Origin of the sequence: Streptomyces sp. S.PB5 (assembly GCF_030403745.1) — a bacterium.
In the GTDB taxonomy this organism is placed as follows: domain Bacteria; phylum Actinomycetota; class Actinomycetes; order Streptomycetales; family Streptomycetaceae; genus Streptomyces.
In genome coordinates this window covers 169,071-226,741 of sequence record NZ_JAQMWP010000004.1, presented here as the reverse complement: position 1 = coordinate 226,741, position 57,671 = coordinate 169,071, and the positions used below count along the sequence as shown (strand labels likewise).

Genomic DNA, 57,671 nt, shown 5'->3' with positions numbered 1-57,671 from the left:
GCCTGCGGTTCGGGCGAGGGCGCCCGGTGAGACATCTGCTGCGCGAGGCTCTCGTGCTTGTGGTCATCGGGCTGTTGGTGGTGGGCTCGCTGCTGCTGGCCCTGCTGATCGGCTACTGGCTGTTCTTCATCGGCGGCTTCACCGTCGTGGTGTTCTTCTGGGCGCCACCCGCGTTCATCTTCCTGGGAGTGGTGGTCTTCCCGCTCCTCGCGGCAGATGCCCGTGCCGTGCGCGGAGTCCGCCGTACGGGCGGCCTGCCGGAGTCGGCGGAACTCATCTCCCCCGCCGACGCACCGCAGTTGAGGGATCTGGTGGCGGACGTCGCGCGCTCGATGGGGACGTCGGCGCCGACGCACCTGTGGCTCACTCCGCACGCCAACGCGTCCGTGCACGAGGTCCACCGCCTCTTCCGGCGCCCGAGGCGTGTTCGGCACATGTGCATCGGGGTCCCCCTGCTCGTGGGACTGCCGACCGATCAGTTACGGGCGGTGCTCTGCCACGAACTGGGCCATTACGCGCGCCGCCACGCACCGTTCAGCAATACGATCTACCGGGGTTCGGCACTTCTGGGCGAATTGCTGACGGAACTCGACCACGCAGTCCTTCCGGTGAGCGACGTCTCCCCGGTCGACACCTCGATCCGTTCTCTCGCGTCCGTACAGCGCCGGGTCATCTCGCTCTACCGCTCCTTCTACGACCTGGTGACCCTGGCGATCCGGCGACGCCAGGAGTACGAGGCGGACCGCGCAGCCGCCGAGATCGTCGGAAATGACGTCATGGCGAGGTCGCTTCTCTCCTCGCACACGGTCGCCGTCTCCTGGAAGGCGTACCGGACGGGAATACTGGACCCTCTGCACGCGTACGGCCGGACTCCCGATGATCCGTACGAAACATTCGGCGCCCTGTTGCAGGACTCCGGACGTCTTCCCCAGGTCGTGCCACCGAGCCGCAGCCCTCGGCGGGATTCGCATCCGCCGTTGGAGAAGCGGTTGGCCGCGCTGAACCCGGCTGGGGTGACACATTCCGTCACCGGGCCCGCGGCCGTGACAGACCTGGCGGTGACGGATTCGGCGGCGTACGCGCATCTCCGGCAGGCGACCTTGCCGCCCACCTCGTACGCGCCGTACCGCGCGGGTTCCCGAGCGGTCGAGGTGATGCTCTCCATCAGCGGGTTCGCGTTCTTCATCTGGCCGGTCTGGGCCCTCCTCGGCGAGGCGGTGGCCAGGCCGGTCCTGTACTGCGCGGGAATCCTCGCCCTGATATCGGCCTTGATCCTGCATCGGCAGCGGAAACACGCAAGGGAATACCACGATCACTTCACACCGCCGCTCGACGGGACGACCCGACCGATTCCCCGGACGGAATGGCTCGGCCTCGCGGAGAAGTGGCAGGCGGAAGCACACCCGGCGAAGCTCCGTGCCGTGATCGACGTGTACAACGCATACCGCGCACGGGAAGGAAACGGCCGCACCGTCGCCCCGACCTTCGCGGGCCTACTGCGCATCCTGGAAGAAACCCATATCTCCCCCAAGGCCTCCCACGCACTGCTTTTCGCGGAGCAGTCAGCGGCCCTCCCCCGGCATATGTGGGGAGCTGCGGCGGCCAACGCCGTGGCACGCCTCTCGAACCCCGCCGAAGTGTCCTATCTGTTCTCGGCGGCGACCTATCAGGCGGCCTATGTCCGGGTACTGCGTGACCGGCTCCGCTGGGAACGCGTCGATCTCGACCGCCCGCTCCCTCGCCTCTCCCCGCCGTCTCCCGAGATCTCCCCGGAGAAACCCGGCTGGGACGTCCCGGTCATCCTGCTGGCCAGCGGCAGCGCTTTCATTTTCTTCACCATGCTCCTCGCCATCTGGTTCCCGGGCGCGATCAAGTGGTCCGTGGTCACCCTTTTCCTGACCATCCTCCTGGTCGCCCTGTTCCAGATCGTGAAACCGACGAAGTACGGCCCTGGCCGGCCGCGCAGACTGAGACGGTGGCTGAACCCCGCCGCGGCCCTCTTCATCACCTTCTGCGCGGTCGGCCGACTGGGCCAGCTCGGCAGGGGTGAGGTGGCCCCTTGGCTGATCGTGATCACGATGTTCGCCGTGGGGTACCCCCTCTACAGCCCCCGCGCGAAAGTCGGCGGCGTCCGAGCGACCCTGGCCCTGATCCTGGCCGCCTGGACCATCGCGGACGCCTGGAACGCCAACCACGACTGAGAAACGGCCGCCCGGAACTCCCCTGTCCCGGGCGGCCGTCAAGAGCAGATCAGCCCGCGTGCTCCACGAACCGCGCCGCGGTCTCCGCGAGAAGCTCCCGCCCGTCCCGCTCCCAGAGCCGGTCGTTGAACAGCTCGACCTCGATGGCCCCGGTGTACCCGGCGTCCTCGACGTACCGCTTCCACTCCCGCATGTCGATCGACCCGTCCCCGATCTGCCCCCGCCCGTTGAGGACGCCTTCGGGCAACGGGGTGGTCCAGTCGGCGAGTTGGAAGGTGTGGATGCGGTCGGACGCGCCCGCTCGGGCGATCTGGGCGGGGGCGTCGTCGTCCCACCAGATGTGGTACGTGTCGACCGTGACGCCGACCTGGTGGGCGGGGAAGCGTTCCGCGAGGTCCAGGGCCTGCTTGAGGGTGGAGACCACACAGCGGTCGGAGGCGTACATCGGGTGGAGCGGCTCGATGGCCAGCCGTACGCCGTGCTGTTCCGCGTACGGGCCGAGTTCGGCGAGTGCGTCGGCGATCCGCTCCCGGGCGCCGTGCAGGTCCTTCGAGCCGGCCGGCAGACCGCCGGAGACCAGGACCAGGGTGTCCGTGCCCAGCGTCGCCGCCTCGTCGATCGCGCGGCGGTTGTCGGCCAGGGCCGCCGCCCGCTCCTCCGGTTCGATCGCCGTGAAGAAGCCGCCGCGGCACAGGGTCGTGACCGTCAGGCCCGCGTCGCGGACCAGCTTGGCGGTCGCCTCCAGGCCGTACGTCTGGACGGGCTCGCGCCACAGGCCGACGTTGACGATGCCCAGCTGGCCGCAGGCGTCGACCAGTTGCGGCATCGACAGCTGCTTGACCGTCATCTGGTTGATGGAGAAGCGGGAGAGGTCGCCGGTCGCGGTCACTGGTTCACTCCGTACAGGCTCAGCAGGGTCTTCATGCGCTCCTCCGCCAGCTTCGGGTCCGGGAACAGGCCCAGGCCGTCGGCGAGTTCGTAGGCGCGCGCGAAGTGCGGGAGGGAGCGGGCCGACTGGAGGCCGCCGACCATCGTGAAGTGGCTCTGGTGGCCCGCGAGCCAGGCCAGGAACACCACGCCGGTCTTGTAGAAGCGGGTGGGGGCCTGGAAGAGGTGGCGGGACAACTCGACGGTGGGGTCGAGGAGTTCACGGAAGCCCGCCGTGTCGCCGGTGTCCAGGACGCGGACCGCCTCGGCCGCGAGCGGGCCCAGCGGGTCGAAGATGCCGAGGAGGGCGTGGCTGAAGCCCTTCTCGTCGCCCGCGATCAGCTCGGGATAGTTGAAGTCGTCGCCGGTGTAGCAGCGGACGCCCTGCGGGAGACGGCGGCGGATGTCGATCTCGCGCTGGGCCTCCAGCAACGACACCTTGATGCCGTCGACCTTGTCCGGGTGGGCCGCGATGACCTCCAGGAAGGTGTCGGTCGCCGCGTCCAGGTCGGACGAGCCCCAGTAGCCCTCAAGGGCCGGGTCGAACATCGGGCCGAGCCAGTGCAGGATCACCGGCTCGGACGCCTGGCGGAGCAGGTGGCCGTAGACCTCCAGGTAGTCCTCGGGGCCCTCGGCGGCCGCCGCGAGGGCGCGGGAGGCCATCAGGATGGCCTGGGCGCCGGACTCCTCGACGAGGGCGAGCTGCTCCTCGTAGGCCGCGCGGACCTCGGCCAGGGTCGCCGGGCCGGTGAGCTGGTCGGTGCCGACACCGCAGGCGACGAGTCCGCCGACGGACTTGGCCTCGGCGGCGGACCGGCGGATCAGCTCCGCGGCGCCCGCCCAGTCCAGGCCCATCCCGCGCTGGGCGGTGTCCATCGCCTCGGCGACACCGAGCCCGTGGGACCACAGGTGGCGGCGGAAGGCGAGGGTGGCGTCCCAGTCGACGGCGGCGGGCGAGTCGGGGGTCGTGTCGGCGAACGGGTCCGCGACGACGTGGGCCGCCGAGAAGACCGTACGGGAGGTGAAGGGGGTGCCGGTCTTCACCGCCAGCGGCTCGGTGCGGGGTTCGTACGCCCTCAAGCCGCCCTTGAAGTCGGGAAGTCGGATCGTCACAGCGAGATCTCCGGCACGTCGAGACGGCGGCCCTCGGCCGAGGACTTCAGGCCCAGCTCGGCCATCTGCACGCCGCGCGCACCGGCGAGCAGGTCCCAGCGGTAGTCGGCACCGGCGTACACGTGCTTGAGGAAGAGCTCCCACTGGACCTTGAAGCCGTTGTCGAACTCCGTGTTGTCCGGGACCTCCTGCCACTGGTCGCGGAAGGAGTAGGTGGCGGGCAGGTCCGGGTTCCAGACCGGCTTCGGCGTCGCACTGCGGTGCTGGACACGGCAGTTGCGCAGACCGGCGACCGCCGACCCCTCCGTGCCGTCCACCTGGAACTCGACCAGCTCGTCGCGGTTGACGCGTACGTCCCAGCTGGAGTTGATCTGGGCGACGACACCACCCTCGATCTCGAAGATGCCGTACGCGGAGTCGTCGGCGGTGGCGGAGTAGGGCTTGCCGTTCTCGTCCCAGCGGGTCGGGACGTGCGTCGTGGCCAGCGCGTTCACCGAGGTCACGCGGCCGAACAGCTCGTGCAGGACGTACTCCCAGTGCGGGAACATGTCGACGACGATGCCGCCGCCGTCCTCCGCGCGGTAGTTCCACGACGGGCGCTGGGCCTCCTGCCAGTCGCCCTCGAAGACCCAGTAGCCGAACTCGCCGCGCACGGACAGGATCCGTCCGAAGAAGCCGCCGTCGATGAGCCGCTTGAGCTTGAGCAGGCCGGGCAGGAACAGCTTGTCCTGCACGACACCGGACTTGACGCCCGCCTCACGTGCCAGACGGGCCAGCTCGATGGCACCTTCGAGGCCGGTCGCGGTCGGCTTCTCGGTGTAGACGTGCTTGCCCGCGGCGATGGCCTTCTTGAGGATCTCCTCGCGGCCCGAGGTCATCGCGGCGTCGAAGAAGATGTCGACGGTCTCGTCGGCGAGGACCGCGTCCACGTCCGTCGCCCAGTGCTCCAGACCGTGCTTCTCGGCGAGCGCCTTGAGCGCGTGCTCGCGGCGGCCGACCAGGATCGGCTCCGGCCACAGCACGGTGCCGTCGCCGAGGTCGAGGCCGCCCTGCTCGCGGAGCGCCAGGATGGAGCGGACCAGATGCTGGCGGTAGCCCATGCGCCCGGTCACGCCGTTCATGGCGATACGCACCGTCTTGCGTGTCACGTCGATCCCTTCGTAGGCGTCGTACGCAGCATTGCCTGCGCATTCCGTACGCGGTTGTGCGCGCCGCGTACGCCTCGACTGGTGAGCGTTACAGCAAGCGCTTTCTATCTAGGAAGAAGCTAGCCTCTGAGCAGTGGTCCGGACAAGACCGTGACGGGGTCGAGTTGTTCGAGGGGGCGAACAACGGGGGGCTGGGGCCTTAAGGTCTGGTCGAAACCATTCCTGTGCGGGTGTGCGTGTACAAGGTGCGGGTGCGGTGTGCGGGCGGGCTGCGCGGGCGGTGTGTTGGCGCGATGTGCGGATGCGCCGAACCGCGTGCGGCATGCGCGTGCGCGTGCGGCTGCGCGTTGCGGCGTGTGGGCGTGGTGTGGGCGTGGGGCGTGCGTGTGCGGTGTGCGTGTGCGGCTGTGGCTGCGCGCGGTGCGTGCGCGGCTGCGGCCGGCTGCGCGTGCGGTGTGTGAGCGCGGCTGCGGCTCGCTGCGTGTGCGCGTGCGATGCACGAGTGCGAGTACAACGAGGTACGACTGAGATGCGCGACCGGAGGACGACGAGATGACGGTGACCCTGGCGGACGTGGCGGCCCGCGCGCAGGTCTCGCCCGCGACGGTGTCGCGCGTGCTGAACGGGAACTATCCCGTGGCCGCATCCACCCGTGAGCGGGTGCTGCGAGCCGTGGACGAGCTGGACTACGTACTGAACGGGCCGGCGAGCGCGCTGGCCGCGGCGACGTCCGACCTGGTCGGGATCCTCGTCAACGACATCGCGGACCCCTTCTTCGGGATCATGGCGAGCGCGATCCAGTCGGAGATCGGCGGGCCCGGCGGGCGCGCGGGGGGTGAGCGGCTGGCGGTGACCTGCAACACCGGGGGTTCGCCGGAGCGGGAGCTGACATATCTCACGCTGCTGCAGAGACAGCGGGCGGCCGCTGTCGTGCTGACGGGCGGTGCGGTCGAGGATGCGCCGCACGCGGCGGCGGTCGCGGCGAAGCTGCGGAAGCTGGGGGACGCCGGGACCCGGGTGGTGCTGTGCGGGCGGCCGCCTGCGCCGGACACCTCCGCGATCGCGCTGACCTTCGACAACCGCGGGGGCGGGCGGGAGCTGACCGAGCATCTGATCGGGCTCGGGCACCGGCGGCTCGGGTACATCGCGGGGCCCGAGGAGCGGACGACCACCCGGCATCGGCTGGAGGGGCATCGCGCCGCGCTCGCGGATGCGGGGATCGCCGAGGATCCCCGGTGGACCGTGCACGGGCGGTATGACCGGCGGTCCGGGTACGAGGCGACGCTGGAGCTGCTGCGGCGGGATCCGTCCCTCACGGCGGTGGTGGCGGCGAACGACTCCGTGGCGCTGGGGGCGTGCGCCGCGCTGCGGGACTCGGGGCTGCGGATTCCGGATGACGTGTCCGTCGCCGGGTTCGATGATCTGCCGTTCAGCATCGATGCGGTGCCGGCGTTGACGACTGTGCGGTTGCCGTTGGCGGAGGCAGGGGCTCGGGCGGGGCGGATCGCCATGGGGCGGGAGGAGGAGCCGCCTGGGGGGATCGCTGTCATCCGGGGGGAGTTGATGGTGCGGGGGTCTACCGGGGGGCCGCGGGACCCCGGGGCGCCGCGGGGTTGACGTACCCGGTGGCCGGGTGGCCGTCCCCGGGAGCCGCCGCCCCCGGACCCCCGCCGCGGCCCCGAACGGGCCTCGCCCTCGAAGGCCGGACTGGGGCTGAAGGACCCGGACCGGCGTTGCGACGCAAGCGTTTCTTCGAGTGTCCGGAGTCTTCCTCTCCGCATGTTCCGCTGCGGGCGGACCCCGCAGGGCGGAGAAGATCTTGAACGACTCCGGAGCCACATCGATGATTTCCACGGCAGCCACCGGTCTCATTGCCGTCATCACCCGATCGACCAACCGGAGTTGATTCCCATGCGTATCGTCGTCACCGAGTTCATCAGCCTCGACGGCATCGTCCAGGCGCCCGGAGGTCCCGACGAGGACACCGACGGCGGGTTCGCCCACGGCGGCTGGTCGCACCCGTACTTCGACGAGGAGGTGCTCGGCCCCGCGTTCACCGAGGGGCTGGAGCGGGCCGAAGCACTGCTGTACGGGCGGCGGACGTATCTCACGATGGCGGGCGCATGGCCGGAGCGGGCCGGTGACCCCTTCGCCGACCGGCTGAACTCCCTGAAGAAGTACGTCGTGACCGACACCCTCGGCGACTCCGAGCTGACCTGGAACAACACCACCCGCATCCCGGGCGGCGAGGCCGTCGCCCGCATCCGCGAACTGCGTGCGGCCGAGGGCGGCGACCTCGCGATGATGGGCAGCCCCACCCTCGTCCGCACCCTCCTCGCCGAGGGCCTGGTCGACGAGCTCCAGCTCGCCGTGATGCCCGTGCTCCTCGGCGGCGGCAAGTCGGTCTTCCCGTCGGACGGCGGGAAGCGGCCCTTCGAGCTGGTGTCCTCGGTCACCGGCAAGACAGGCGTACAGCTCTGCGTCTACCGGCCGGCGGCCGAGGCCTGACCACGCGGGGCCGCGGCCGGCGCAGCCGCCGAGGGGTAGCCGCGAAGGCGCGGACGTCCTACGCTCGATCCCACGGTATCTCTGACTGAGTCAGGAATTCTGCGTCAACCACCGGGGGGCGACGACCATGACCGTCCAGGACATCCGCGCCTTCAACCGCTTCTACACGAACGTCATCGGCGCCCTCGACTACAGCCGCCAGCTGTACGCCCCGTACACCCTCACCGAGTCCCGCGTCCTGTACGAGCTCGCGCACTCCCCGCGTACCGACGCGGCGGATCTGCGCACCGAACTCTCGCTGGACGCGGGCTACTTGAGCCGGATCCTCAACAAGTTCGAGCAGGACGGGCTGATCGAGCGCACCCCGTCCCGCAGTGACCCGCGCCGGCGGCGGGTCACGCTCACCGCGCGGGGGCGGGAGACCGCGGCGCTGCTCGCCGAGCGCGCGGACGAATCGGTCGGGGCGCTGCTGGCGACCGTCCCGTCGGCCGACCGGCCCCGTCTCGCCGAGGCGATGCGCACCGTCCGCGAGCTGCTGTCCGACGGCCGCCCCCCACGCCGCGAGGACGTCCTGCTGCGCGAGCCCGGCCCCGGTGACCTGGGCTGGATCGTGCAGCGCAACGCCGCGCTCTACACCGCCGAGTACGGCTGGAACGCGGACTACGAGGGGCTGGTCGCCCGGATCGTCGCCGACTTCGCGGAGGACCACGACCCGCATCTGGAGCGGGTGTGGATCGCGGAGCTCGACGGCCGGGCGGTGGGGTGCGTGATGTGCGTACGGGACGAGGCCCCGGGCGCCGCCCGCCTGCGGCTGCTCCTGGTGGAACCACAGGCCCGCGGGCTCGGCATCGGCGACCGGCTCGTCACGGCCGTCATCGACTTCGCGCGCGGCGTCGGCTACCGCGAGCTGGTCCTGTGGACCAACGACATCCTCAGCTCCGCCCGGCACATCTACCAGCGCCACGGTTTCGTCCTCCTCGCCGAGAAGCCGCACCGCTCCTTCGGCAAGGACCTGGTCGGCCAGGACTGGCGCCTGGATCTGCACGCGGCTGAGGAGTGACGCGTGCGGTCCTGTGCCGCGTAGAGTCCGGAGCATGAAGCTGGCGTTCTCCACTCTCGGCGTCCCCGGTCTCCCCCTCCCCGAGGTGCTCGGCCTCGCGACCACGCACGGCTATCACGGCGTAGAGCTGCGCGCCCACCCGGAGGAGCCGGTGCATCCGGGCATCGACGCCGCCCGGCGGGCCGGCGTGGTCGCCGAGTTCAAGGCGGCCGGAGTGGAGATCCTGGGCCTCGCCGGGTACGCGCGCGTGGCCGCGCCGGGCGACGACGAGCCGGTACTGGCGGAGATCCGCGCCCTCCTCGACCTCGCCCACGACCTGGGCGCCCCCTACATCCGCGTCTTCCCCGGCGCGAGCCCCGAACAGACCCCGGCCGAGGCGGACGCGACGGCTGCGCGCAGGCTCGGTACGGCGGCGGAGGACGCGGCCGACATCGGCGTACGCATCCTCCTGGAGACCCACGACTCGCACCGCACCGGAGCCGACGCGATCCGTGTGCTGGGCCTGGTCGGCCACCGCCATGTCGGTTCCCTCTGGGACGTCATGCACACCTGGCTCGGGGGCGAGCAGCCCTTGGAGACCTACGCGGCACTGTCCCCGTATCTCGGATACGTCCAGGTCAAGGACATCTCCTCCCCCGACGACACCACCCCGCTCCCGCTCGGCGCGGGCGTGCTGCCCCTCTCCGAGTGCGTCGAGGTGCTCTCCCGGCACGGCTGGGACGGCTGGCTCTGCTGGGAGTACGAGAAGCGGTGGTACGAGGGGGCCGCGCCGCTTCCCGAACTGCTGGGCGCGGGGCGCGAGCATCTGGGGCGGCTGCTCAACGAGAGTGCCTGAGCACTGCTGCTCGGGCGCGACTGCACGGGGGGCGACTCTCCGGGCGCGGGAGAAGGCCGGTGGCGGCCGGTGCGGCGGCGGCCGGCGGCGCGGGCGCGTGGCTACCGCTCCGGTCGCCCTCTGAGCTCGGGCGCGGCCGCCGCTCCGACCGGACTCCTGACCTCGCGCGCGGCCACCGCTCCGGTCGACCCCCGAGTTCGGACGGCTACCGCCCCGGCCGGACCCTGAGCTCTGTCTCCGGGTCCAGGCACCACTCCAGCACCGAAGGCCAGGAGCCGTAACCCGCGTCCAGGTCGAGGTGGGCGGCGCCGGGGAGGAGGGTGGTGGGGAGGGCGAGGGGGTCGCCGTACACGGCGCGGGCGCCCTCCGGGCTGTACGGGTCGTCGTCGCCGGCGATGAGGCGGGTCGGGCCGGGAAAGGTGAACTCCGGTGCGGGCGGGGCGAATTCGGCGACCTCGGGGTAGCGGGCGAGGACGGACGGGGAGGGCGGGCTGACGAGCAGTACGCGGTCCACGTCACCCTCCTCGACGATCCCGCGCGAGACTGCGTGCAGCCACAGGACGGCGGAGAGACTGTGGGCGAGGACGACGTCCGGGCCCGCGGCGAGGTGGCGGGCGAGTTCGCCGAGCCACACCTCCAGCCCGGGGTCGTCCGGGTCGGGCAGCTGGGGGTACGTGACCTCGTGCCCGAGCTCGGTGAGCCGGTCGGCGAGCCAGTGCTGCCAGTGGTTTTCGGGACGGTGGTTCTGCCAGCCGTGGAGGATGAGGTAGGCGGTCATGGGTGCGATGGTTTCCGATGCCGGCCGGGCAGGTCCAGTTAACCTTTCTCGATGGAACAGGTAAGCGAGACCTTCACAGTCGATCTGCGCCGCCTGACCGTCCTGCGTGAACTCCAGCGCCGCGGCAGCCTCGCGCGCACGGCGGAGGCCCTTCATCTGACCCCCTCGGCGGTCTCGCAGCAGATCGCGGCACTGTCCCGCGAGCTCGGGACGCCCCTCACCGAACGGGACGGCCGGGGCGTACGGCTCACCGGCCAGGCCCGGGTCCTGCTGACCCACGCCGATGCGATCGCCGCCCAACTGGAGCGGGCCCGCGCCGACTTGGCGGCGTACGACGGGGGCGGGCGCGGCTCGGTGACCATCGGCTGCTTCTCCAGCGGGATCCTGGGGCTGCTGCCGGGCGTGCTGCGGGGGTTGCGCGAGCGGCTGCCGGATGTGCGGGTGGACGTGGTGGAGGCGGAGCCGCCGGATCTGTTCACGGCCCTGGACGCCGGTCAGGTGGACGTGGCGGTGGCGGTGGATTTCGCGGCCACCCCGCCGCACACGGACCGTCGGTACAGCCGGGTCGATCTGCTGCGGGACGCGATGGATCTCGTGGTCCCGGCGGATCACCGGCTGGCCGGGCGCGCTGCACCGGTCCCGCTGCGGGAGTTGGCCACCGAGGCATGGATCGCCGGGGACGCCCGCAGCTGCGTGGGTGCGATCGCCCGCGCGGTGTGCGCGACGGCCGGTTTCACCCCGGACATCCGGCACGCGGTGAACGACTGGGGTGCGCTGGCGGCGCTGGTCGAGGCGGGGGCGGGGGTGGCGTTGATCCCGCGCCTGGTCCGGCCGTTGTACGAGCATCGGCGGCTGGCGGTGCTGGCGACGGCGGGGGAAGCGCCGGCACGGAACGTCTTCGCGGCGGTACGGACGGGGGCGGAGCGGGATCCGGTGCTGGCCGCCGTCCGGGACCAGCTGCGGGAGACGGCGCGGAGCGCGGTGAGGCCCGCCCCGCCCCTCTGAATCGGGCCGGTCACCAGAGCCCTCGCGGCTGAGCGGGCGGGCCCCGCCCACCATGCCCCCACCCGCCGTTGCCGTTCCGTTATCTTCCGGTCCATGCTCGGTCACAAGCCGGTTGCAGCCTCGTCGGGCGTGATCATTCCGTGACGCCTAGACGAGAGACAGGCAATGGGTATACCCACACCCCCCACAAGACATCTACTGATCGCCCTGGCCGTCGTACTGGCCGCGACGGCGGCCCCCGGCGCGGGGCCGGCCCTCGCCGCTCCCGGCACTCCCGGCACTCCCGGCACTCCCGGCACTCCCGGCGCTTCGGCGGACGCGAAGGACGCCCGCATCACCCGGACGGTGACGCTGATCACCGGGGACAAGGTGTCGGTCGCGAAGGACGGTTCGGTCACCGGGATCGAGCGGGCCGAGGGACGTGAGGGCGCCTCGTTCTCGGTCCGGAAGGTCGACGGGCACACCTACGTCACCCCGGGCGACGCGGCGCTGCCCGTGATCCAGGGCAAGCTCGACCGGCGGCTGTTCGACATCACCGAGCTGCTCGCGTACGGCTACGACGACGCGCGCCGGTCCGACCTGCCGCTCATCGTCACCTACGGCGGCGACGGGACACCCGCGGCCAGTGCGTTCCGTGCCGCGCGGGCCCGGGTGAGCCAGACGCTGGACACGGTCAACGGCGTGGCGCTGCGGGCCGACAAGCGCGGGGGTACCGCGTTCTGGGACACCTTCACCGACGGTGCCGACGGCGGCGAGGGCACCGCCCGGCTGGCCGGGTCCCCGGCGGCGAAGAAGATCGAGAAGGTCTGGCTGGACGGCAAGCGCAAGGCCGACCTGGACAGGAGCGTGCCGCAGATCGGCGCACCGGCGGCATGGGAGGCCGGGTTCGACGGCACGGGCGTCAAGGTCGCCGTGCTGGACACCGGTGTCGACCAGACCCACCCCGACCTCGCGGGCCAGGAGATCGCCGAGCGGAACTTCTCCGACGCGGCGGACAGTGTGGACCGCAACGGCCACGGCACCCATGTGGCGGCCACCATCGCCGGTACGGGCGCCAAGTCGGGCGGGAAGTACAAGGGCGCCGCGCCGGGGGCACGCATTCTGGCCGGCAAGGTGCTGGACGACGGTGGCGGGGGCTGGGACTCCGACATCATCGCGGGCATGGAGTGGGCGGTCGCCGAGGGCGCCGATGTCGTCAACATGAGCATGGGCGGCACCGACACCATGGGCGTCGACCCGCTGGAGGAGACGGTCAACCGGCTCTCCGCCACCTCGGACACCCTGTTCGTCATCGCCGCGGGCAACGAGGGCGGGGCCGGCGAGAGCACCGTCGGCTCGCCGGGCAGCGCCGACGCCGCGCTGACGGTCGGGGCGGTGGACAAGGACGACAAGCTCGCCGACTTCTCCAGCCGCGGCCCGCGCGTCGGCGACGGCGGCCTCAAGCCGGACCTGACCGCGCCGGGCGTCGACATCGTGGCCGCCGCCTCCACCGCGAGCAACATGGAGGAGTGGTTCCCGGCGGGGACGGCCGGTTACGCGGAACTCAGCGGTACCTCGATGGCCACCCCGCATGTCGCGGGCGCCGCCGCCCTGTTGGCGCAGCAGCACCCGGACTGGAGCGGTGAGCGGATCAAGGCGGCGCTGACCGGCTCCGCGAAGCCCGGCCCGTACAGCGCCTACCAGCAGGGCACCGGTCGTACCGATGTGGCCCGGGCGATCACGCAGACCGTCGTGGCCGAGAACGGCCCGGTCAGCTTCGGCCGCCCCGCCTGGCCGCACGGCGACGACCAGCCGGTCGCCAAGGAGATCACGTACCGCAACCTCGGCACCGAACAGGCCGTCCTGGACCTGTCCGTCGAGGCGCTCGGGGTGGACGGCAAGCCCGCTCCCGAGGGCATGTTCGACATCTCGGCGCGGCAGGTGACGGTGCCCGCAGGCGGTACGGCGAGCGTCACGGTGACCGCCGACACCCGCGTCGGCGGGGAGGCCGTCGGCTCCTGGGGCGGTTCGGTGACCGCGGCCTCGGCCGACGGCAAGGTGTCGGTGCGTACCGCGTTCGGTGTGGAGCGCGAGGCCGAGTCGTACGACCTGACCATCAAGCAGCTCGACGACGAGGGCAAGCCGTCCGTCAACGGCTGGACGAGGATCGACGGCCGCGACCGCGACTACTCCGCGGACCTCGCCGGCGACGACGGCGAGCTCACCGTCCGGCTGCCCAAGGGCAGTTACGCGCTCACCGGCATCCTCGGCGGCGACGGCGAGCCGGCCGGCGGATCGTACTTCCTCGCTCCCTCCGTGGAGCTGGACAAGGACACCACCATCGTGATGGACGCCCGCGAGGCCGAGTCGGTGAAGGTCACCGTGCCCGACGCCGCGGCGCGCAACGACCACGCCCAGCTCGTCCCCGGCTACACCCGCAGCGACGGCAGGGCCCTCGACGCCTGGGCGGTCTACAACTTCCCCGACTTCCAGAGCTTCAAGGTCGCGCACGTCGGCCCCGAGGCGCCGAAGGACGCGGCGTACGCCCAGTACAGCGGCTTCTGGAGGAGCGCGGAGGCCGACGGACGCGCCGTCAACTACCGCTTGGCGTGGAACCGTACGGGCGCGCTCGGCGCCTTCACCGCCGACGTCCGGCGCGAGGACCTCGCCAAGGTCGACCTCACCTTCGGCACACCCACCACCCCGGACACCGGCCTGCTCTACGCGATGCCCCTCTCCCCCGACGACCGGGTCGGCGCCGACTTCAGCACCCCCGTCTGGCGTGAACTGCCGCTGCGGACCACCGAGTACGTCCTCGGCAACGGCGTGAAGTGGGGCTACTCCGCGGAACAGTGGACGTCGCTGTCCTCGCTGCTCGGACAGTTCCGCACGTACGAGGCCGGCCGGAGCTACACCAAGAAGATCAACGTCGGTGTCTTCGGTCCGTCCCTGCCCCCGGTCGAGGGCGAACCGGTGGACCTGCGCCCCGGCCTCGCGCGGCACGGCAACACGATCAAGGCGGTCCTCCCCCTGTTCGGCGACGGCGAGGGCGACCTCGGCACCAGCGCCTACGAGCTGAAGGCCGCGCTGCGCGCCGACGGCGAGGAGATCCCCACCGACGGCGACCCGCTCTACCGGGCGACGTACGCCGTTCCCGCCGAGGCCCGCCGCTACGAACTGAGCCTCGACGCCACCCGGGACCCCGCGATGTACCCGGTCAGCACCCGGGTCCGGACCCGCTGGACGTTCCGCTCGGCGCAGACCGCCGCCGGCACCTGGACCCGGCTGCCGCTGTCCGTCGTCCGCTTCTCCCCCGACCTCTCCCCGGCCAGCACCGCCAAGGCGGGCGCCCGGTTCGACGTGCCGTTCACCGTCGAGGGCGCGGCCGCCGGGGCAGGCGTCAAAAAGCTGAGGTTCAAGGTGTCGTACGACGAGGGCCGGACCTGGACGCCGGTCGGGGCCGTGGCCGGCAAGCGCCTGTCCCTCCACCACCCGTCCGCCCCCGGCACCGTCTCCCTGCGGGCCGAACTGACCGACCGCGCCGGCAACACGGCCGTCCAGACCATCGAACGGGCCTACCTCACGGTCCGCTAGCCCAAGGACCCGGTGGCGTGTCCGAGCCCGTGCTCCGGACACGCCACCGGCCGGTCCCGGGCCGCGAACCTCGCCATCCGCTGCTCCAGCCGGGTCCGGGCCTGCGGCCACTCCGCCGCCGTGATCGAGAAGATCGCCGTGTCACGCAGCCGGCCGTCCTCGCCCGGCGCCCAGGACCGCGACCAGTTGCGCAGCACGCCCTCGAACCGCGCCCCGAGGCTCTCGATCGCCGCGCGGGAACGGGCGTTGCGGGCGTCGGTCTTCAGGTCCACGCGGGACACGGCCCACCGCTCGAAGGCGTGCCGGAGCAGCAGCAGCTTGGACTCGGCGTTCACGCCCGTGCCCTGCGCGGACCGGGCCAGCCAGGTGAAGCCGATCTCGATGGCGTCGAGCCGGTCCTCCGACAGCCAACTGCGCGGCTCCCAGAAGGAGGTGGTGCCGACCACGCGCCCGGTGGCCGTATGGATCTGCGTGTACGGTGCGAGCTTGCCGTCCGCCGCCCGGCCGAGCTGTGCGTCGATGTACCCGGGGACCTCGTCGGCCCGCGGCACCCAGGTGAAACCGTAGGTGTCCCGGTTCTCCTCGGCCGCCGCCGCGAGTCCGGCCGCGTGCCGGTGCTCCAGTGGCTCCAGGCGCACCAACTCACCCTCCAGAAGCGGCCCTTCCAGCTTGAAGCTCACTGCCCGATGTCCTTTCGCAGTGCCGCGAACGCCTCGTGGAAACCGGGGAAAGTCTTCCGGACACAGCCGGGGTCGTCGAACGAAATACCGGGCACCCGCAGCCCGGTGACCGCGAAGGACATCACCATGCGGTGGTCACCGTACGAGGTGATCTCCACGCCCGTCGTACGGCCGCCGAACCCCGGCTGGATCTCGATCCAGTCCGGGCCCACCGCCACCTGTGCCCCGAGCCGCCGCAGGTTCTCCGCACCGGCCTCCAGCCGGTCGCACTCCTTGACCCGGGTGTTCGCCACGTCCTCGATCCGTACCGGGCCCGTGGCGAAGGGCGCGATCGCCGCCAGTGTCGGCATCGTGTCCGAGATGTCCCGCATGTTGACGGTCAGGCCGTCGAGCCGGCCGGTGCCCCGGACGGTCGTGCCCTTCGCCGTCACCGACACGTCCGCGCCCATCCGCCGCAGTACGTCCACGAAGCCCAGGTCGCCCTGGAGCGCGCCCGTCCCGAGGCCCGGGACCGTCACCTCGGCGCCCGGGGTGACCGCCGCGGCGGCGAAGAAGTAGCCGGCCGTGGAGGCGTCGGGTTCGATGGCGTACATCGTCGCGCGGTAGCCGCCCGGCGGGACCACGAAGGTGTTCCCCTCCCGGCCCACCTCCACCCCGAACGCCCGCATCATCGCGATGGTGATCTCCACGTACGGCACCGAGACCAGGTCCGTGACCTTGATCCGCAGCCCCTTTCGGGTCAGCGGGCCGAGCAGCAGCAGCGCGGTGAGGTACTGGGACGACTGGCCCGCGTCCAGCACCACGTCCCCGCCCTCGACGCCGGCCGCCCGTACCGTCAGCGGGTGGTGGCCCTCCGCCTCCTCGTGCCGCAGGTCCACGCCCAGGTCGCGCAGGGCGCGCGAGAGCGGCAGCAGCGGCCGGCGGCGCATCTGCGGCGAGGCGTCGAAGCGGTAGGTGCCGTGGCCGGCCGCGGCCAGCGTCGGCAGGAAGCGGGCGGTCGTCGCGCCGTCCCGGCAGTACACGTCGGCCTCCGGCACGGCGGGGCCCTCGGGGCGGCCGTCGACCTGCCAGGTGTCCGGGGTGCGGCCGACGCGGTAGCCGAGCCGGGTCAGCCCCTCGGCGAAGCCCTCCGTGTCGTCCGAGCGCAAGGGCCGCACCAGCGTGGTGACGCCGTCGGCGGCCGCCGCCAGGAACAGGGCGCGGGCGGTGATGGACTTGGAACCGGGGATGTCGACCGTGGGCATGCCCTCATGATCGGCCGAGCACCGGCTCGCCCGCCGCCACGTCCACGGGATGGACCCGCCCCGTTCGCCGAGGCGTCACCACACCCCGCACCCCCGCACCGGAAACACGGCACAGCCAGTGACAGACCGGGAACCAGAAACGCCGACCACAGCCAACCCCTCACGCCCGGTCCAGCACCGGCCCCCCGCCACCGCGCCCACGGGATCGACCCGCCCCGTTCGCCGACGCGTCACCGACGCCGGCACCACAGCCCGCACCGCGCCCCCGATCTGCGCGAATGCGACTTCGGTGTGGTGGAGGGCCGTACCCTCGCGGAGTTCGCGAAGGAGGACCCCGAGGCGGCGGTGGCGTTGCGCGCGGACCCGGTGGCCCACCCGTTCCCCGGCGCCGAGGACCCGGCCGGGGCCACCGCCCGGGGAGTCGCAGCCCGGGGAGTCGCGGCCCTGCACCGGATCGCGGCCGCCCATCCCGCACCCCCGCACCGGAAACACGGCACAGCCAGTGACCAGACCGGGAACCAGAAACGCCGACCACAGCCATCCCCTCACGCCCGGTCCAGCACCGGCTCCCCCGTCACCGCGCCCACGGGATCGACCCGCCCCGTTCGCCGAGGCGTCACCGACGCCAGTGCCACCCCGGCCACCAGCAGTGCCGCCGCGCACCAGCGCAGCCCGCTCACGCCCTCGCCGAGGAACAGGGCCGCCGACGACATCCCGAAGACCGGGACGAGGAGGGAGAAGGGGGCCACCGTCGACGCCGGGTGGCGGCGGAGCAGCCAGCCCCATGCCCCGAAGCCGAAGACGGTCGTGATCCAGGCGACGTAGACGACCGTGCCGGCGCCCTGCCAGTCGAGGGCGCGCAGGGCGTCGTAGTCCCGGGTCGGGCCCTCCGTCAGGAGGGACAGGGCGAGGAGGGGGAGGACCGGGACCGTGCTGACCCAGACCATGAAATTGAGGGCGTCCGGAGGTGCCGCCTTGCGGGTCAGGACGTTCGAGGCGCCCCAGCAGGCCGCCGCCGCGACACACAGGGCGAAGGCGCCGAGGGGGCCCGAGGTGCCCTCGTCGACGGCGGCGACCCCGATCCCGGCCAGCGCCACCAGCATGCCCAGCGCCCGGATGCCGGAGGGCCGTTCCCCCAGGACCGCGAAGGCGATCACGGCCGTGAACACCGCCTGGATCTGGAGCACCAGCGAGGACAGACCGGCCGGCATCCCCGCGTCCATCGCGATGAACAGCAGACCGAACTTGGCGACCCCCAGCACCAGGCCCACCGCCACGATCCACTTCCACGCCACCTTGGGCCGCCCCACGAAGAACACCGCGGGCAGGGCCGCCGCGAGGAAGCGCAGGGCGGAGAAGAGCAGGGGCGGGAAGTGGTCGAGGCCGATCTCGATGACGGTGAAGTTGACGCCCCATACGGCGGTGACGAGGACGGCCAGGGCGATGTGTGCGGGGCGCATGCGTCGAGGATCACCCGCCTCGACCATGTAGCACCAGCGATGATTGCTGCATGGTGGGATTAAGCAGCGCTTATCAATGCGTCCAGCGCCCCACTGGTCAACACGCTTGGCCAATACACCTGGCCGATACGCCTGGCCAATACGCCTGGCCAATACGCCGCTCGCCATGAGGAGTCCGGGCATGCTCGATCTGCAACGCCTCCGCGCCCTGCACGCCGTCTCCGTGCACGGCACCGTCGGCGCCGCCGCCGTCGCCCTCGGCTACACACCCTCCGCCGTGTCCCAGCAGATCGCCAAGCTGGAGCGGGAGACCGGGACCGTGCTCCTGGAGCGGGCGGGGCGGGGTGTGCGGCTGACCGCGGAGGCGCTGCAACTCGTCGACACCGCCGAGCAGTTGCTCGCGATCGTGGAGCGCGCCGAGACCGGCATCGAGCAGCGGCGGCACACCCCGGCGGGACGGCTGACGGTGGCGGCGTTCGCGTCGGCGGCGCGCGGGCTGCTGCCGGGCGTGCTGGCCGATCTCGCCCACCGGCACCCCGCCCTCGACGTACGGCTCTGTGAGATCGACCCGCATCTGTCGGTCGGGCTGGTGGCGCGGGGCGCGCTGGACCTGGCCGTCGTGCACGACTGGGACATCTCACCGCTGCCGGTGCCGCCCGGGGTGGAGCAGGCCGCGCTCGGCGAGGACCGGTGCACGCTGCTGGTCCCCGAGGGGCATCCCTTCGGCGCCCGGGAGCGGGTCCGGCGCGAGGACCTCGGCGGGGAGCGCTGGGTGTGCCAGCCGCCCGGCCGGGTCTGCCACGACTGGCTGGTACGCACCCTGCGGGCCGCCGGCCACGAGCCGGACATCATCCACCAGGCCGACGAGAACCCGACCCTGGTCGCCCTCGTCGCCGCCGGACTCGGCATCTGCCTCATCCCCCGTCTCGGCCGCGGCCCGCTGCCCGCCGGGGTCGTCGAGGTCGAGCTCGACCCGACGCCCGTACGACGGCTGTACGCGCTGTGGCGCACGGGCGCCACGGGACGTCCGTCGATCACGGAGACCGTGCGCACTCTGCAACAGCACTGGCCCAAGGTGGCGGCTCACCCGTCCCGTTGATCCCCGCTTCACCAACTTCCGGGATTCGGGGCCAACCCGGGAACCCGGCCCGGCCCCCGCTCGTCCAATGCGCAAGCTGTCGGAGAGTCACCGCGGTGCGGTGTCGGCCTCGCTGCTGGCTGCGAACGCTGACTTACCCTCTCCGCCGCACTGCGGCCGACAGCACGCCGCCATCGGCGCGCCCCCCTCCAACAGCGCCGATGGCGGCCCCTCCTTTTTCCTCTTCTTCCCTCTTCATTTCCCGGGCCCGGGCCCGCCTCCGGGTTACTGTTCGCTCCCTTGACTGGCAGAAACTTCCCGGATATTGGTGACTCCTCGGAAGTTTCCTTCAGCGGATCACCTCCGGAAGGAGCGCACGTTGCCCTCCAGACGTACCGTCCTCGCCGCCGGCGCAGGCGTCGCCGCCGCCTTCACCGCGAGCGGCACCGCCCAGGCCGGCGAAACGAAGCACGACGACCGCAAGCTCCGTTCCCTGATCTCCCGTATGACGCTGGAAGAGAAGGTCGGCCAACTCTTCGTGATGCGGGTCTACGGCCACTCCGCCACCGACCCCGACCAGGCCGACATCGATGCCAACCTCAAGGAGATCGGCGTCCGTACGGCCGCCGAGCTGATCGCCCGCTACCACGTCGGCGGCATCATCTACTTCAGCTGGGCGCACAACACCCGCGATCCGCACCAGATCGCCGACCTGTCGAACGGGATCCAGAAGGCGTCCCTGTCCCGCGAGCGCGGTCTGCCCGTCCTCATCTCCACCGACCAGGAGCACGGCATCGTCTGCCGGGTCGGCGAGCCCGCCACCCTCTTCCCGGGGGCGATGGCGATCGGCGCCGGGCGGTCGCACAAGGACGCCTTCACCCTCGGCAGCATCGCCGGGCGGGAGCTGCGCGCCCTCGGCATCCGGCAGAACTACTCCCCCGTCGCCGACGTCAACGTCAACCCGGCCAACCCGGTCATCGGCGTCCGCTCCTTCGGCGCCGACCCGGACGCGGTGGCCGGGCTCGTCGCCGCCGAGGTCGCCGGGTACCAGCGCGGGCGGCAGGTCGCCGCCACCGCCAAGCACTTCCCCGGGCACGGCGACACCGCCGTCGACAGCCACTACGGCTTCCCGGTCATCACCCACACCCGCGCCCAGTGGGAGCAGCTCGACGCCCCGCCGTTCCGTGCCGCGATCGCCTCCGGCATCGACTCGATCATGACCGCGCACATCATGGTCCCGGCCCTCGACGACTCCGGCGACCCGGCCACGCTCTCCCGGCCCATCCTGGACGGCATACTGCGCGGCGAGCTCGGCTACGACGGGGTCGTCGTGACCGACTCGCTCGGCATGGAGGGCGTACGCACGAAGTACGGCGACGACCGCGTGCCCGTGCTCGCGCTGAAGGCGGGCGTCGATCAGCTCCTCAACCCGCCGCACCTGGACGTCGCATGGAACGCCGTGCTGAAGGCCGTGCAGGACGGCGAGCTGACCGAGACGCGGCTCGACGAGTCGATCCTGCGGGTGCTGCGGCTGAAGGCGAGGCTCGGGCTGTTCGAGGCGCCGTACGTCAGTCAGGAGGGGGTGACCCGGACCGTCGGCATCCCCTCGCATCTCACGAAGGCCGATCGGATCGCCGAGCGGACCACGACCCTGCTGGTCAACAAGGGCGAGCTGCTTCCCCTGTCGCCGCGCAGGCTGCTCGTCACCGGTGCCGATCCGGCCTCCCCGTCCGGTACGACGGGACCGCCGACCGGGGTGCTCGCGGCCGCGCTCGGCGAGCTCGGGTTCGCCGCGACGGCCCTGTCGACCGGCACGGCCCCCTCCGACGCCACCATCGCCAAGGCGGTCGCGGCGGCGCGGGACGTGGACGCGGTGGTCGTCGGGACGTACAACGTCTCGGCGACCAGCACCCAGAAGAAGCTCGTCGAACAGCTGCTCGCCACCGGGAAGCCGGTGGTCGCGATCGCGGTCCGCAATCCCTACGACGTGGCCCAGCTGCCCGGTGTGCCGGCGTACTTGGCGTCCTACTCGTGGACCGACGTCGAACTGCGGGCGGCCGCCCGGGTGATCGCGGGGCGGGCGGCGCCGCGCGGGAGACTGCCGGTGCCGGTGCAGCGGGCGGACGAGCCGGCCGAGGTGCTGTACCCGATCGGGTACGGGCTGTCGTACCCGGCGTAGTACGCGCACGTCACGCGCACGCGCTGCCGTATCGGGCGTAGCGCGCCGTACGCCGCGCACCCGGCGGGCGCCCGCCAAAGGGCGCAAAGCACCCCGCACGTCTGGCGTGTGCCCGCAACGGCGGGTCACGCTGGACGGGGGTGTCCGGGGGGATGCGATGCGTGAGAGATGTTCCGCGGGGGTGGTGTGCGCACTGGCGGTACTGCTCGTCGCCCTGCTGACGGGGTGCCAGGGCTCGTCGGACGCCGCGGAGGGTGACGGCCGGCTCAGCGAGGTGGTGACACCGACCAGGGCCTCGGGGTTCGGGTCGGTGTTCCTGGCGGTCGACGAGTGCAGCTCGTTCGGGAAGACCAGCTTCACCGAGGTCAGCTGCGGCAGCGAGCGGGCGGCGGCACGGGTCGTGGCGCGCTTCGACGGCAAGGTGAACGACGGGCCGCTGTGCCCGGGGACCACCGACTTCGTGCTGCACATCAGCGAACAGAGCCCGTCCTCCGACGAGGACGGCGACGGGGCGGTCCCGCAGGGCTACGCCTGTATGCGCAACCTCACCCCGCCGCACCCCGGTGACCCGGGCGGCGGAGGCGGCCCGCGCACCATCGTCGGCGACTGTGTCTACAACTCCGGCGACGGCCAGGTCCGCGAGACGGCATGTGACGGCAAGGGCGAGAAGAAGCCGGAGTTCAAGGTGGCGAAGGCGGTCGCGAAGCGGAGTCAGTGCCCGATCTCCACGGCCCTGTACGTCCAACTCGGCGGGGAGGAACCGGTGGGCTGCGCCCGGCCCGTGTGACGGGAGCCGGGCGCAGCGACCGGACTGCTTACGGCCGGACTGCTTACGGCCGGAGCGTGGGCTCGCGCTCCACGTCCCGGACGTCCAGCTTCTTGTCGAACTTCGCCAGCGGCTTGGCCGCCTCGACCGCGGTGGCCGAGACGCCCGCCCAGTCGAGGATGCGAGCGGTGGCGAAGGCCTTCTGGTCGGCGACCAGACCGGCCACGTTCGCGCCGTGGTTCATGCCGGGGGCGGTGAGGACATAGCTGTCCTTCGCACCCTTGCCGAGGTGGAACGGCTCGGCGCCCCAGGGATCGTTCTGGCCGTAGACATAGAGCATGTGACGGGCGTTGTGCTTCACCCAGTTGTCCACGTCACGCATCGCGTACGGCTGGAACCTGGTCGGGATCTCCCGCGGCACGAAGTTCCGCGGCGGCTGGTAGCCGTAGCGGATGTACTTCTTCTCGATGTGCGGGAACTTGATCGTCGGAGCGCCGAGCTGGGTCGCCGCCTGGTAGTAGTACGGCGTGTACGGCGACAGGCCCTGGTCGGTGTAGAAGGAGAACCCGGAGATCGTGTCGATCGAGTTCCAGATCTGGTCGTCGGTCGCGGTGGCCGCGTTCGGCGGGATCAGCTCGTCGTCGCCGCAGTTCTCCAGCAGGTTGTACTGCCAAAAGCCCCACACGTAGTCGAGTACGACGGCCTCGTACGCCTTGTCGAGGCTGCCGACGGTGTTGAAGGTGAAGCCCTCGGCCTCGGCGAGCGCCGCGTACTTCTTCTCCAGGGCCTCCCGGCGTACCAGCGCCTCGCGCTGCACGGCGCCCAGCCGGTCGCGGCACTCCTTGGTGCCGACGGTCGCGAAGAAGCGGTCGTAGGCCGAGTCCTCCTTGTTCACCACGTCGTTGGGGGCGACATAGGCGACGACGCCGTCCATGTCCTTCGGGTAGAAGCGCTCGTAGTAGGTGGCGGTCATGCCGCCCTTGGAGCCGCCGGTGCTGATCCAGTTCTTGGTGTAGATCTTCTTCAGCGCCTTGAAGACCCGGTGCTGGTCGCTGGCGGCCTGCCAGATGTCCAGCTTGGTCCAGTCGGCCGGGTCGGGCCGGGACGGGGTGAAGAAGCGGTATTCCAGGGAGACCTGGTTGCCGTCCACGATCTGGGTCGGCTCGCTGCGGCGGGGTGTCGTGGAGACGTTGTAGCCGCTGGTGAAGAAGACCGTCGGGCGGGAGACGTCCTTGTGCAGCACGGTGATGCGCTGCTGGAACGTGCCCTTGGACGGATGCCGGTGGTCCACCGGCTGGGTGAAGTTGAGGACGAAGTAGCGGTACCCGGTGTACGGCTTCTCCTCGATCAGGCTCACACCCGGTATGGAGAGCAGCTGATCCTTGATGTCGGTGGTGCCGGTGGTGCCGGTGGCCTCCGGCTCGGCGGCGGTGGCCGCCCCTGCCGTGCTCAACGTGCCTATGAGCACCGTGAGCGCCAGCAGCCATCTGAGCGCCTTGCGCATGCACCCTCCCCTGTGAGACAGACGTGCGAGCCGGAAGCTATCGGAGCAACTCCGGTACGCACCAGGGGAGATAGGGAAACCCCTCGGTAATTGGCGGGTTTGTCGGGGGATTTGCGGGTGAATGTGTCCGCGGTCTCAGTACCGCTTCCAGCCACCCGAGTCGTACGACCCGTCGCCCACCCGCCCCTTGATCCACACCTTGCGGCCTGCGACGTACGAACGCACCGGCCCGGCGTGCCTGCGGTACAGCCCCTCGTCCACGACTTCGTCGAAGCCCCGCACCTTGAGGCTGACCATCATCCATTGCGGCCCCCCGGTCCGCTTCGGGAAGGTCATGGCGCAGAGGTAGGCGCCGTTCTTGTACAGCTTCACCGAGCCGGTGGAGAAGGAGAACGTCCGGATCTTCCGCCCGTCGCACGAGGTCTGCCCGGCGGCCTGCGCCTGTCCCGGCCCGGCGATCGCCAACAGCACGGAAGCGACCAGCACGGCCGCCCCGGCCGGAAGCCGCCGCCGTATCGCACCTCTGCCCACTGTCGTCCCTCCCGTACACCGGCGATGAGCGTACTGATGTACGGACGCATGACGTATGTCGGATGGTTGCGCAGGTGTCACGAGATCAGGCCACGGCGGGGGTGTCCTCGCCGACGAACGTCCGCCACAACTCGGCGTACCGCCCGCCCCGCGCCAGCAGCTCCTCGTGCGTGCCGTCCTCCGCGACCCGCCCGTGATCCATGACGACGACCCGGTCCGCGCGGGCCGCCGTGGTCAGACGGTGGGCCACCACGAGGGTGGTACGGCGGCCCGCGATGCGGTCGGTGGCCTGGTTGACCTGGGCCTCGGTGGCCAGATCCAGGGCCGCCGTGGCCTCGTCGAGGAGGAGGATGTCGGGGTCGACCAGTTCGGCGCGGGCCAGCGCGATGAGCTGGCGCTGGCCGGCCGAGAGGTTGCGGCCGCGCTCGGCGACCTCGTGGAGGTAGCCGCCGTCGAGGGTGGCGATCATCTCGTGGGCGCCGACCGCCCGGGCCGCCGCCTCGACCTCGGCGTCGGTGGCGTCCGGGCGGCCGTAGGCGATGGCGTCCCGGACGGTGCCCTGGAAGAGGTACGCCTCCTGCGGGACGACCCCGAGCCGGTGCCGGTACGAGGTGAGGTCCAGCGCCCGCAGGTCCGTGCCGTCGACCGTGACCCGGCCGCCGGTCGGGTCGTAGAACCGCGCCACCAGCTTGACCAGGGTCGACTTGCCCGCACCCGTCTCACCGACGAACGCGACCGTCTGCCCGGCGGGGATCCGCAGGTCGATGCCGCCGAGCGCCTCTTCGGGTTCGTCGGAGGCCCCGTACGCGAACCGCACGTCCTCGAAGGCGATCTCGCCGCGCAGGGACAGCACTTCGAGGGGCTCGTCCGCCGCCTTCGTCGACGTCGGCTCCTGGAGCAGCTCCTGGATACGGCCGAGCGAGACGGTCGCCTGCTGGTACCCGTCGAAGACCTGCGACAGCTGCTGCACCGGCGCGAAGAACAGGTCGATGTACAGCAGATACGCCACCAGCGCACCCGTCGTCAGCGTCGCGTCGTCGATCCGCCCGGCGCCCGCGATCAGCACGGCCGCCGCGGCCACCGAGGACAGCAGCTGCACGAAGGGGAAGTAGACGGAGATCAGCCACTGCCCCCGGATACGCGCCTGCCGGTAGCTGTCGCTGCGCTCCGTGAACCGCGCCCCGCCGTCCCGCTCCCGCCGGAAGGCCTGCACGATCCGCAGCCCCGACACCGACTCCTGGAGATCGGCGTTGACCACCGACACTCGCTCCCGGGCCAGCTCGTACGCCTTCACGCTCGCCCGGCGGAAGTAGTACGTGGCGACGATCAGCGGCGGCAGCGTCGCGAACACCACCAGCGCCAGCTCCACGTCGAGCACCAGCAGGGCGACCATGATCCCGAAGAAGGTGACGACCGAGACGAACGCGGTGACCAGCCCGGTCTGCAGGAAGGTCGAGAGCGCATCGACGTCGGTGGTCATGCGCGTCATGATCCGGCCGGTCAGCTCCCGCTCGTAGTAGTCGAGTCCGAGCCGCTGGAGCTGGGCGAAGATCTTCAGGCGCAGCGCGTACAGGACCCGCTCACCGGTCCGTCCCGTCATCCGTGTCTCACCGACCTGCGCCGCCCACTGCACGGCGACCGTGAAGAGACCGAGCAGCGAGGCCGCCCAGACCGCGCCGAGGGCGAGCTCGGAGACGCCGGAGTCGATGCCGTGCCGGATCAGGACGGGCAGGAGCAGCCCCATGCCGGCGTCCACGGCGACAAGCCCGAGGCTGATCAGCAGGGCGTAGCCGAAGCCCCGCAGCAGTCTGCGCAGGCCGTAGGACTCCTCCGGGGTGACCGCGCGGGCCTCGTCGATGTCGGGGGTGTCGAGCGCCGGGGGCAGCGCGTCGACCTGGGCGAGGAGCTCGGCGGTGGCAGGCATGCCGTCCAGCGCCGCGTCGCGCGGGCCGCGCTCCCCCGCCCACAGCCTCGGCGTGATCCCGCGCTCCGCGTCGAACTCGGCGTCCAGCTCCTCCCGTACGGAGGTGTCCTCGGCCGGTACGACGGGCTGGGCGTGGCCCGGCGAGACGCCGCCGAGCTCGTCGGGGTCGGTGAGCAGGCGCCGGTACAGGGCGGAGCGTTTCTGCAGCTCGTCGTGGGTGCCGATGTCCGCGAGACGGCCGTCCTGGAGGACGGCGATGCGGTCGGCGAGGTTCAGGGTGGAGCGGCGGTGCGCGATGAGGAGGGTCGTGCGGCCCTCCATGACCTGCCCCAGCGCCTCGTGGATCTCGTGCTCGACCCGGGCGTCCACCGCGGAGGTCGCGTCGTCCAGGACGAGGAGCCTCGGGTCGGTGAGGATCGCCCGCGCGAGCGCGACGCGCTGCCGCTGGCCGCCGGAGAGGGTGAGGCCGTGCTCGCCGACCTTGGTGTCGTATCCCTCGGGCAGCTCGGCGATGAAACGGTCCGCCTGGGCGGCGTGCGCGGCCTGCTCGATCTGTTCGTCGGTGGCGTCGGGACGGCCGTACGCGATGTTGTTGCGGACCGTGTCCGAGAAGAGGAAGGAGTCCTCGGGGACCAGGCCGATCGCGGCCCGCAGGGAGTCCTGCGTCAGCTCGCGGACGTCGTGGCCGCCGACGAGGACGGCGCCGTGGGTGACGTCGTAGAAGCGCGGCAGGAGGAGGGAGACGGTGGACTTGCCGGAGCCGGAGGAGCCGACGACGGCGAGGGTCTCGCCGGGCCGGATCTCGAAGCTGAGGCCGTCGAGGACCTTGCGGCCGTCCTCGTAGCCGAAGGAGACGTCGTCGAACTCGACGGTCGCGGGGGCGTCGGCGGGCAGTTCCTTGCCGCCGTCCTTCATCGACGGCTCGGTGTCGATGAGCTCCAGGACGCGTTCGGTGCCCGCGCGGGCCTGCTGGGCGACCGTGAGGACCATGGCGAGCATCCGGACCGGGCCGACGAGCTGGGCGAGGTAGGTGGAGAAGGCGACGAAGGTGCCGAGGGTGATGTGCCCACGGACGGCGAGCCAGCCGCCGAGGGCGAGCATCGCGACCTGGCCGAGGGCGGGGACGGCCTGGAGGGCGGGGGTGTACCTGGAGTTGAAGCGGATGGTGCGCAGACGGCCCGCGAAGAGCCGCCGGCTGACCTCCCTGAGCTTCCCGGTCTCCTGCTCCTCCTGCCCGAACCCCTTCACCACGCGTACGCCGCCCACGGCCCCGTCGACGACGCCCGCGACGGCGGCGGCCTGGGCCTGGGCGTACCAGGTGGCGGGGTGCAGCTTGCTGCGGGAGCGCCGGGCGATCCAGGCGATCGCGGGGGCGACGGCGAGGGCGACCAGGGTGAGCGGCCAGGAGAGCCAGGCCATGACGACCAGGGAGACCGCGAAGAGGGCGAAGTTGCCGATCGTCATCGGGAGCATGAAGAGCAGGCCCTGGATCAGCTGGAGGTCGCTGGTGGCCCGGCCGACCACCTGCCCGGTCGACAGCTCGTCCTGACGCCGGCCGTCGAGCCGGGTGATCGTCCCGAACATCTCCGTCCGCAGGTCGTGCTGGACGTCGAGGGCGAGCCGGCCGCCGTAGTAGCGGCGGATGTAGGTGAGGACGTAGACGAGGACGGCGGAGCCGATCAGGAGGCCCGCCCAGGGGGCCATGTCCCGGCTGTGGTCGCCGATCACATCGTCGATGATCACCTTGGTGATCAACGGGACCAGCGCCATGACGGCCATGCCGGCGAGCGAGGAGCCGAGGGCCAGGACGACGTCCTTCGGATACCGCCAGGCGTATCCGGCCAGTCGTCGTGCCCATCCCCGTTCCGGTTTCACGCCGGTGCCCTCCGTCAGCAGACCTGATCTTCCGGAAGGCACCAACGCGGGAGGAAGCGGATTTCATCCCTCCGCAACAAACCGGACCCCGTCAGTCGCTCAGTGCGTCCGCACCCGCAGGTAGTAGAAACGGGTCGTCTGGACCGCGTTCTGGTTGTCGTCGCTGACCAGCAGCACCTTCCACGCGCCCTTGCTCCGGCCCGTCACCGCCATGCCCTCGATGTTGTCGAGGAGCGGGTTGGGCTGGGGCTGCTTGGCCGTGGCGCCCAGGGACGGGCAGTTCACGAGGTCGGCGAGCAGGATCTTCTTGATCAGGCGTACGCCGTCCTGCCCCGTCAGGTTCTCGACGGCGCTCGTGTCCGTGGCGCCGCGCGGGTCGGCCAGGTACAGCCGGACCGTGTTGCCGACGCCGGAGGTGAAGCCGCGTTCCAGGACGAGGAGCCGCCCGTCGGGCAGGGACTGGACCTCGGGGACGCCGAGGCCGGTGTCGGGCTGGTAGGCGTACTGCTCAGCGAGCCGCCAGCTCTTCGCGTGCCGCTGCCACGTCTGGAAGCGGACCGCCTTCGAGGTGTCGCCGGAGAGCGCGTACTCCATCGACGCCAGCAGCCTGCGGCCGCCCGGCAGCAGGGTGAGCCCCTCGAACGTGCCGTTGGTGACGGCCCGCCCTGCCGGTGCCACCCGCAGCGCGTCGGGTACGGGCAGGCGGTCCAGGATCTTTCCGTCGCGGCTGTACCGGCGTATGGACGGCTCGGTCTCCGAGGTGATCAGGCGGGTGCCGTCGCCGTCGATCACCAGGCCCTCGGAGTCCAGCGCCGCGCCGTTCTCGTCGGCGAGCGGGACGACCGACGTCGGCGCGAGGGTCCGCGCGTCCAGGCCGAACAGCGCGGACCGGTCGGACAGCGCGGCGAGCGAGCCGTCCCGGTCCACCGCGAGCGCGGAGAAGTTGCCGACGAAGGTGCCGTCGTACGTCGTCTTGTCGAGCGCGTCGGAGAAGCGCTCGATGGAGACGGACGGTGAACAGGCGTTGCCGGACAGGGTGTTGGCCGACAGGGCATAGCCCGCCCGGATGTCGGCATCGGCGTCGGCTTCGGCGGGACCGGCGGCGGCCAGGCAGGTGGCCGCCGCCAGTCCGGCGGTGACGGTCGCGAGTGCGGTTCTCATACGCATGGGCGTCACCGTAGGGCGGGCCGGTGAAGGGCGGGAGTCCGGCAGGCGTCAGGATGCGGCGAGGTCCCGGTGGATGACCTTGGCGACGCCCTGGATGGTGGTGATGCCGTAGTTCATGGTGCTGTTGCCGTGGGTGAGCACCGTGATCATGTAGTCGTGGCCGCCGCCCTTGAAGGTGCCGACGCTGTGCACCCGCCAGCCGTGCGTGGAGCGCTGCAGCCAGCCGTTCTTGACGTGCACGAGGACGTCGGAGGGGGCGCCGTACGGGGTGCCCCAGCGCTGGGAGGAGATGACCTCGCCCATCAGCTTGCGGATGTACCAGCGCGAGTCGTCGGTGAGGACCGTGTTCTTCGCCGTGAGCAGCTTCATCAGCTTCTGCTCGTCGGTCACGGTGATCTGGGTCAGGCCCCAGTAGCCGTCGGCGCCGGGCTTGGTCCGGGTCATGCCGGCCGCGGTGAGGAAGCCCTTCACCTTGGTCACCCCGAGCTGCTTCCACAGGGTCGAGGTGGAGGCGTTGTCCGACTTGGTGATCATGGCCTTGGCGAGGGTCTTCTCACGGCTGGTGAGCGCCCGGTCGTGCTTCTGCGCGTCCCACAGGAGCGTGGCGAGGACGGTGACCTTGACGACGCTCGCGGAGTCGTAGGCCGTCGAGGCGCGGAGCGTGCAGGTGGTCTTGGTGGTGCGGTCGTAGAGGCCGACGGCGATGGTGCCCTTGCGGTTCGCGATGGCCGAAGTGATGTCCTTCTTCAGCTTGCCGGCGAGGCCGGCCTTGGCCGACGTACAGCTGACGCTCGGCGTGGTGGCCGCGGCGGCGGGTGTGGCGGCGGCCACACAGGCTACGAGCGCGCCGGCCGCCACCCACTTCGCGCGTCTGGATATCCCCTGAGTCATGCCCTGTTGACGCACATGGTCACGGGAAAGGTTGTACGGATCGACGAATGGTTGTGCGAGCACACGGTCGGGGGGGCGTTTTGGTATGTCAACTCGCGTAGTTGAGGGGCGATATGCCGGAACCGGTCACCTGATCGACATGTACAAGCCATTTACAGGGTCTCATGTGCATGTCACGCTCCCGTTTGCCCGCTCCATTCAACCCGCGTAGAACGGACAGCCCCCGATGCCCGTGAGACCCATACGCACGCGGCGCGCCAAGTCCCTGGCGCTCGCCGTCTCGGCCGTACTCGTCGCCCTCACCGCGCCCACGCTGACCGCGACCCCGGCGGCGGCCACCACCACGGCGTACGACTCGACGTACTACAAGAACGCGGTCGGCAAGACCGGTACGAGCCTGAAGTCCTCGCTGCACACGATCATCAGCAGCCAGACGAAGATCTCGTACTCCGCCGTCTGGAACGCCCTCAAGGTCACCGACCAGGACCCGAACAACAGCAGCAACGTGCTGCTGCTGTACAGCGGTGTCTCACGCAGCAAGTCCCTCAACGGCGGTGACGTCGGCGACTGGAACCGCGAGCACACCTGGGCCAAGTCCCACGGCGACTTCGGCGAGGTCACCGGTCCCGGTACCGACCTGCACCACCTGCGCGCCTGTGACGTCCAGGTCAACAGCACCCGCGGCAACCTGGACTTCGACAACGGCGGCAGCAGCGTCTCGGGCGGCGGCGGCAGCCTCGTCGACTCCAACTCCTTCGAGCCGCGCGACGCGGACAAGGGCGACGTGGCCCGCATGATCCTCTACATGGCGGTCCGCTACGAGGGCGACGACGGCTTCGCCGACCTGGAGCCCAACGAGCTGGTCAACAACGGCAGCAACCCGTACATGGGCAAGCTGGCCGTACTGAAGGCCTGGAACGACGAGGACCCGCCGAGCGCCTTCGAGGAGCGCCGCAACGACCTCATCTACTCCAACTACCAGGGCAACCGCAACCCGTTCATCGACCACCCGGAGTGGGTGGAGGCGATCTGGTAGCCGGCAACCGCAGACGACACCGAACTCCCCACCTCACATGGGGAGTTCGGTGCCGTCACCTCACATGGGGAGTTTCGGTGTGGTCCGGCTCCTGCTCGGGTACGGCCGTCAGACCCGCTCCAGCGGCCGATGCGGCCCGCTCGGCAGCTCCACCGCGATCGCGTCCCCCGGCCGCACCGCGCCGCCCGCCCTCACGACGCTCATGATCCCGGCCCTGCGCACGACGTTCCCGGCCTCGTCCCGACCGACGACCCGCTTCAGCAGCCCGTCCTGGAAGTGGTCGATCTGCAGACAGGGGTTGCGCAGCCCGGTCACCTCCAGCACCGCGTCCCCGATCCGCAGCAGCGTGCCGGTCGGCAGCCCGAGCAGATCGATCCCCCGGGTGGTGATGTTCTCTCCGAGATCCCCGGCCACCACCTCGAACCCCTCCGCCCCGAGCTCGGCGAAGAGTTCCTCGTGGATGAGGTGCACCTGCCGCAGATTCGGCTGAGTCGGATCCTGCGCGACCCGCGACCGGTGCTTGACCGTCACCCCGGCATGCACGTCCCCCTCCACCCCGAGCCCGGCGAGCAGCGTGATGCTCTCGCGGTTGGGCTTGGTGAACGAGTACTCCGCGTTGCTGCTGACGGCCGTCACTGTCCCGCTCAACCCCGCAGCCCCCTCCCGACTGGCGACAGTTCCGCCCCGACCCTAACCCCCGTCCCTCAGAAGGCCTCCGGGAACTCCCTGATCAGCGCGGCGACGGGGATGGCGTACGAACCCGCCCGTCCCTCCGCCACGAGCATTCCGACCAGCCGCCCTGAGGAGTCCACGACAGGGGCCCCGGCATCGCCCGGCCGGGAGTCGCTCGTGAACGCGAGCAGCCGCAGTGTCACCGTGCCGCCCTCGACCGCCGGGACACCGTGGACCGTCTCCATCCGCAGCGCCTCTCCGGGCAGCCGCCGGTCAGACTCCACGAGCAACGACACGGTTTCTCCGGTCTGCACATCCGCGGCATCCCGCGTACGCACGCCCCCGGACGCCGGGGCCTCACCGAGCACCCTGAGCAGTGCCGCCTGGCTCTCCCGGCCGCCTCTGCGCACGAGTTGGAGCTCCGTGTGGGCGGTGTCGTCACCCGCGTTCCACACGGCGGTGGGCCGACCGCTCAGGAAGGCCATGTTGTAGCTGATGACGAAACCCTTGGGCGTGACGAAACCGCGCCCACGTCCGATCCCGGGATCCTCCTCGTCCACGCGAACCGCCGTGACCTGCCCGGCATCCGGAGCGTCGGACGCCGGTGACGTCGCCCCGTCCGACGTCTGGGTCGGCAGGAGGCCGAAGGCTCCGAGGATCGACAGCACGGTGGCGATGAAAGCGGCGGCCGCGGCCACGATCGCGAAGTACTTCTTCCCCTGCTGGAGAAGAGTGGGCTGCGGCGGCGCCGCAGGGTCGCCGTCAGGGTCCTCTGCCATCTGGGTAGTCCCCCTCTACCGGTTCTGGCCGACCTTTCGAAGTTACTCCAAGTGCGTAGGCGCGAACATCCGCAGCACAGCCGGGAGTACCACCACCGACGGCCCCGGCGCTGCCAGCGCCTTCGCCAGGTCCGCCTCCAGCGTCTCCACCGTCGTAAGCACCCCCGGCACCCCGAACGACTCCGCCAGCGCCACATAGTCGGGACGGGTCAGCTCGGTCGCCGTCGCCTCGCCGAAGGCGTCCGTCATGTACTCGCGCAGGATGCCGTAGCCCCCGTCGTCGACGATGAGCCAGGTGACGTTCAGGTCGTACTGCCGTGCCGTCGCCAGCTCCGCGATCGAGTACAGCGCCCCGCCGTCCCCCGACACGGCCAGCACCGGACGGGTCGGATCCGCCGCCGCCGCGCCGAGTGCCGCGGGGAAGCCGTAGCCCAGCCCGCCCGCCCCCTGCGCCGAGTGCATGTGGTTCGGGCCCTTGGCGTCGAAGGCCGACCAGGCCCAGTAGGCGAGGATCGTCATATCCCAGAAGGACGGGGAGCCGGCGGGAAGCGCCCTCCGCACGGACGCCAACACGTCCTGTTCCAGGGTGAGTTCCTGGGCGGCGATCCGCTCGGCGACCTTCGCGAGCACCTCACGCACCCGCTCCGGGGCCGTCTCGTCTGCCCGCTCCGTCACCGTCTCAAGGAGCGCCTGCAACGCCAGCCGCGCATCCGCGTGGATGCCCAGCGCCGGATGGTTGGACTCCAGCTTGCCGAGGTCCGCCTCGATCTGGATGACCCGGCCGCGCGGCTTGAACGTGTGGTAGTTGGACGACAACTCCCCCAACCCCGAGCCCACCACCAGGAGTACGTCGGCGTCCTCCAGGAAGTCCGTGACGTACCGGTCCTCGATCCAGGACTGGAGCGACAGCGGGTGCTTCCAGGGAAACGCCCCCTTGCCGCCCGGCGTGCACACCACCGGCGCCCGCAACACCTCCGCCAGCCGCTTCAACTTGCCGGACGCGTCCGCCCGTACGACTCCGCCGCCCGCGATGATCGCCGGGCGGGCGGCCTTGGACAGCAAGTCCGCCGCCACCGCCGTCAGTTCGACACGCGGCGGCAGTTCCTCCGGGAACGCGTCGCCGCCCGTCACCACGGGGATCTGCGTCTCGGCCAGCAGGACGTCCTGCGGGATCTCCACCCACACCGGCCCGTGCGGGGCCGTCAGCGCCGACTTCCAGGCCGCCTCGATCGCGGAGGGGATCTGGGACTGGGTGCGGACGGTGTGGACGGACTTCACCACGCCCCGGAACGAGGCCGCCTGGTCCGGGAGTTCGTGGAGGTAGCCGTGCCGGCCGCCGCCCAGCCCGGCGGACGGGATCTGGCTGCTGATCGCCAGGACGGGGGCCGAAGCCGCCGCCGCCTCCTGCAGGGCGGCCAAGGACGTCAGCGCGCCCGGGCCCGTCGACAGCAGCAGCGGGGCCGCCTCGCCCGTGATCCGGCCGTACGCGTCCGCCGCGAACCCGGCGTTGTTCTCCACCCGCAGACCGATGTACCGCAGGTCGGACCGGCGCAGTGCGTCGAACATGCCCAGCGCGTGCTGGCCGGGCAGTCCGAACACGGTGGTCGTGCCGAGCGCGGCCAGCGTCTCCACGACCAGGTCTCCGCCGTTGCGGCCGGAAGGCGGGTTCAGAGCCGCCGCGATCTGTGCCTCGGTCGGACGGAGCACCAGGTCGTGGTCGTGGGTCACTTCGCTCGGGCCTCTGCAATCTGGCGGGACATGATCGTGGTCAGTTCGTACGCCGTGTGGGACGCGGCCACCGACGTGATCTCCGCGTGATCGTACGCGGGGGCCACCTCGACGACGTCGGCCGAGACGAGGTTGCAGGAGGCGAGACCGCGCAGGATCTCCAGGAGTTCCCGGGAGGTCATGCCGCCGGCCTCGGGCGTGCCCGTGCCGGGCGCGTGGGCCGGGTCCAGGCAGTCGATGTCGATGGAGATGTAGAGCGGGCGGTCGCCGATGCGCTGCCGCAGCTGGTCGGCGATCTCGTCGGCGCCGCGCCGGTAGACGTCCGCCGACGTCACGATGCCGAAGCCGAGCTTCTCGTCGTCGGTGAGGTCCTGCTTGCCGTACAGGGGGCCGCGCGTGCCGACGTGCGAGAGCGCCTCGGTGTCGAGGATGCCCTCCTCCACCGCCCGCCGGAACGGCGTGCCGTGCGTGTACTCGGCGCCGAAGTAGGTGTCCCAGGTGTCGAGATGGGCGTCGAAGTGGAGCAGCGCGACGGGCCCGTGCTTCTTGGCGACGGACCTGAGCAGCGGCAGCGCGATGGTGTGGTCGCCGCCCAGGGTCATCAACCGGGCGCCGGTGCCGAGCAGATCGTCGGCCGCGGCCTCGATCGTCTCCACGGCCTCGTTGATGTTGAACGGGTTCACCGCGATGTCCCCGCCGTCCGCGACCTGCGCGAGCGCGAACGGGGAGGCGTCCTGCGCCGGGTTGTAGGGGCGCAGCAGCCGGGACGCCTCGCGGATCGCGTTGCCGCCGAAGCGGGCGCCCGGCCGGTACGAGACTCCCGAGTCGAACGGCACCCCGACCACGGCGACATCGGCGCGGCCGACCTCGTCGAGCCGGGGCAGCCGGGCGAAGGTCGCGGGTCCGGCGTACCGCGGGATGCGGGAGGAGTCGACGGGGCCGCGGGGCGTCTCGTTGCTGCTCATGGGGTAATGCCTTCTTTCCTACGCTTCGTCGCGTATGTACTTCTTCTGGTACGACTTTACCGGTGTGCCGCCACCGGCTCGGACGCGAGTTCGGGTGCCCGTCCCGCGAGCCGCTCGCGCCAGACGGCCAGTACGGCCGGGTCGGTGGCCGGGGTCGCAAGGGAGACGGCCACGTACGCGGCGAGGGACGAGAGCAGGCCGTAGTAGACGGGCTCGTTGGCGAGGATGCCGTGGCTCGCCATCAGGCCGATGACCGCGAGGCCGCCGACGACCACGGAGGCGAGAGCCCCGTACACCGTGCCGCGCTTCCACAGCAGTCCGCCGAGGATCGGGACGAGGAGTCCGCCGACGAGCAGGTTGTACGCCACGGTCAGCGCCTCTACGACGTTGTTGAGGGCGATGGCCGTAGCGATGACCGCGAGGCCCATGACGAGGATGAAGACCCGGTTGCCCCTGACCTCGTCGTGCTCGCCGTCCCCGTCCGCCCGCACGGCTCCTCTCAGCCGCGACCAGATGTCGTTGTTGGCGACGGTCGCGCAGGCGATCAGCGCGCCGGAGGACGTCGACATCACGGCCGCGAGCGCGGCGGCCAGCACCAGACCCCGTACGCCCATGGGCAGTTCGTCCTTCACGATGGTCGCGAAGGCGTCGTCGGCGCTTGCGAGGTTCGGGTAGAGCACCTTCGCCGCCGTGCCGATGACGGCGCCGGCGAGGGCGTACGCGAGACAGTAGGTGCCCGCGACCGTGCCGCCCCACTTGGCCGTCCGGTCACTGCGCGCGGTGAACACGCGCTGCCAGATGTCCTGGCCGATGAGCATGCCGAACGTGTAGATCAGCACATAGGTGAAGATCGTCTCGCCGCCGATGCCCAGCGGGTCGAAGTACTCGGTGGGCAGCTTCGCCTTCATCTCGCTGAAGCCGCCCGCCTTGACGACGGCGATGGGCAGGAGGAGCAGCAGTACGCCGACGGTCTTCACCACGAACTGCACCATGTCGGTGAGGGTGATCGACCACATGCCGCCGAGCGTGGAGTAGGCGACCACGATCGAGCCGCCGAGGACGATCGCGACGGTCCGGTTCATGTCGAACAGGACGTCGAAGATCGTGGCGTAGGCGATGGTGGACGTCACCGCGAGCATGAGGGTGTACGCCCACATGACCACGCCGGAGATGACGCCCGCGCGACCGCCGCCGTAGCGCAGGTCGAGCATCTCGGAGACGGTGTAGACCTTGAGGCGGGCGATGCGGGCGGAGAAGAAGACGGACAGGGCCAGCAGGCCGAGGCCGATGGTGAACACCATCCAGGCGCCGGAGAGCCCGTACTGGTAGCCGAGCCCCACACCGCCGATGGTGGAGGCGCCGCCGAGGACGATCGCGGCCATGGTCCCGGAGTACATGGCGGGCCCGAGCCGCCGCCCGGCCACGAGGAACTCGCTCTTGGACCTGGCGCGCCTCATGCCCCACCAGCCCATGGCCAGCATGCCGAGCAGATAGACGACGATGACGGTGTAGTCGACGGCCATGCTGGCCTCCTTACGGTCGATGTCGCCGGCGGGTGACGAGCACCGACACTAGGTGGCCGCCAGAGGGCTGCGAAGTGTACGTTTCACACATCAGGACCGTCCGGACTGAAGGAAACGCACACCATGCCGGACCCGTCGGTTCCACCCACTCCCCCCGTGCCCCTCGCGTCCCTCCTGGCCCGCGAGGACCTGGCCCTGCGGCAGATCGCCGGCCCCGCCGACCCCGGCATCGTCATCCACTGGGCGCACACCTCGGAGATGGCGGACCCCTACCCGTATCTGCTCGGCGGCGAGCTGCTGCTGACGGCGGGCGTCCATGTCCCGGAGGCGGCGGGCTCGGGCGCCTACTTCGAGGACTACGTCTCCCGGATCGTGGCGGCGGGCGGCGCGGCCCTGGGCTTCGGTCTGGCCCCGGTCCACGACACGGTCCCGCGAGCCCTGGTCGAGGCCTGCGACGCCTATGAACTCCCGCTGATCGAGGTCCCGCCCCGGACCACCTTCTCGGGCGTGGCCCGCGCGGTCTGGCAGCTGATGGCCCAGGCCCGCCTCGCCGAGCTCCGCCGTGTGACAGAGGCCCAGCAGCGCCTGGCGGCGGCGGCCTCCCGCCCGGACCCGGTGCCCTCGGTGCTGCGTCAGCTGGCCCAGCGGGTCGGCGGGCGGGCGGTTCTTTATGGACCGGAGGGCACCGAGCTGGCGGTGGCGGGGCGGGAGCCGGGGGGTGAGGTGACGGGGGCACTGGCGGAGCTGGCGGAGGTCGTACGGCCGGGGGGCGGGGTGGCCCGGCTCGACAGCTCGCCACGACAGCCGGGCTCGGCAGCAGAGCGGGCGACCGGGGCGAACCGGCCCGGCGGGGCCGGGGTATCTGGCGGAACCGGCACGACCAGCGGGACAGGCATCCGGCCCACGCCCGGAACGGCCCGCGGCATCGGCCGGCGCGGCTCGGCGACGCCGGTGCCCAGCACGGACGCGGCACGGCTGGGCGAATCCGGCGACGCGCCGGGCCCCCGGCCGGCCGACGGGTCCGCCGACGGCCCCGACCGGACCGGCTCCACCTCACCCGCCGACCCCGCCCGCCGCACCGACCACCCCACCTCACCGGCCACCGGCACCTCATCCGCCCCCACCACCCGCCCCGCCCCCACCTCCGCCACCGACACGGTCGCCGGCACCCACCTCGCCGCCTACGCCCTCGGCGCCGGGCAGGGCTTCGTCCTCGGTGTCGCCTCCCCGCACCGGGACCCCGGCGACCACACCATCGCCTCGGTCGCCGCCGTCCTGCTCTCCCTCCTCACCGGCGAGCACCAGAGCGGCTCGGGTGCGGCCCGCTCGTCCGCGCTGGTACGGCTGCTGCTCGGCGCCCCGCCCGAGGACGTGACCGTACTGCTGGGCGCCGAACAATGGCTCGTCGTCCATGCCCGGCCCGACACGCACCCGCCCGACGCCGTGGCCGCGTCCGCGCTGGGCGCCGGGCTCGGGTCGCCGCTCGTCGACCTCGGCCAGGACGCCGTACGGGTCCTGGTGCCGGCCGGCCGGGAGCCCGCCCCGCAGCCCGGCTGGACCCTCGGGGTGAGTGCCCCCGCGGGTCCGCGGGAGTGGCCCGCCGCCGACCTCCAGGCCGCCCGGGCCCTCGCCCGCGCGCGGGCGACCCGCACGGCGCTCGTGCGGCACACGGCCCGTCCCGGTCTCGCCGCGCTCGTCCCGCCCGACGCGGCGCAGGCACACGCGCGCACCCTCCTCACGCCCCTCAAAGGCAACCCCGCCCTCGTCGACACCCTGCGCACCTGGCTGTCATTGCACGGCAGTTGGGACCGGACCGCGGTCGCGCTGGCCGTGCACCGCAACACCGTGCGCCAGCGGATCGCCCGTTGCGCGTCGCTGCTGGCCACCGACCTGGACGACCCCGACGTACGCATGGAGTTGTGGTTCGCGCTGGGGCACGACGCGCGACAGTGACCCACGTCCCAGCGGCCGGTACATCCGGCACGCCCACGGCCGGCTGCCTCACAATGGGTAGCATGCCGATAACCGGGACTCCCAGCCGCGCCGAGCTCGTCGACCACCTCGTACGGACCCGCATCGCGGGCGCTGTCGCGACGCCCCGCGAGAACAACCTCTCCCACTACCGCCAGCTGGCCAACGGCGTCCGCAACTTCTGGCTCGGCCTGGAGCTCGGCGACCGCTGGACCGACGAGCAGGACGTGCTCGCGGTGATGGCGGAGCGGGTGGGCGTGAACGACGACCCGGAGTACCGGTACGGCCAGGACACCATCGACCCCGAGCTGACGGTCGACGGCCTCGACCGGATGGCGGCGCGGCTGCGGAAGGCCGCCGACGGACAGCAGCGGGTCCTCTTCGCCACCGGCCACCCCGGCGGCCTCCTGGAGGTGCACCACTCCACCGCCGTCGCGCTGCGCGCGGCCGGCTGCGAGATCGTGGTCATCCCGGAGGGGCTGCAGACGGACGAGGGGTACGTCATGCAGTTCGCGGACGTGGCGGTCCTGGAGCACGGGGCGACCCTGTGGCACACCCACTCCGGCGAGCCGATGAAGGCCATCCTCACCGCCCTGGAGCGCGAGGGGCGTCCGCTGCCCGATCTGGTCGTCGCGGACCACGGCTGGGCGGGGTACGCCGGTCAGCACGGCGTCGACTCCGTCGGGTACGCCGACTGCAACGACCCGGCGCTCTTCCTCGCCGAGGCGGAGGGGACCGTGCAGGTGACGGTCCCCCTCGACGACCACGTCCTGAGCCCTCGCCACTACGACCCGATGACGGCGTATCTCCTCAACGAGGCCGGCCTCCTCTAGCCGGTCGGACGACCGACGGCTCAGATCCCGGCGGCTCAGATCCCGGCGGCTCAGATCTCGGCGGCTCAGTTCTCGGCGGCTCAGATCCCGGCGATCGAACCCGGGGCTCGTTCGTCGCGGGCGAGCCCCCGGATCGCCCGCGACGAGGGTGTGGACACCGTCGTAGAGCGAGAAGACCGCGCCGCCGACGAAGTGGCGACGGCGGCCACGGCGACCGTGAAGGCCGACTCGCCGCCGCCGTTCTCCTCTCGTCCCATGCCCCTCAGTGTGGGCGAGGTGCGCGGACCACGCCTTCCTGGACGACCGAGACCGCGAGCCGTCCGTCCTGGGTGTAGATGCGCGCCTGACCGAGGCCGCGGCCGCCGTACGCGGACGGCGACTCCTGGTCGTACAGGAGCCATTCGTCGGCGCGGAAGGGCCGGTGGAACCACATGGCGTGGTCGAGGGAGGCTCCGACGACGTCGTTGACCGCCCAGCCGCCGCGTCCGTGCGCGAGGAGGATCGAGTCGAGGAGGGTCATGTCGGAGACGTAGGTGGCGAGGACGACGTGCAGGAGGGGTTCGTCAGCAGCACCGCCCAGCTTGCCGTTGGTGCGGAACCAGACCTGGGAGCGCGGTTCGCGGGGCTCGCCGAACTTGCCGTACGGCGGCTCGTCGACGTAGCGGAGGTCGATCGCCTCGCGGGCCTCCAGGAACTTCTCCCTGACGTCCGGGGCGATGTGGTCGTAGCCGCGGATCCGCTCCTCGGAGGTGGGGAGCGTGGCCGGGTCCGGGGAGACCGGCATGGGGGCCTGGTGGTCGAAGCCTTCCTCGTACTTCTGGAAGGAGGCCGACAGGGCGAAGATCGGCTGGCCGTGCTGGACGGCGACGACCCTGCGGGCGGTGAAGGAGCGGCCGTCGTTCATGCGGTCGACCGTGTAGACGATCGGCGCGCCCGGGTCGCCGGTGCGCAGGAAGTACGCGTGGAGAGAGTGGGCGAGGCGGTCCTCGGGGACCGTCCGCCCGGCGGCGACGAGTGCCTGGGCCGCGACCTGACCGCCGAAGACGCGCGGGACGATGGCGGGCCGGGACCGGCCGCGGAAGATGTTCTCCTCGATCTGCTCCAGGTCGAGCAGATCGAGGAGACCCTGTAGTGCCTGACTCATGCAGTCATTTCTACTGGTCAGTAATTGCGGGGATCTTACAGACCCATGTCCTTACAGACCCATGTCCTTCGCGATGATCGACTTCATGATCTCGCTGGTGCCGCCGTAGATGCGGTTCACACGGTTGTCCGCGTACAGGCGGGCGATCGGGTACTCGTTCATGAAGCCGTAGCCGCCGTGCAGCTGGAGGCAGCGGTCGATCACGCGGTGCGCGACCTCGGTGGCGAACAGCTTGGCGCTGGCGGCCTCGGCGGGGGTCAGCTCGCCCGCGTCCAGGGCCTCCAGGGCGCGGTCCACGACGGCCTCGGCCGCGTCGACCTCGGCCTTGCAGGCGGCCAGCTCGAACTTGGTGTTCTGGAAGGACGCGACCGGCTTGCCGAAGACGGTGCGCTCCTGGACGTACTGCTGGGCGAACCGGACGGCCGCCTTGGCCTGCGCGTAGGCGCCGAAGGCGATGCCCCAGCGCTCGGAGGCGAGGTTGTGGCCGAGGTAGTAGAAGCCCTTGTTCTCCTCGCCGAGGAGGTCCTCGACGGGCACCTTGACGTCGACGAACGCCAGCTCGGCGGTGTCGGAGGTGCGCAGGCCGAGCTTGTCGAGCTTGCGGCCGATGGAGTAGCCCTCGGACTTGGTGTCCACCGCGAACAGGGAGATGCCGTGGCGGCGGTCCTCGGCGGTGGGCGCGGCGGTGCGGGCGCAGACGATCACCCGGTCGGCGTGGACACCGCCGGTGATGAAGGTCTTGGAGCCGTTGAGGACGTAGTGCGTGCCGTCCTCGGAGAGCTTGGCGGTGGTCTTCATGCCGGCGAGGTCGGAGCCGGTGCCCGGCTCGGTCATCGCAAGGGCCCACATCTCCTCGGCGGAGACGAACTTCGGCAGGAACCGCTTCTTCTGCTCGTCGGTGGCGAGCATCTTGATGTACGGCAGGCCGAGCAGCACGTGCACGCCGGAGCCGCCGAAGTGGACGCCCGCGCGGGCCGTCTCCTCGTACATCACGGCCTCGAACTTGTACGAGTCGATGCCGGCGCCGCCGTACTCCTCGTCCACGTTGATGCCGAAGAGGCCCAGCTCGGCGAGCTTGTAGTAGAACTCGCGCGGCGCCTGGCCGGCGGCGAACCACTCGTCGTAGACGGGCACGACCTCGGCCTCGATGAACGCCCGGAGGGTCTCCCGGAACGCCTCGTGGTCCTCGTTGAACACCGTACGGCGCACCGCGCCACCTCCACCTGGCTCAGGATCGCTTGTCTAAGCGCTTGCTCAGACTCTAAAGGTACCGGCCGGTAGGGAGGACCGTCCAGGGGAACCCGTCCGTAACGCTCGTCACTCCCCCGCCGCCGCGAACGCCCCCCGGGCCATCCGGTGCAGCAGTTCGGCCGTGGCGCCGCGGCCCGGCAGGGAGCCCGGGCGGCCGAGGTGCGGGGTGGAGTTCAGCAGGCCGAAGACCGAGTGCACCGCCGAGCGGGCGGTGGGCTCCGTCAGCCCCGGATAGACCTCCCGCACGACCTCCACCCACAGCTCTACGTACTGCCGCTGGAGCTGCCGTACGAGCTTGCGGTCGCTGTCGCGCAGGCGGTCCAGCTCGCGGTCGTGCAGGGTGATGAGCGGGCGGTCGTCGAGCGCGAAGTCGATGTGGCCCTCGATCAGGGAGTCGAGGAGGGCCTCCGCCGAGCCCCCGTCCGCCTCGGCGGCCCGCCGCTTCGCACCCGTCAGCAGCTGACCGCTGATCCCCACCAGCAGCTCGGCCAGCATCGCGTCCTTGCCCGCGAAGTGCCGGTACAGGCCGGGACCGCTGATGCCGACGGCGGCCCCTATCTCGTCGACGCCGACACCGTGGAAGCCGCGCTCGGCGAAGAGCCGCGCGGCCTCCTTGAGGATCTGTTCGCGCCGGGTGGGGGCGTCGGTTCTGGTGGCCATGGAGGCAATTCTAGACAGGGAGGTTAGCGGTCGTTAACCTGAAGGAAATGCGTTAACGCTCATTAACAAGGTGAGGGGATCGCAAGGATGCATCAGGCACCGGAGCTTTCCAGCGCGGCAGACCCCGCGTCGGAGGCCTGGCGGGCCAATGAGCAGGGCCACCGCCGGCTCGTCGAGGAGCTGCACGACAAGCTCGCGGCAGCCAGGCTCGGCGGCGGCGAGAAGGCGCGCGCCCGGCACACCGCGCGCGGCAAGCTGCTGCCCCGGGACCGGGTCGACACCCTCCTCGACCCCGGCTCGCCCTTCCTGGAGCTCGCCCCGCTCGCCGCCGACGGGATGTACGAGGGGCAGGCGCCGGCCGCCGGTGTCATCGCCGGGATCGGGCGGGTCAGCGGGCGTGAGTGCGTGATCGTCGCCAACGACGCGACCGTCAAGGGCGGCACGTACTACCCGATGACGGTGAAGAAGCACCTCCGCGCCCAGGAAGTGGCGCTGGAGAACCGCCTGCCCTGCATCTACCTCGTGGACTCCGGCGGCGCCTTCCTGCCCATGCAGGACGAGGTCTTCCCCGACCGTGAGCACTTCGGGCGAATCTTCTACAACCAGGCCCGGATGTCCGGCGCGGGCATCCCGCAGATCGCCGCGGTCCTCGGCTCCTGCACGGCCGGCGGCGCGTATGTCCCGGCGATGAGCGACGAGGCCGTCATCGTCCGCAACCAGGGCACGATCTTCCTCGGCGGCCCGCCCCTGGTGAAGGCCGCCACCGGCGAGGTCGTCACCGCCGAGGAGCTGGGCGGCGGCGAGGTCCACTCCCGGATCTCCGGCGTCACCGACCACCTCGCCGAGGACGACGCCCACGCCCTGCGCATCGTGCGGAACATCGCCGCGACGCTCCCCGCGCGCGGCCCGCTGCCCTGGTCGGTGGAAGCGGCGGAGGAGCCCAAGGTCGACCCGTACGGCCTGTACGGCGCCGTCCCGGTCGACTCGCGCACCCCTTACGACGTACGCGAGATCATCGCGCGCGTGGTCGACGGGTCCCGTTTCGCGGAGTTCAAGGCCGAGTTCGGCCAGACCCTGATCACCGGTTTCGCCCGGATCCACGGCCACCCGGTCGGCATCGTCGCCAACAACGGCATCCTCTTCTCCGAATCCGCCCAGAAGGGCGCCCACTTCATCGAGCTGTGCGACCAGCGCGGCATCCCGCTCGTCTTCCTGCAGAACATCTCCGGCTTCATGGTGGGCCGTTCGTACGAGGCCGGCGGCATCGCCAAGCACGGCGCGAAGATGGTCACGGCGGTCGCCTGCACGCGCGTGCCGAAGCTGACGGTCGTCGTCGGCGGTTCGTACGGCGCCGGCAACTACTCGATGTGCGGCCGGGCCTACTCCCCGCGCTTCCTGTGGATGTGGCCCAACGCCAAGATCTCCGTCATGGGCGGCGAACAGGCCGCCTCCGTCCTCGCGACCGTCAAGCGGGACCAGTTGGAGGCGCGCGGCGAGGACTGGCCGGCAGCGGACGAGGAGGCCTTCAAGGACCCGATCCGCGCGCAGTACGACCGCCAGGGGAATGCCTACTACGCGACGGCCCGCCTGTGGGACGACGGGGTCATCGACCCCCTGGAGACCCGTCAGGTACTGGGGCTGGCCCTGACCGCCTGCGCCAACGCGCCACTGGGCGACCCCCAGTTCGGCGTCTTCCGGATGTGAGGACCCATGTTTGACACCGTTCTTGTGGCGAACCGGGGCGAGATCGCGGTCCGCGTGATCCGCACCCTCCGCTCCCTGGGCGTGCGCTCGGTGGCCGTCTTCTCCGACGCCGACGCCGACGCCCGGCACGTCCGCGAGGCGGACACGGCCGTACGCCTGGGCCCGGCGCCCGCCGCCGAGAGCTATCTGTCCGTGGAGCGGCTGCTGGAGGCCGCCTCGTCGACGGGCGCCCAGGCCGTCCACCCCGGCTACGGCTTCCTCGCGGAGAACGCGGCCTTCGCGCGCGCGTGCGCCGACGCCGGGCTGGTCTTCATCGGCCCGCCGGCGGACGCGATCGCGCTGATGGGCGACAAGATCCGCGCGAAGGAGACGGTGGACGCGGCCGGGGTGCCGGTGGTGCCGGGCGGGCGCGATCCGGAACTGGCATCCGCTGCTTTGGAATTGGGCGCTCCCGTCCTGCTCAAGCCCTCCGCCGGCGGCGGCGGCAAGGGCATGCGTCTGGTGCGGGATCTGACGGTGCTGGACGACGAGATCGCCGCCGCCCGCCGCGAGGCCCGCGCCTCCTTCGGCGACGACACCCTCCTGGTCGAACGCTGGATCGACCGCCCCCGCCACATCGAGATCCAGATCCTGGCCGACGGCCACGGCAACGTCGTCCACCTCGGCGAACGCGAATGCTCCCTCCAGCGCCGCCACCAGAAGATCATCGAGGAGGCGCCGAGCGTCCTGCTCGACGAGCAGACCCGCGCGTCGATGGGCGAGGCGGCGGTCCAGGCGGCCCGCTCCTGCGGCTACCGGGGCGCGGGCACGGTGGAGTTCATCGTCCCCGGCGGCGACCCGTCCTCGTACTACTTCATGGAGATGAACACCCGCCTCCAGGTGGAACACCCGGTGACGGAGCTCGTCACCGGCCTCGACCTGGTCGAGTGGCAGCTGCGGGTCGCGGCGGGCGAGAAGCTGGCCTTCGGCCAGGAGGACGTACGGCTGACCGGGCACGCCGTCGAGGCCCGCATCTGCGCGGAAGACCCCTCCCGCGGCTTCCTCCCGTCCGGCGGCAGGGTGCTGCGCCTGTCCGAGCCCCAGGGAGACGGCATCCGCACGGACTCCGGGCTCAGCGAGGGCACCGAGGTCGGCAGCCTGTACGACCCGATGCTGAGCAAGGTCATCGCGTACGGGCCGGACCGCGCGACGGCCATCCGCAAGCTCCGGGCGGCCCTCGCGGACACGGTCACGCTGGGCGTGCAGACGAACGCCGGGTTCCTGCGGCGGCTGCTGGCCCATCCGGCGGTGGTGGCGGGCGAGTTGGACACGGGTCTGGTGGAGCGGGAGGTCGACGGGCTGATCCCCGTCGGCGTACCGGAGGAGGTGTACGAGGCGGCTGCGGCCGTACGGCTGGAGGCGCTGCGGCCTCAGGCGGACGGGCGGACGGCCGGCTGGACGGACCCGTTCTCGGAGCCGAGCGGCTGGCGGCTGGGCGGGACCCCGAAGCCCGTCGCCTTCCACCTCCGCGTCCAGGACCCCGTGGAGCACGCCCCGCTCGGTACCGCCACCGTCACCGCCGACCAGGTGTCCGTGACCCTCGACGGCGTACGCCACACCTTCCACCGCGCCGCCGACTGGCTGGGCCGCGACGGCGACGCCTGGCACGTGCGCGACCACGACCCGGTGGCCGCCTCGCTCACCGGGGCCGCGCACGCGGGCGCCGACTCGCTCACCGCGCCGATGCCGGGGACGGTGACGGTGGTGAAGGTGGCGGTCGGCGACGAAGTGGCCGCGGGCCAGAGCCTGTTGGTCGTGGAGGCGATGAAGATGGAGCATGTCATCTCCGCCCCGCACGCCGGGACGGTCGCCGAACTGGACGTCACCCCCGGTTCGACGGTCGCGATGGACCAGGTCCTGGCAGTCATCACCCCGGCGGAGGAGGACCAGTGACACTCCCCATGGTCGTACCGTCCGCGGGCCTTCCCGCCCGTGTCCGCATCCATGAGGTCGGCGCCCGTGACGGCCTCCAGAACGAGAAGTCGACGGTCCCGACGGAGATCAAGGCGGAGTTCGTCCGCCGCCTGGCCGACGCGGGCCTGACGACGATCGAGGCCACGAGCTTCGTGCACCCGAAGTGGGTGCCTCAACTGGCCGACGCGGAAGACCTGTTCCCCCAGCTGACGGACCTCCCGGTGGACCTGCCGGTGCTGGTCCCGAACGAACGCGGCCTGGATCGCGCGCTGACCCTCGGGGCTGGGCGGGTGGCCGTCTTCGCCAGCGCGACGGAGTCCTTCGCCAAGGCCAACCTCAACCGGACGGTGGACGAGGCGCTGGCGATGTTCGAGCCGGTGGTCGGACGCGCGAAGGCTGCGGATGTGCACGTGCGGGGCTATCTGTCGATGTGCTTCGGCGACCCGTGGGAGGGCGCGGTCCCGGTCCCGCAGGTGGTGAAGGTCTGCAAGGCGCTGCTGGACATGGGCTGCGACGAGCTGAGCCTGGGAGACACGATCGGGGTGGCGACGCCGGGCCATGTACGGGCGCTGCTCACCGAACTCACCGAACAGGGCACGCCGGTGGAGAAGCTGGGCGTCCACTTCCACGACACCTACGGCCAGGCGCTCGCGAACACCTACGCGGCGTTGCAGCACGGGGTGACCACCGTCGACGCCTCCGCGGGCGGCCTCGGCGGCTGCCCGTTCGCCAGGTCCGCCACCGGCAACCTCGCCACCGAAGACCTCGTGTGGATGCTGCAGGGCCTCGGCATCGACACCGGAGTCGACCTCGACCGTCTCGTCGCCACAAGCGTCTGGATGGCCGACCAACTGGGCCGACCCAGCCCGTCCCGCACCGTCCGAGCCCTGTCCCACAAGGAGCAGTGACCCGCCATGGACCACCGACTCTCCCCCGAACTCGAAGAACTCCGCCGCACGGTGGAGGAGTTCGCACACGAGGTAGTAGCCCCCAAGATCGCCGACTACTACGAACACCACGAGTTCCCCTACGAGATCGTCCGCGAGATGGGCCGCATGGGCCTGTTCGGCCTGCCCTTCCCGGAGGAGTACGGCGGCATGGGCGGCGACTACATGGCGCTGGGCGTGGCCCTGGAGGAGCTGGCGCGCGTCGACTCCTCGGTGGCGATCACTCTGGAGGCCGGGGTGTCGCTGGGCGCGATGCCGCTGCACCTCTACGGCACGGAGGCCCAGAAACGGGAGTGGCTCCCCCGCCTGTGTTCGGGCGAGATCCTGGGCGCGTTCGGCCTGACCGAGCCGGACGGCGGCAGCGACGCGGGCGCGACGCGGACGACGGCTCGCCTGGACGAGTCGACGAACGAGTGGGTGATCAACGGCACCAAGTGCTTCATCACCAACTCGGGCACGGACATCACGGGCCTGGTGACGGTGACGGCGGTGACGGGCCGCAAGCCCGACGGCAAGCCGCTGATCTCCTCGATCATCGTCCCGTCGGGCACACCGGGCTTCACGGTGGCGGCGCCGTACTCGAAGGTGGGCTGGAACGCGTCGGACACCAGGGAACTGTCCTTCCAGGACGTCCGAGTCCCCGCGGCCAACCTCCTGGGCGAGGAGGGCAGGGGCTACGCCCAGTTCTTGCGGATTTTGGACGAGGGCCGCATCGCCATCGCCGCCCTGGCGACGGGCCTGGCGCAGGGCTGCGTGGACGAGTCGGTGAAGTACGCGAAGGAACGGCACGCCTTCGGCAAACCGATCGGCGCGAACCAGGCCATCCAGTTCAAGATCGCCGACATGGAGATGAAGGCGCACACGGCACGGCTGGCGTGGCGGGATGCGGCTTCGCGGCTGGTGGCGGGCGAGCCCTTCAAGAAGGAGGCGGCGCTGGCGAAGCTGTACTCGTCGACGATCGCGGTGGACAACGCGCGGGACGCGACGCAGGTCCACGGCGGCTACGGCTTCATGAACGAGTACCCGGTCGCCCGTATGTGGCGGGACTCCAAGATCCTGGAGATCGGGGAGGGGACGAGTGAGGTGCAGCGGATGCTGATCGCTCGGGAGTTGGGGTTGGTGGGCTGACCGCCGGACGCCGGCCCGCATCCATCAGGAGCGGGCCGGCATCAAGGCTGGATCCGAGCGACCCATCAACCTGAACCGAAAATCTCCTCCACGCTCGACGGCCAATCGGAGTGATCGAGTTCGGCGCTGACAAGCAGGTCCCGCCAGTCCGTCTCCATCAGGTCGATCGCCCGGACGAGACCGTCGAGGCTCCCGTTGGCGAGAATGACTACGGCAGCCGTGATCCTTTCGTGGGCACTCTCGTGGAATGTCCTCAGCTCGGCGTCTTCCAACAGCGAGACGACCGAACTCGCCTCGTTTCCGTACTGGTTCTCGATCACGGCAGCGATGCGGTCTGTGACTGCCACCTGTTCCTCCCCACACTTCAAGGCTGCAAGCAGCCCGCCCGCGGACAATGCCCCCTCGGCCCTACTTGCCCATGCGCCCCCGCGCCCGCCGCACCTGACGGTTGTCGCCGACCACGTCGAGGAATCGCCGACCGGCGCCGGCCTCGTACGCCGGGCCCTCCAGTCGCAGCAGGGCGCCGTCGCGGACGACGGCGTACGCCACCGGATTCTCCGCCTTCGGGAGGGTGACCGGGTGGCGTCCGTCCGGGAGTTTCCTGAGGCTTGCGGGCAGGCGCAGGCGGGCCGTGCCGTCGGGGCCGGGGAGCAGCTTGGCCTCCACCTTGGCGGTGGCCACGGTGACCTCGACGGGGAATGGCGGGCCGTCCGTAGCGGCCAGGTAGGGGAGGCCGAGTGAGCGTCGGGCGCGCTCGGGGTTCGCGGCGACCAGCACGTCCGTGTCGGGTCCGAGCCGGCGCTGGCGCTCGCCCATGTCCAGTGCGAGCTGGCCCTTGACCGTCCAGTACGGCAGCGCGAGCCGCCCGCCGCTCAGCGCCGGGCCCGCGGCGGGGGCGCCGGGCTCGCCGTCCCCGCTCACCCGGAGCATCCGCTCCACGCCCAGGAGTTGGACGTACGCCCACACGTCGTGCACGCCGCGTTCCAGCGGACGCCCACCGGCCAGCCGCTCCGGGTCGAGACGCAGCTGCCCTGAGGCGACGACCTGCGAGCGCCCCTCCCCGAGGGACTTCAGCCGCACCTGGAGGTCGCCCTCCGGGTACCACCAGTCCTCCCGGTCCCGGTCCTTGACCACCAACTCGCCGTACGCCATCCGGAACGGGTCGGTGACCTCCCAGCCGTCCTCGGTGCCGGGGACACCGTCCAGCAGCTCCGGGTCCAGCCACCACTTCCCGTCCCGCTCGACGACGACCAGAGGTTCGCCATCGCCGCGCAAGAGATCCAGTGTGACGTCGGCGACGAGGCTGCCGTCCTCCCAGCGCGCTCCGCCGACCTGGCTGCGGGCCTTGACCGCCCGGACACGCTCGGCGAGAGCGAAGGCCCCGTCGAAGTCGCCGCGTTCGAGGAACTCGGCGCGCAGCCGGGACACCGCGGGCAGCCCGTCCCGTACGGCCGCCGGGAACTCCTCGACCGCCAGTTCCCGGGCCGCCTCGAACCGCTGCCGCTGCTCGGCGGGGTCCTCGCGCAGGATCTCGGGCTCCCGGGTCCGGGAGAGGACCTCCACGTGGTAGAGGCGGTGCAGCAGCCGGTTCTGCAGGGCGTCGATGTCGTCGGAGGGGGTCGTCCCGTCCTTGATCTGGCGCACGATGGTGCGGGCGTTGGCCCAGAAGCCGTGCCGCGGGTTGAAGCGGTGCTGGGTGTTGTTGCCGCCGTCGTCCCGCTTCATCCAGTAGTAGCAGGGGTAGTCGGCGAGGATCGAGATGCGCTCCGCCTTGAGGTAGGCGGCGCTGACGAAGAGCAGGTCCTCCAGGATCCAGGGCCCCTCCGGGAACTGCAGCCCGTGCTCCTCGACGAAGCCCCGCCGGAACATCTTGTGCGGCGACATGCTCTGCATGAGCTCGTCGTTCTCGATCGTGCAGGCGTCCACGGTGTGCCGGAACAGCCGCCGGGGCCGCACCATCGTGCTGGACATCTTGCCGATCACCACATCGGCGTCGTTCCGCTTGGCGTGCTCGTACAGCCGCTCCAGGGCCTCGGGGCCGAGCGTGTCGTCGTGGTCGACGAACTGGATGTACTCACCCTTGGCGTGCCGCATGCCATGATTGCGCGGTGCCCCCGGCCAGCCCGAGTTCGGCCGGGTGTGCAGCTGGACGTTCGGATGTGCGGTGGCGATCTTCTCCAGCCGGGCCGGCGTGTCGTCCGTCGAGCCGTCGTCGACGTAGATGACTTCGTACTCGTCGGCAGACAGGCTCTGCCCCAGCAGCGACGGCGCGCACTCGTCGACGTACTTGCCCGTGTTGTAGACGGGGACGATCACGCTGACCTTGATTCTCGGCATATCACGGACTTTACCGGGCGGTCACATCTGTAAAGACGGCGTGACCCCGTGCCGGACAGGCCGCGAGCAACGGGCGCTGTTTTCAAGGGAGTTGCCGCTACTGCGCCTTCACAGACCCTGACACAGCCCCCGCACAGCTTTCGATCCAAGGCCCCCACCCCCTGGACAAGCAATGAGGTTAGGCTAACCTACCTTCGAACTTGTCCGGCGGGCGCTTCGCCCCGTTCGAAAGCAGCCACACTCATGTCCAACGCCAGAGCCACCCACCTCACCCGCCGCGGCCTCCTCGCCGCGGGCGGCGCCCTCGGCCTCGGGGCCGTGCTCGCGGCCTGCGGTGACGACGACGCGAAAAGCGGTGGCTCCGGCAAGGAGACGACCTCCGCGAAGAAGTCCGGTCCCTGGACCTTCAAGGACGACCGCGGCACCGAGGTGAAGCTCGACAAGATCCCCGCGAACATCGTCGCGTTCACCGGTGTCGGCGCCGCCCTCCACGACTACGGCGTCCAGGTCAAGGGCGTCTTCGGCCCCACCAAGACCAGCGACGGCAAGGCCGACGTCCAGGCCGGCGACATGGACATCTCCAAGGTCGAGATCCTCGGCAACGTGTGGGACCAGTTCAACGTCGAGAAGTACGCCGCCCTCGCCCCGGACGTCCTCATCTCCACGACGTTCGACGCCGCCGGCACCCTCTGGTACGTCCCCGCGGCCTCCGCCGAGAAGATCGCCAAGCTCGCCCCGAGCGTCGCGATCTCCGTCTACGACCGCCAGCTCACCGAGCCGCTGCAGCGCATGTGGGAGCTCGCCGAGTCGCTGGGCGCCGACATGACGGCCGCCTCGGTCGTCGACGCGAAGAAGAAGTTCGAGGCCGCCGCGACCCGGCTGCGCGCCGCCGCCAAGGCGAAGCCCGACATCAAGGTGATGGCCGGTTCCGCCAGCCAGGACATCTTCTACGTCTCCGGCACCAACCTCTCCATCGACCTGGAGTACTTCAAGGCCCTCGGCGTGAACTTCGTCGAGCCGCCGGAGAGCGCCAAGAAGGAGGGCGGCGGCTGGTTCGAGTCGCTGAGCTGGGAGAACGTCGACAAGTACAAGGCCGACATCATCATGATGGACGACCGCTCTGCGACGATCCAGCCGGCCGACATCACCGAGGCCACCTGGAAGAAGCTGCCGGCCGTGAAGGCGGGCCAGGTCATCGCACGGTCGCCCGAGCCGATCCTGTCGTACGACAAGTGCACGCCGCTTCTGGAGACGCTCGCCGAGGCGCTCGAGAACGCGAAGAAGGTCAGCTGAAAAACGGGGCTTGATGTGGTGGGTGAACTGCGGGCCCGTCGTGGCTGGTCGCGCAGTTCCCCGCGCCCCTAGGTACGTCACCTCGCCCCCTGATTCAAGGCTCAGGAGCATCCCGATGACCACCGCCGTCGCCGCCCCGTTCCGCTTCTTCAGTCTCCAAGTCGTACGGACACGGCCGCTCGGCCCGTCCCTGGTCCGAGTGTCCTTCGCAGGCGACGACCTCCAGCACTTCCACTCCAACGGCTGCGACCAGTCGCTGTCCCTCTTCATCCCCGCCGAGGGACAGACCGAGCCCCATGTCCCCATCGAGCTCGGCGACGGCTGGTGGCAGGCCTGGCGTGAACTCCCGGACGACGTACGGGCGGTCATGCGGTCGTACACGCTCCGCGCCCTGCGCCGGGGCCCCGACGAGATCGACATCGACTTCGTCCTGCACGGAGTCGAGCCCGACGCCGCCACCCCCGCCGGACCCGCCTCCCGCTGGGCCGCGCAGGCCACCGCCGGGGACCGCGTCCTCCTCCTCGGCCCCGCCGTCGCCGACAACCGGGCGATCCGGTTCCGGCCGGCCGACGACACCGATCTCGTTCTCGTCTGGGGCGACGAGACCGCCGTGCCGGCCGTGTCCGCGATCGTCGAGTCGCTGCCGGCGGGCACCCGGGCCAAGGTGTGGCTGGAGGTGCAGCACGCGGAGGACATCCAGGACCTGGCGACCGAGGCCGACGCCGAGGTCACCTGGTTCGTGCGGGACCAGCAGGCCGGTGACGGAACCGAGGGCTCCCCCATGGCCCTCGGTGCCATCCGTGACGCCCAACTCCCGCCCGCCGAACGCCCGTGCGTCTGGATCGCGGGCGAGTCGAGCTGTGTGAAGCAGCTGCGCCGGCACTTCGTCGGCGAGCGTCGCATCGACCGCCGGAGCGTCACCTTCGTCGGGTACTGGCGCCAGGGGATGACCGAGGAACAGCTCCGCGCCGCCGAGTAGCCGTCAAGAACGATCCCGAGCCGCCGCACGCCCAACTCCCCGGTGTGCGGCGGTGACTGCTGTGCGGGGAGTGCCGACTGCGGCTGAAGTGACCGTAGTCACGGCCGATGCCGCGCTTGATCCAAGTTACTTAGGTTAGGCTAACCTAAGTAAGCGAGAACAACGCGAACGCGAAGCGAAGATCGCGTCCCCACGCGTCCCCACCCCGTCCGACCCGCACGGACTGCTCCCCCCGGAGGACCCCCACCATGCGCTCGCACCTGCTCAATGACACGACCGCGGAGCAGTACCGCCGCTCCGTGACCGAAGGAGTAGAGCGGGTGGCAGCCAAACTCGCCGCCACCGACCGTCCGTTCACGGGTGTCACCGTCGACGCCCTCGCCCCGACGATCGACGCGATCGACCTCGACAAGCCGCTGCTGGACACCGCCGCGGCCCTCGACGAGCTGGAGGACGTCTACCTCCGCGACGCGATCTACTTCCACCACCCGCGCTACCTCGCCCACCTCAACTGCCCGGTCGTCATCCCGGCCGTGCTCGGCGAGGCGATCCTCTCCGCGGTCAACTCCTCCCTGGACACCTGGGACCAGTCGGCCGGCGGCACCCTCATCGAGCGCAAACTGATCGACTGGACGACCGCGCGCGCCGGGCTCGGCCCCAACGCGGACGGCGTCTTCACCTCCGGCGGCAGCCAGTCCAACCTCCAGGCCCTCCTCCTCGCCCGGGAAGAAGCCAAGACGGACAGCGCAGCCAAACTGCGTATCTTCGCCTCCGAGGTCAGCCACTTCAGCGTCAAGAAGTCCGCCAAACTCCTTGGCCTCTCCCCCGACTCCGTGGTCACCATCCCCGTCGACCACAACAAGCGGATGCAGACCGTCGCGCTCGCCCACGAGCTGGAGCGCTGCAAGGCCGCCGGCCTCGTCCCCATGGCCGTCGTCGCCACCGCCGGCACCACCGACTTCGGCTCGATCGACCCGCTCCCGGAGATCGCCGAGCTCTGCGAGCAGTACGGCACCTGGATGCACGTCGACGCCGCCTACGGCTGCGGTCTGCTCGCGTCGGTGAAGTACCGCGACCGCATCGACGGCATCGAGCGCGCCGACTCGGTCACCGTCGACTACCACAAGTCCTTCTTCCAGCCGGTGAGTTCCTCCGCCGTGCTGGTCCGCGACGCGGCCACCCTGCGGCACGCGACCTACCACGCGGAGTACCTCAACCCCCGCCGGATGGTCACCGAGCGCATCCCCAACCAGGTCGACAAGTCCCTGCAGACCACCCGCCGCTTCGACGCCCTCAAGCTGTGGATGACCCTGCGCGTGATGGGCGCCGACGGCATCGGCGAGCTCTTCGACGAGGTCTGCGACCTGGCCGCGGACGGCTGGAAGGTCATCGCCGCCGACCCGCGTTACGACGTCGTGGTCGAGCCCACCCTCTCGACCCTCGTCTTCCGCTACATCCCCGCCGCCGTGACCGACCCGGCCGAGATCGACCGCGCCAACCTCTACGCCCGCAAGGCCCTGTTCGCCTCCGGCGACGCGGTGGTCGCGGGCACCAAGGTCAACGGCCGCCACTACCTGAAGTTCACCCTGCTCAACCCCGAGACCACGACCGAGGACATCTCGGCCGTCCTCGACCTGATAGCCGGCCACGCCGAGCAGTACCTGGGAGAGTCCCTTGACCGCGCGTCCTGAACACCCGACCACGGCCCCCGCCGACGTATACGACTTCGTAGGCATCGGGCTCGGCCCGTTCAACCTCGGCCTCGCCTGTCTGACCGAGCCCATCGACGAACTCGACGGCGTCTTCCTGGAGTCGAAGCCCGACTTCGAGTGGCACGCCGGCATGTTCCTCGAAGGCGCCCACCTCCAGACGCCGTTCATGTCGGACCTGGTGACGCTCGCGGACCCGACCTCGCCGTACTCCTTCCTCAACTACCTGAAGGAGAAGGGCCGGCTGTACTCGTTCTACATCCGCGAGAACTTCTACCCCTTGCGGGTGGAGTACGACGACTACTGCCGCTGGGCCGCGAACAAGCTGAGCAGCGTCCGCTTCAGCACGACGGTCGCCGAAGTGACGTACGAGGACGGCGTGTACGTCGTCACGACGACCACGGGTGACGTCTTCCGCGCCCGCCACCTCGTCCTCGGCACCGGCACCTCCCCGCACTACCCGGACGCCGTGCGCGGTCTCGGCGGCGACTTCTTCCACAACTCGCAGTACATGCAGAACAAGGCGGAGCTGCAGAAGAAGGAGTCGATCACCATCGTCGGCTCCGGACAGTCCGCCGCCGAGATCTACTACGACCTCCTCGCCGAGATCGACGTCCACGGCTACCGGCTCAACTGGGTGACGCGCTCCCCGCGCTTCTTCCCCCTCGAATACACCAAGCTCACGCTGGAGATGACCTCCCCGGAGTACATCGACTACTACCGCGAGCTGCCCGAGGCCACCCGCTACCGGCTCACCGCCCAGCAGAAGGGCCTGTTCAAGGGCATCGACGGCGATCTCATCAACGAGATCTTCGACCTGCTCTACCAGAAGAACCTCGGCGGACCGGTCCCCACCCGGCTGCTCACCAACTCCGCGCTGAACGGCGCGACTTACGAGAACGGCACGTACACCCTCTCCTTCCGCCAGGAGGAGCAGGAGAAGGACTACGACCTCCAGACGCAGGGCCTGGTCCTCGCCACCGGTTACAAGTACGCCGAGCCGGAGTTCCTGACCCCCGTCAAGGACCGGCTCCGGTACGACACCCAGGGCAACTTCGACGTCGCCCGCAACTACTCGATCGACACCACCGGCCGCGGCGTCTTCCTCCAGAACGCCGGCGTGCACACCCACAGCATCACCTCGCCCGACCTGGGCATGGGTGCGTACCGCAACAGCTACATCATCCGTGAGCTGCTCGGCACCGAGTACTACCCGGTCGAGAAGACGATCGCGTTCCAGGAGTTCTCCGTATGAGCACCACCGCCCCACAGGTGGCCCCCTTCACCTTCCGCCCGCTCGACCCGCTCAAGGACGCCGAGCTGCTGCACGGCTGGGTCACGCACCCCAAGGCCGCGTTCTGGATGATGCAGGACGCGAAACTGGAGGACGTCGAGCGCGCGTACATGGAGATAGCCGCCGACGAGCACCACCATGCGCTGCTCGGCCTCGACGAGTACGGCGTCCCCGTGTTCCTGATGGAGAAGTACGACCCCGCCCACCGTGAGCTGGTCGGCCTGTACGAGCCGCAGCCGGGCGATGTCGGCATGCACTTCCTCACCCCGGCGACCGACAGGCCGGTGCACGGCTTCACCCGGTCCGTCATCACCGCCGTGATGGCCCACCTCTTCGAGGACCCGGCCGTCCAGCGGGTCGTCGTCGAGCCGGACGTCTCCAACAAGGCCGTCCACGCCCTGAACGAGGCCGTCGGGTTCGTGCCCGAACGGGAGATCCAGAAGCCGGAGAAGAAGGCGCTGCTGAGCTTCTGCACCCGGGAGCAGTTCCTGGCCGCCGCGAAGACGACGGAGGTGCCCGCATGAGCCTCGCCGACTCCGTCGCCCACCTCTCCCCCGAGCGCTGGGAGCAGGCCAACCGGCTCCTCATCCGCAAGTCGCTCGCCGAGTTCGCGCACGAGCGGCTCATCACGCCGGAGGCCACCGCCGACGGCCGCTTCGAGGTCCGCAGCGACGACGGTCTGACCCGCTACGGGTTCACCGCCACCCGCCGCGCCCTCGACCACTGGCAGGTCGACGCCGGCTCGATCTCCCGTCAACGGGACGGCGTCGACCTCCCCCTCGCCGCCCTGGACTTCTTCATCGAGCTGAAGACGGCGCTGGGCCTGAGCGACGAGATCCTGCCGGTCTACCTGGAGGAGATCTCCTCCACCCTCTCCGGCACCTGCTACAAGCTCACCAAGCCCCAGATCCCGGTCGCCGAGCTCGCGAAGAGCGGCTTCCAGGCCATCGAGACCGGCATGACCGAGGGCCACCCCTGCTTCGTCGCCAACAACGGGCGGCTCGGCTTCGGCATCCACGAGTATCTGTCGTACGCCCCGGAGACGGCGAGCCCGGTCCGCCTGGTCTGGCTGGCCGCGCACCGCTCGCGCGCCGCCTTCACGGCCGGGGTCGGCATCGAGTACGAGACCTTCGTACGCGAGGAGTTGGGCGCGGAGACCGTCGAGCGCTTCCACGCCACGCTCACCGCCCAGGGCCTCGACCCCGCCGACTACCTCCTCATCCCGGTCCACCCCTGGCAGTGGTGGAACAAGCTCTCCGTCACCTTCGCCGCCGAGGTCGCCCGCCGGCACCTCGTCTGCCTCGGTGAGGGCGAGGAC

At 70.9% G+C, this 57,671-nt stretch carries 46 protein-coding genes and 2 pseudogenes (2 of these 48 cut by a window edge); 25 read left to right on the top strand and 23 right to left on the bottom strand.

Annotated features, from left to right (window positions below; all coding sequences use genetic code 11):
- Positions 1 to 30, top strand: partial view of a sigma-70 family RNA polymerase sigma factor gene (locus PH203_RS12565; protein ID WP_289919862.1) — the 3' end only. 633 nt of this gene lie to the left of the window's left edge; only the last 30 of its 663 coding nucleotides appear in the window; its start codon lies beyond the left edge, outside the window; the stop codon is at positions 28 to 30.
- Positions 27 to 2,201: a M48 family metallopeptidase gene (locus PH203_RS12560; protein WP_289919860.1), complete on the top strand. Its 2,175-nt coding sequence runs from the start codon at positions 27 to 29 to the stop codon at positions 2,199 to 2,201. The genes PH203_RS12565 and PH203_RS12560 overlap by 4 nt, the downstream gene beginning before the upstream one ends.
- A 49-nt stretch (positions 2,202 to 2,250) precedes the next feature.
- On the opposite strand, the gene PH203_RS12555 is transcribed toward PH203_RS12560, so the two are convergent.
- The 3 genes from PH203_RS12555 to PH203_RS12545 are packed head-to-tail and all read right to left on the bottom strand — an operon-like array spanning position 2,251 to position 5,389.
- Entirely contained in the window at positions 2,251 to 3,048 is a 798-nt protein-coding gene (locus tag PH203_RS12555; protein WP_289920212.1) for a sugar phosphate isomerase/epimerase family protein, read from the bottom strand.
- A gap of 38 nt (positions 3,049 to 3,086) precedes the next feature.
- Complete coding sequence (locus PH203_RS12550) at positions 3,087 to 4,241, bottom strand: dihydrodipicolinate synthase family protein (protein WP_289919858.1); 1,155 nt, start codon at positions 4,239 to 4,241, stop codon at positions 3,087 to 3,089.
- Positions 4,238 to 5,389, bottom strand: coding sequence for a Gfo/Idh/MocA family oxidoreductase (locus tag PH203_RS12545; protein ID WP_289919855.1), 1,152 nt, complete (start codon positions 5,387 to 5,389; stop codon positions 4,238 to 4,240). The genes PH203_RS12550 and PH203_RS12545 overlap by 4 nt, the downstream gene beginning before the upstream one ends.
- Positions 5,390 to 5,941: 552 nt before the next feature.
- Here PH203_RS12545 and PH203_RS12540 point away from each other — a divergent pair.
- The 4 genes from PH203_RS12540 (at position 5,942) to PH203_RS12525 (ending at position 9,792) form a co-directional block, all read left to right on the top strand.
- The gene (locus PH203_RS12540) at positions 5,942 to 7,006 is read left to right on the top strand and encodes a LacI family DNA-binding transcriptional regulator (RefSeq protein WP_289919854.1); all 1,065 of its coding nucleotides are present in this window, start codon (positions 5,942 to 5,944) and stop codon (positions 7,004 to 7,006) included.
- A 294-nt stretch (positions 7,007 to 7,300) separates the two neighbouring features.
- Complete coding sequence (locus PH203_RS12535) at positions 7,301 to 7,897, top strand: dihydrofolate reductase family protein (protein ID WP_289919853.1); 597 nt, start codon at positions 7,301 to 7,303, stop codon at positions 7,895 to 7,897.
- Between the two features lie 127 nt (positions 7,898 to 8,024).
- Positions 8,025 to 8,957 carry a bifunctional helix-turn-helix transcriptional regulator/GNAT family N-acetyltransferase gene (locus PH203_RS12530; protein WP_289919852.1) on the top strand — a complete coding sequence of 311 codons (933 nt, stop codon included), beginning with the start codon at positions 8,025 to 8,027 and terminating at the stop codon, positions 8,955 to 8,957.
- 34 nt (positions 8,958 to 8,991) lie between these two features.
- Positions 8,992 to 9,792 (top strand): sugar phosphate isomerase/epimerase family protein, encoded by an 801-nt coding sequence (locus tag PH203_RS12525; RefSeq protein WP_289919850.1) that lies wholly within the window; start codon positions 8,992 to 8,994, stop codon positions 9,790 to 9,792.
- A 205-nt stretch (positions 9,793 to 9,997) separates the two neighbouring features.
- On the opposite strand, the gene PH203_RS12520 is transcribed toward PH203_RS12525, so the two are convergent.
- Positions 9,998 to 10,570 (bottom strand): alpha/beta hydrolase, encoded by a 573-nt coding sequence (locus PH203_RS12520; protein WP_289919848.1) that lies wholly within the window; start codon positions 10,568 to 10,570, stop codon positions 9,998 to 10,000.
- Between the two features lie 51 nt (positions 10,571 to 10,621).
- Here PH203_RS12520 and PH203_RS12515 point away from each other — a divergent pair, with 51 nt between their 5' ends.
- Entirely contained in the window at positions 10,622 to 11,575 is a 954-nt protein-coding gene (locus PH203_RS12515; protein ID WP_289919847.1) for a LysR substrate-binding domain-containing protein, read from the top strand.
- Positions 11,576 to 11,740: 165 nt separating this feature from the next.
- Positions 11,741 to 15,148, top strand: coding sequence for a S8 family serine peptidase (locus tag PH203_RS12510; protein ID WP_289919844.1), 3,408 nt, complete (start codon positions 11,741 to 11,743; stop codon positions 15,146 to 15,148).
- Here the strand turns inward: PH203_RS12510 and PH203_RS12505 are convergent.
- Together PH203_RS12505 and aroA are read right to left on the bottom strand one after the other, a co-directional pair.
- Positions 15,145 to 15,828, bottom strand: a complete 684-nt coding sequence (locus tag PH203_RS12505) for a GNAT family protein (RefSeq protein WP_289919842.1) — start codon at positions 15,826 to 15,828, stop codon at positions 15,145 to 15,147. The genes PH203_RS12510 and PH203_RS12505 overlap by 4 nt on opposite strands.
- Complete coding sequence (aroA, locus tag PH203_RS12500; protein WP_289919841.1) at positions 15,825 to 17,072, bottom strand: 3-phosphoshikimate 1-carboxyvinyltransferase; 1,248 nt, start codon at positions 17,070 to 17,072, stop codon at positions 15,825 to 15,827. Before aroA ends, PH203_RS12505 begins: the two co-directional genes overlap by 4 nt.
- 249 nt (positions 17,073 to 17,321) lie before the next feature.
- Between aroA and PH203_RS12495 the strand changes: the two are divergent.
- Positions 17,322 to 17,543: pseudogene (locus PH203_RS12495) on the top strand (histidine phosphatase family protein); the annotation flags it as partial.
- 74 nt (positions 17,544 to 17,617) lie between these two features.
- On the opposite strand, the gene PH203_RS12490 reads toward PH203_RS12495, so the two are convergent.
- Positions 17,618 to 18,532 carry an EamA family transporter gene (locus PH203_RS12490; protein WP_289919840.1) on the bottom strand — a complete coding sequence of 305 codons (915 nt, stop codon included), beginning with the start codon at positions 18,530 to 18,532 and terminating at the stop codon, positions 17,618 to 17,620.
- Between the two features lie 181 nt (positions 18,533 to 18,713).
- Here PH203_RS12490 and PH203_RS12485 point away from each other — a divergent pair, with 181 nt between their 5' ends.
- The 3 genes from PH203_RS12485 (at position 18,714) to PH203_RS12475 (ending at position 22,576) form a co-directional block, all read left to right on the top strand.
- Complete coding sequence (locus PH203_RS12485) at positions 18,714 to 19,631, top strand: LysR family transcriptional regulator (protein ID WP_289919838.1); 918 nt, start codon at positions 18,714 to 18,716, stop codon at positions 19,629 to 19,631.
- A gap of 358 nt (positions 19,632 to 19,989) precedes the next feature.
- On the top strand, positions 19,990 to 21,789 hold the full coding sequence (locus PH203_RS12480) for a glycoside hydrolase family 3 protein (RefSeq protein WP_289919837.1): 1,800 nt from the start codon (positions 19,990 to 19,992) through the stop codon (positions 21,787 to 21,789).
- A 157-nt stretch (positions 21,790 to 21,946) separates the two neighbouring features.
- Positions 21,947 to 22,576 (top strand): hypothetical protein, encoded by a 630-nt coding sequence (locus PH203_RS12475; RefSeq protein ID WP_289919836.1) that lies wholly within the window; start codon positions 21,947 to 21,949, stop codon positions 22,574 to 22,576.
- A 43-nt stretch (positions 22,577 to 22,619) separates the two neighbouring features.
- Here PH203_RS12475 and PH203_RS12470 read toward each other — a convergent pair whose 3' ends face one another.
- The 5 genes from PH203_RS12470 to PH203_RS12450 all read right to left on the bottom strand — a co-directional run bounded on the left by PH203_RS12470 (position 22,620) and on the right by PH203_RS12450 (position 30,447).
- Positions 22,620 to 24,059 (bottom strand): S28 family serine protease, encoded by a 1,440-nt coding sequence (locus PH203_RS12470; RefSeq protein ID WP_289919834.1) that lies wholly within the window; start codon positions 24,057 to 24,059, stop codon positions 22,620 to 22,622.
- Positions 24,060 to 24,194: 135 nt separating this feature from the next.
- Positions 24,195 to 24,545, bottom strand: a complete 351-nt coding sequence (locus tag PH203_RS12465) for a hypothetical protein (protein WP_354671239.1) — start codon at positions 24,543 to 24,545, stop codon at positions 24,195 to 24,197.
- A gap of 130 nt (positions 24,546 to 24,675) precedes the next feature.
- Positions 24,676 to 28,389, bottom strand: coding sequence for an ABC transporter ATP-binding protein (locus PH203_RS12460; protein ID WP_289919828.1), 3,714 nt, complete (start codon positions 28,387 to 28,389; stop codon positions 24,676 to 24,678).
- A 99-nt stretch (positions 28,390 to 28,488) separates the two neighbouring features.
- Positions 28,489 to 29,556, bottom strand: a complete 1,068-nt coding sequence (locus PH203_RS12455; RefSeq protein WP_289919826.1) for an esterase-like activity of phytase family protein — start codon at positions 29,554 to 29,556, stop codon at positions 28,489 to 28,491.
- Between the two features lie 48 nt (positions 29,557 to 29,604).
- Complete coding sequence (locus tag PH203_RS12450) at positions 29,605 to 30,447, bottom strand: serine hydrolase (protein ID WP_289919825.1); 843 nt, start codon at positions 30,445 to 30,447, stop codon at positions 29,605 to 29,607.
- A gap of 226 nt (positions 30,448 to 30,673) precedes the next feature.
- On the opposite strand from PH203_RS12450, the gene PH203_RS12445 reads away from it, so the two are divergent.
- Positions 30,674 to 31,483, top strand: a complete 810-nt coding sequence (locus PH203_RS12445) for an endonuclease (protein WP_289919823.1) — start codon at positions 30,674 to 30,676, stop codon at positions 31,481 to 31,483.
- Between the two features lie 108 nt (positions 31,484 to 31,591).
- Here PH203_RS12445 and PH203_RS12440 read toward each other — a convergent pair whose 3' ends face one another.
- From PH203_RS12440 to PH203_RS12420, 5 genes are read right to left on the bottom strand one after another with little or no spacing between them, the layout of a single operon-like run.
- On the bottom strand, positions 31,592 to 32,131 hold the full coding sequence (locus PH203_RS12440) for an MOSC domain-containing protein (protein WP_289919821.1): 540 nt from the start codon (positions 32,129 to 32,131) through the stop codon (positions 31,592 to 31,594).
- A gap of 56 nt (positions 32,132 to 32,187) precedes the next feature.
- Positions 32,188 to 32,934 carry a trypsin-like peptidase domain-containing protein gene (locus tag PH203_RS12435; protein ID WP_289919820.1) on the bottom strand — a complete coding sequence of 249 codons (747 nt, stop codon included), beginning with the start codon at positions 32,932 to 32,934 and terminating at the stop codon, positions 32,188 to 32,190.
- 42 nt (positions 32,935 to 32,976) lie between these two features.
- Complete coding sequence (locus PH203_RS12430) at positions 32,977 to 34,662, bottom strand: thiamine pyrophosphate-binding protein (protein WP_289919818.1); 1,686 nt, start codon at positions 34,660 to 34,662, stop codon at positions 32,977 to 32,979.
- On the bottom strand, positions 34,659 to 35,627 hold the full coding sequence (speB, locus tag PH203_RS12425) for an agmatinase (RefSeq protein WP_289919815.1): 969 nt from the start codon (positions 35,625 to 35,627) through the stop codon (positions 34,659 to 34,661). Before speB ends, PH203_RS12430 begins: the two co-directional genes overlap by 4 nt.
- Before the next feature lie 56 nt (positions 35,628 to 35,683).
- Positions 35,684 to 37,150, bottom strand: coding sequence for a sodium:solute symporter (locus PH203_RS12420; RefSeq protein WP_289919814.1), 1,467 nt, complete (start codon positions 37,148 to 37,150; stop codon positions 35,684 to 35,686).
- 123 nt (positions 37,151 to 37,273) lie between these two features.
- Between PH203_RS12420 and PH203_RS12415 the strand changes: the two genes are divergently transcribed.
- Both PH203_RS12415 and PH203_RS12410 read left to right on the top strand, forming a co-directional pair.
- On the top strand, positions 37,274 to 39,103 hold the full coding sequence (locus PH203_RS12415; RefSeq protein WP_289919812.1) for a PucR family transcriptional regulator ligand-binding domain-containing protein: 1,830 nt from the start codon (positions 37,274 to 37,276) through the stop codon (positions 39,101 to 39,103).
- Positions 39,104 to 39,165: 62 nt separating this feature from the next.
- Positions 39,166 to 39,954 carry a phosphatase gene (locus PH203_RS12410; protein WP_289919810.1) on the top strand — a complete coding sequence of 263 codons (789 nt, stop codon included), beginning with the start codon at positions 39,166 to 39,168 and terminating at the stop codon, positions 39,952 to 39,954.
- A gap of 80 nt (positions 39,955 to 40,034) precedes the next feature.
- Here the strand turns inward: PH203_RS12410 and PH203_RS12405 are convergent, their stop codons facing one another.
- The 4 genes from PH203_RS12405 to PH203_RS12390 form a co-directional block, all read right to left on the bottom strand.
- Entirely contained in the window at positions 40,035 to 40,211 is a 177-nt protein-coding gene (locus PH203_RS12405) for a hypothetical protein (RefSeq protein ID WP_289919809.1), read from the bottom strand.
- 5 nt (positions 40,212 to 40,216) lie between these two features.
- Complete coding sequence (locus PH203_RS12400; protein WP_289919807.1) at positions 40,217 to 41,098, bottom strand: acyl-CoA thioesterase II; 882 nt, start codon at positions 41,096 to 41,098, stop codon at positions 40,217 to 40,219.
- 51 nt (positions 41,099 to 41,149) lie between these two features.
- On the bottom strand, positions 41,150 to 42,307 hold the full coding sequence (locus PH203_RS12395; protein ID WP_289919805.1) for an acyl-CoA dehydrogenase family protein: 1,158 nt from the start codon (positions 42,305 to 42,307) through the stop codon (positions 41,150 to 41,152).
- Positions 42,308 to 42,415: 108 nt separating this feature from the next.
- The gene (locus PH203_RS12390; RefSeq protein WP_289919803.1) at positions 42,416 to 43,009 is read right to left on the bottom strand and encodes a TetR/AcrR family transcriptional regulator; all 594 of its coding nucleotides are present in this window, start codon (positions 43,007 to 43,009) and stop codon (positions 42,416 to 42,418) included.
- Between the two features lie 87 nt (positions 43,010 to 43,096).
- Between PH203_RS12390 and PH203_RS12385 the strand changes: the two genes are divergently transcribed.
- From PH203_RS12385 to PH203_RS12370, 4 genes are read left to right on the top strand one after another with little or no spacing between them, the layout of a single operon-like run.
- Positions 43,097 to 44,713 carry a carboxyl transferase domain-containing protein gene (locus PH203_RS12385; RefSeq protein ID WP_289919801.1) on the top strand — a complete coding sequence of 539 codons (1,617 nt, stop codon included), beginning with the start codon at positions 43,097 to 43,099 and terminating at the stop codon, positions 44,711 to 44,713.
- Positions 44,714 to 44,719: 6 nt separating this feature from the next.
- Entirely contained in the window at positions 44,720 to 46,645 is a 1,926-nt protein-coding gene (locus tag PH203_RS12380; protein WP_289919799.1) for a biotin carboxylase N-terminal domain-containing protein, read from the top strand.
- Positions 46,642 to 47,574 (top strand): hydroxymethylglutaryl-CoA lyase, encoded by a 933-nt coding sequence (locus PH203_RS12375; RefSeq protein WP_289919798.1) that lies wholly within the window; start codon positions 46,642 to 46,644, stop codon positions 47,572 to 47,574. Before PH203_RS12380 ends, PH203_RS12375 begins: the two co-directional genes overlap by 4 nt.
- Before the next feature lie 6 nt (positions 47,575 to 47,580).
- A complete protein-coding gene (locus PH203_RS12370) occupies positions 47,581 to 48,741 on the top strand; it encodes an acyl-CoA dehydrogenase family protein (RefSeq protein ID WP_289919796.1) in 1,161 nt (386 codons plus the stop codon).
- 65 nt (positions 48,742 to 48,806) lie between these two features.
- Here the strand turns inward: PH203_RS12370 and PH203_RS12365 are convergent, their stop codons facing one another.
- Together PH203_RS12365 and PH203_RS12360 are read right to left on the bottom strand one after the other, a co-directional pair.
- Complete coding sequence (locus PH203_RS12365) at positions 48,807 to 49,088, bottom strand: hypothetical protein (protein WP_289919795.1); 282 nt, start codon at positions 49,086 to 49,088, stop codon at positions 48,807 to 48,809.
- Positions 49,089 to 49,149: 61 nt separating this feature from the next.
- The gene (locus PH203_RS12360; protein WP_289919793.1) at positions 49,150 to 51,078 is read right to left on the bottom strand and encodes a glycosyltransferase family 2 protein; all 1,929 of its coding nucleotides are present in this window, start codon (positions 51,076 to 51,078) and stop codon (positions 49,150 to 49,152) included.
- A 243-nt stretch (positions 51,079 to 51,321) separates the two neighbouring features.
- Between PH203_RS12360 and PH203_RS12355 the strand changes: the two genes are divergently transcribed.
- From PH203_RS12355 to PH203_RS12330, 6 genes and pseudogenes are all read left to right on the top strand, one after another.
- On the top strand, positions 51,322 to 52,371 hold the full coding sequence (locus PH203_RS12355) for an ABC transporter substrate-binding protein (RefSeq protein WP_289919791.1): 1,050 nt from the start codon (positions 51,322 to 51,324) through the stop codon (positions 52,369 to 52,371).
- 115 nt (positions 52,372 to 52,486) lie between these two features.
- Positions 52,487 to 53,350, top strand: coding sequence for a siderophore-interacting protein (locus PH203_RS12350; protein ID WP_289919789.1), 864 nt, complete (start codon positions 52,487 to 52,489; stop codon positions 53,348 to 53,350).
- 248 nt (positions 53,351 to 53,598) lie between these two features.
- A pseudogene (gene desA, locus PH203_RS12345) lies at positions 53,599 to 55,041 on the top strand (lysine decarboxylase DesA); the annotation flags it as partial.
- Entirely contained in the window at positions 55,025 to 56,314 is a 1,290-nt protein-coding gene (locus PH203_RS12340) for a lysine N(6)-hydroxylase/L-ornithine N(5)-oxygenase family protein (RefSeq protein WP_289919787.1), read from the top strand. The pseudogene desA and the gene PH203_RS12340, both read left to right, overlap by 17 nt.
- Complete coding sequence (locus tag PH203_RS12335) at positions 56,311 to 56,877, top strand: GNAT family N-acetyltransferase (protein WP_289919785.1); 567 nt, start codon at positions 56,311 to 56,313, stop codon at positions 56,875 to 56,877. Before PH203_RS12340 ends, PH203_RS12335 begins: the two co-directional genes overlap by 4 nt.
- Positions 56,874 to 57,671, top strand: partial view of an IucA/IucC family siderophore biosynthesis protein gene (locus PH203_RS12330; protein ID WP_289919782.1) — the beginning only. It continues 975 nt past the right edge of the window; 798 of the gene's 1,773 nt are visible here — the first part of the coding sequence; its start codon is at positions 56,874 to 56,876; its stop codon lies off the right edge, out of view. The genes PH203_RS12335 and PH203_RS12330 overlap by 4 nt, the downstream gene beginning before the upstream one ends.

Bases quoted from the DNA above. Each gene is read 5' to 3' on its own strand.
- PH203_RS12510 (WP_289919844.1), top strand. From the start codon at position 11,741: ATGGGTATACCCACACCCCCCACAAGACATCTACTGATCGCCCTGGCC.
- PH203_RS12405 (WP_289919809.1), bottom strand. From the start codon at position 40,211: ATGGGACGAGAGGAGAACGGCGGCGGCGAGTCGGCCTTCACGGTCGCC.
- PH203_RS12520 (WP_289919848.1), bottom strand. From the start codon at position 10,570: ATGACCGCCTACCTCATCCTCCACGGCTGGCAGAACCACCGTCCCGAA.
- PH203_RS12530 (WP_289919852.1), top strand. From the start codon at position 8,025: ATGACCGTCCAGGACATCCGCGCCTTCAACCGCTTCTACACGAACGTC.
- PH203_RS12400 (WP_289919807.1), bottom strand. From the start codon at position 41,098: ATGAGTCAGGCACTACAGGGTCTCCTCGATCTGCTCGACCTGGAGCAG.
- PH203_RS12515 (WP_289919847.1), top strand. From the start codon at position 10,622: ATGGAACAGGTAAGCGAGACCTTCACAGTCGATCTGCGCCGCCTGACC.
- PH203_RS12525 (WP_289919850.1), top strand. From the start codon at position 8,992: ATGAAGCTGGCGTTCTCCACTCTCGGCGTCCCCGGTCTCCCCCTCCCC.
- PH203_RS12415 (WP_289919812.1), top strand. From the start codon at position 37,274: ATGCCGGACCCGTCGGTTCCACCCACTCCCCCCGTGCCCCTCGCGTCC.
- PH203_RS12475 (WP_289919836.1), top strand. From the start codon at position 21,947: ATGCGTGAGAGATGTTCCGCGGGGGTGGTGTGCGCACTGGCGGTACTG.
- PH203_RS12410 (WP_289919810.1), top strand. From the start codon at position 39,166: ATGCCGATAACCGGGACTCCCAGCCGCGCCGAGCTCGTCGACCACCTC.
- PH203_RS12455 (WP_289919826.1), bottom strand. From the start codon at position 29,556: ATGCGTATGAGAACCGCACTCGCGACCGTCACCGCCGGACTGGCGGCG.
- speB (WP_289919815.1), bottom strand. From the start codon at position 35,627: ATGAGCAGCAACGAGACGCCCCGCGGCCCCGTCGACTCCTCCCGCATC.
- PH203_RS12470 (WP_289919834.1), bottom strand. From the start codon at position 24,059: ATGCGCAAGGCGCTCAGATGGCTGCTGGCGCTCACGGTGCTCATAGGC.
- aroA (WP_289919841.1), bottom strand. From the start codon at position 17,072: ATGCCCACGGTCGACATCCCCGGTTCCAAGTCCATCACCGCCCGCGCC.
- PH203_RS12555 (WP_289920212.1), bottom strand. From the start codon at position 3,048: ATGACGGTCAAGCAGCTGTCGATGCCGCAACTGGTCGACGCCTGCGGC.
- PH203_RS12390 (WP_289919803.1), bottom strand. From the start codon at position 43,009: ATGGCCACCAGAACCGACGCCCCCACCCGGCGCGAACAGATCCTCAAG.
- PH203_RS12485 (WP_289919838.1), top strand. From the start codon at position 18,714: ATGCTCGATCTGCAACGCCTCCGCGCCCTGCACGCCGTCTCCGTGCAC.
- PH203_RS12535 (WP_289919853.1), top strand. From the start codon at position 7,301: ATGCGTATCGTCGTCACCGAGTTCATCAGCCTCGACGGCATCGTCCAG.
- PH203_RS12335 (WP_289919785.1), top strand. From the start codon at position 56,311: ATGAGCACCACCGCCCCACAGGTGGCCCCCTTCACCTTCCGCCCGCTC.
- PH203_RS12350 (WP_289919789.1), top strand. From the start codon at position 52,487: ATGACCACCGCCGTCGCCGCCCCGTTCCGCTTCTTCAGTCTCCAAGTC.
- PH203_RS12490 (WP_289919840.1), bottom strand. From the start codon at position 18,532: ATGCGCCCCGCACACATCGCCCTGGCCGTCCTCGTCACCGCCGTATGG.
- PH203_RS12450 (WP_289919825.1), bottom strand. From the start codon at position 30,447: ATGACTCAGGGGATATCCAGACGCGCGAAGTGGGTGGCGGCCGGCGCG.
- PH203_RS12385 (WP_289919801.1), top strand. From the start codon at position 43,097: ATGCATCAGGCACCGGAGCTTTCCAGCGCGGCAGACCCCGCGTCGGAG.
- PH203_RS12445 (WP_289919823.1), top strand. From the start codon at position 30,674: ATGCCCGTGAGACCCATACGCACGCGGCGCGCCAAGTCCCTGGCGCTC.
- PH203_RS12380 (WP_289919799.1), top strand. From the start codon at position 44,720: ATGTTTGACACCGTTCTTGTGGCGAACCGGGGCGAGATCGCGGTCCGC.
- PH203_RS12420 (WP_289919814.1), bottom strand. From the start codon at position 37,150: ATGGCCGTCGACTACACCGTCATCGTCGTCTATCTGCTCGGCATGCTG.
- PH203_RS12540 (WP_289919854.1), top strand. From the start codon at position 5,942: ATGACGGTGACCCTGGCGGACGTGGCGGCCCGCGCGCAGGTCTCGCCC.
- PH203_RS12360 (WP_289919793.1), bottom strand. From the start codon at position 51,078: ATGCCGAGAATCAAGGTCAGCGTGATCGTCCCCGTCTACAACACGGGC.
- PH203_RS12370 (WP_289919796.1), top strand. From the start codon at position 47,581: ATGGACCACCGACTCTCCCCCGAACTCGAAGAACTCCGCCGCACGGTG.
- PH203_RS12435 (WP_289919820.1), bottom strand. From the start codon at position 32,934: ATGGCAGAGGACCCTGACGGCGACCCTGCGGCGCCGCCGCAGCCCACT.
- PH203_RS12355 (WP_289919791.1), top strand. From the start codon at position 51,322: ATGTCCAACGCCAGAGCCACCCACCTCACCCGCCGCGGCCTCCTCGCC.